Here is a 43,811-nt window from a genome sequence, read left to right on the forward strand (position 1 = left end):
CGAACAAAACGAACTTCTATATTATTTGATGATTTTTCTATGGCATACTCTACATATGAAACACCTTCTATAAATAGTTTCTTTTTGTCTTTAACTTTTTTTTCCTGTTTAGCTAATAAAGCAATTGCGGCACCCTTGTAAGCGACTAAGGTCGCTTTATCTTTTTTAGTGATTTTTAAGAGGAGGGTATTAAAAGTTTCTATTTTGGTATGGTCTTGGGCTGCTTCTTTATATGCATTTCTAACGGTACTCATATCTATTGATAGACTATTTATACTTATTGCAGATATGAGTACCATTAAAAATTTCATATATAAATTATTTTACTATAAAATTTGTAGTTGCTTTTAAAGCTACGGTATCTTCAAATTTAGAAATGTTTTTTACTTTATAACCTTCATCTGTTTCAGAAATATCTAGCTTTAACTCTAATTCTGGTGTTTTAAAAGGGTTAATTATTGCCATGAATTTAATATTACTTGCAGATCGCGTAAATAACTTTTTTTTGACAATATTTTCGGTAAGTTCTTTAATAATTTGCATCATACAAACACCTGGCATCACTGGGTTACCAGGAAAATGCCCTTTAAAAATAACATGATCTTTATTAATAAAAATATTCGCTGTTATCGAATTATCGACAACCTCTAAATTATTTACTTTATATAAGCCTTCTAATAACATATTTGTTTAAAAATTGAATTTATAAAATAGCCCCAATTGAAATACGCCATTAAATTGGATCTCATCTTGATACTGCTCCGATTCAAAATCGTGCCAAGTACCTGAAAAAACATCTATCAATCCTTGCTTGTATCTGGCTTCAAAACCTAATCCATTTTTAAACTCTAATCCAATACCAAGATTAATAGTAAGATCTATAAAGGTAACATCGTTTCCTTCGTCTCTATTTGAGATTCCAATGACAGTATCGTCTACGTCAAAATCAAACCCAGGACCAATTAAAAAATGAAATCCAGAATCTTTAACAAAGAATTTATTGATTGCTGAGATTGAAATATAATGTATTTCAATATCGTCAATATTGGAAATATTTCTAGCGCGTCCACCCTGATTGGAATATCCTATTTCTGGTTGTAACGCATATAAATCTGAAAATCTAAAATGCCCAAAGACACTAAAATACCCACTTGTTTTTTGGTCTAAGTTGGCATTAGAAAGATTAGACAGGTTAATTCCACCACGTATTCCGAACGATTTTTTTGTTTGCGAATAGGAGCTTGTGAAAATTCCAAATGCTACTAAGATAAATAAAACATTTTTCATGATTTTTTATTTATTGATTCAAGGCTCGTAAATTTAATATTTTATATGACTGGCAATATACTCATTTAAAAATCGAACTTATAAATAGCTCCTATTTGGAAAACCTTGTTCAATATTAAATCATCTACATTATTATTTCCATTGGTGTTGTTAACATTGCTTCCAAAAATATCAACTATTCCTATATTATATCTAGCTTCAATGCCTAAACCAAAAGGAAAATCAAAACCTAGACCACCAAAAAATAAGAAATCAAAACCTTCTGCATCGTCATTAAAATTGTTCTCAAAATTATCGCTTACTTTAATATTTATAGCAGGGCCAACAATGGCATGTAAGCCAATTGCTTTAGAAGGATAAAATTTGTTTGCTAAAGCGATGCCTAAATACTGGATTTCTAAATCATCAGATCCAGAAACTATAGCTTTGCCTCCTTGTCTTGAATAATTTATTTCTGGTTGCAATGCATAAAAACTTACAAATTTAATTTCGGCAAGTGCCCCAATATATAAATCTGTTTTACTATCTAAATCGGTGTTCGTGAAATTTGAAAAATTAGCACCAGCTCTAACGCCTGGCTTAATTGTTATTTGGGAAAAGGCGATTGCGCTTACTGCGATCAACGTCCATGTTAAAAGTGATTTTTTCATTTAATTAATTGATTTTAAATTAATTTTTAGTTTAATATTTGAATGTAAAATTTTAATTTGATTTGCAATGATATTATTAATTTCTAAAAATAAAAAAGTGACTTTTTCTTTTGCATTTTTAACACGTATAATTTTATTTAACTGTTGTGTTTTAAAATAAAAATGTTTTTTGTTGCTTAAAGCAGTTTCATAAATTAGAGTGTCTTGTAATGAATACGATTTAATAACCGGTATTTTTTCTTGAATAAGCGCTTTAAAATCTTTTTTTAAGATGTTAATTAAAATAGCTTTATCGATAGCTTCAATAATGAAATTAACCTTAAAAGTATCATTCAAAAAGGAAAAGTCGAAAATTTTATTCCCCATTTCTGTTGTAAATACGATGCGATGGTTAGCTTCTCCTAGTTTTTTCACTATAAAAATACCGCTAAAAAGTTTATCATAAACTGCAATATTTGCCTTATAGACATAATCTTTTTTTTCATCTGAAAAGTATGGATTATGAATTGTTTTATTTGATGTTGTCCGTAGTTGAAAATTATGTTTTTTAGGATACGGACCACATGCTATAAAAAGTAAACAGAAACTACTGATTAAATATCGCATCTGATAGGTTTGTGTTTACTATTCGATTACTAAAAACAATTTTTGTATAATCCTCTGATGGTTCTATCATTTTCAATTCTACAACATCGCCTTCCTCATTGAATAGTATCTGAAATGCTTTTATGTATTTCGAAAACTTTTTGTCCTTTGGATTAAAGTAAACTTTACTATTGACACCATCTTTAAAATATGTAATATCAAATTCATTTTCATCAAACAAATCCCCTTTTACGCTATTTATAATTAGGGTGTTTAGTTGTTTGAACATCTTGCTTGACCCAATATCTATATTACTTTTTTTACCTTCATCATTAATAAAAAGGGTTTCATTTTTAAATAAAACAGCATATTTAAAAGGTGTTAGATATTCCCATTTTACCATATTGGGAGATTTAAACGACAGTTTACCCGAAGACGTAATATCGTTAGATAAAAAGTCCAAATGTTTGTATTGCGTAAAGTCGCTTAATAAGGTTTTTATTGTAGCTGCTTGTGTTTTTACCTTAGCTTTTAAAGTTGCTGATTCTGCTGTGCTCATTTTGGTTTGTGCATGCAGTAGAGTGCCCATAAAAAATAATATATAAATAATATTACGCATATGCTTTTATGTTAAATAGAGAGTCTATGGTAACAGATTCTATATTTTGTTTCTGTAAAAATAGCAATAACTGTTCCAATACTGTAATTGTTTTTAAACTTGTATCGTGAAGCAAAATAACATCGCCTTTTGAAAGGTTTTTTGTAACGCGCTTAAATATCCTATCGGGGGTTCTTGATGTGGTATCTAAAGAGCGGACATTCCAGCCTATAGACTGCAATTGGGTTTCTTTTATGGCTCTTTTTATTCTTGGGTTGGTAACACCAAAAGCCGGTCTGTATAATTGCATTGTAAAACCCATGATATTTTTTACAATGTCATTCGTTTTTCGTAATTCTCTAATGACCTTTTTAGTTTTAAAAAAACCAAAATTATTAGCATGTGTATAGGTGTGATTACCAATAGTATGCCCCTGTTTTATAATCTCTTTGAATACATTCGGATATGCTTCAATATGTTTGCCGACACAAAAAAAAGTCGCTTTGGCATTGTGTTTTTTTAAAAGCTCTAGAACTTTGGGTGTGAATTCTGGGTGTGGACCGTCATCAAAAGTAATAGCGATTCTATTTTCTTTAATTGTTTTATTAGAATGAAGCGATTTAAGATGGTAATTCCATTTCACAAAAAAAGAACCGGCTGTGGTAACCAAAAACCAAATAATAGCCAATATGATTAAAGGCCACAAGGACCATTTATAAAAGTAGCTTACAAATAGTAAAACAAGCGAGGCTATAACTGTAATTATATTTACTGATTTATAGTTTAGCATCTACGCAATAAAGTGAAGCTATGATTCTCTCCTCTATATTGATTGTAAAGTAAAATAGTTTTGTAATTTGAAACTTGAACAGTGTTAAGTTTTACCGCTTCTGGAAGTTTTTGAGTTTTCAAAATTTTGGATGCTAACCACATACCAAATGACGATGCCGTGTTAAATTCACCACACAAATGTTTGTAATAAACTTGTTGTGTGTTTTCAAAAATTCCTGAACTTAATTCATTATAAAAACTGTCATGCGCAATATCCCCATTGTTTCCTAAAACCAAAAGGTCTATAGCTTCAATATTTAAGTTATTCTCTTTTAAGAATGTATTGGCAACATCGGTAATATTTGTATTTAATGTGTTGTATGTACTTATTGCTACAATTTGAGCATAGCTAGAGTCTTGTTTAAGATTAGATAACACAAAGAAATTTGCACCTTCACTAAAAACAGCTCCCTCTGTTTTAGAATGCAATAAATCTGTGGAACTTACTTTTTCTTTTTTTATATGATTAACGAGCTTATGTAAGGAGCATGTATAATCTTCAATTTCATCAACACCTCCAACCAAAATAGTATTGGCTTCATTGTTTTCTAACATTAACTTCGCATCCAATACTGCAGATTCAAAAGAAATACTTGCATGTACATAGGTGAAATTATAACCTTTACATTGTAAACCAAGTGCTATTTGTCCTCCAACAGTGTTGTGTGTAGATTGTATAAAAGATGTTGGTGTTAAAAACTGTTCATCATTATCTATAATGGCACTTAAAAATTTCTTAGAATCCCTAAGGCATCCCATTCCTGTTCCTGTAATGATAGCATCTACTGTGTCTAAATTAGCCTCATTTAAAGCTATTTTAGAAGCTACAACTCCCATTTTAATCCCTTTTCCCATTCTACGGGAATTTGCGGGAGAAATATAGTCTTTGTAGTTTGGATCTACTGCTAAAATGATATGGTCTTCATAAGAAATAATGTCATCTAAAAACGATGAATTATCAAACGTTTTTTGGGATGAAATGGAACCAACACTATTTATATAAACGGCTTTCATTGTTTTTTAGAAAAAATAATAGTTGAACAATTGCCTCCAAAGCCTAATGAGTTTGATAATACGGTATGCAATTCTTTTTCTTTAAGCTCCAATTGCGGGGTCATACTAAATTCTTTCATCGGAGTTTTAAAATTCAGATTGGGATAGACTACATTATTCTGAAGTGCCAAAACAGAATACACAGCTTCAATAGCTCCAGCTGCAGCCAGTGTATGTCCCGTATATGCTTTTGTAGAACTAAAATCAGGAACACCTTCTTCAAAGACTCTTAAGATAGCTCTCCCTTCAGATAAATCATTATTTCCGGTTGCCGTGCCATGTGCATTAATATAATCAATATCACTTGAAGGTAGTTCGGCTACCTTTAACGCTTTTTGCATAGCTAGCGTTGCGCCATCTCCATTTTCAGATGATGCTGTTTGATGATAAGCATCATTGGCATTACCATAGCCTTTTACATAAGCTAAAACAGGTTTGTTTTCGGCTTGCACGACCTCATCAGACTCCAACACTAAAAAGGCAGCAGCTTCACCTAAATTTAATCCTTTTCTGTTTTCATCAAAAGGTGTATTGTATGTATCTGATAAAATCATTAAGGTTTTAAAACCATTTATAGTGAATTTTGATAAACAGTCCGATCCTCCAACAATAACTCTGTCTAATTGTCCAGATTTTATTAATCTGGCGCCAAGCATAATCGAATTCGCAGCAGAAGAACAAGCTGTGCTTATTGTTGTTACTAAACTTTGTTCTATTCCTAATTGTTCTGCGATTTTTTGAGTAGAATGTCCTGCATGGTGCCCAGCTATATACTTTTGAGTTGCTTTGTTTTCAAAATAATCATAATAATATGCTTCGGTCTTATCCATTCCACCAACACTTGTTGCTGATATTAACCCAGTTTTATAAGTGTTTATATTAGAAATACCTGCGTTTTCAACAGCTTGTTTTGCTGCGATTGCACCTAGTAATGCCGTTCGGGAATAATTATTATCTGGTGTTAGACCAAGTTGTTGTTCTAATTCTTGGTTTGTAAAAGCAATTTCGCCAACCATAATATGATCCCTATGAAGGGTTTTGATTTTTGAAATTCTTGAAATTCCAGTTTTACCTTCTATAAGTGACCTGTAATTCTCTTCTACATTGTTTCCAATAGAAGAAATAATTCCCATTCCGGTAATAGCTATGCCTTTACTCATATTTTATCATTCCTGTGAAGATAGGAAACTTATTAGAGGTTAAACAACAATCGATAACCATTTCTGAATTTGTGATGGTGTTTTTATGAACGATTTGACAACTTCTAGTTATATAGAGGTACTGGCACTCGTAAAAATGATTAAATATTTTACTTTGTTCTATTCTCAAAAATATATTTAGCCATAACATCAATAGATTCAAAAATAGCACGTCCTTCTTTTGGATCTGTTAATTTAATACCATAATTTTTATCTAGCATGACAATAAGTTCTAATGCATCAATGGAATCTAAACCCAAACCATCTCCAAATAACATATCGTTGTCATCTATATCTTCTACTGCAATATCCTCAAGGTTTAGCTGCTCTACAATATTTTCTTTTAGTTCTTGTTTTAAATCGTCCATATTATGTATTATATAATTTTAGTATATTTTCTTTATTATGTGTTGTTAATCCTTTTTTTGTAACCAAATATAAAAATGCTTCATAGTGATCTCCATCTAATTCAACCCAACCACATAGCACCTTCTCTGTTTTATCTGTCGACAATAAACTATTGGTATAGTCCAACAAATGTTGTGCGTTAAAAGCGTCAAAGATAAAAAAACTATTTTCAGAAAACAGCTTGTATTTTATACTAATTTCTCCAATACAAATATTTGGTAATGTGTACACAAAAACAGCTGGGCTTGGAAAGTAATCATCTTTATCTTGAATGGACTTTTGATGCTTTCTATCTGTATCGATGCTAGATGCTTTGTTTGAGAATACAATAGCGATATTATTTTCTTCTTCCTGGTTTAAATCTTCGTTTTTTAATAAAACATCTGCAGCTAAAAATGCCAATTTGCTTAAAGCATCCATTTTAAAAAATTTCGTATAATCTGTTTCAAAAGATTTATACGCTGCTTTTATAAATTCTAAAAAATCATTGTTTTCGTCATTATAAATCACGGAACCATTTAAGGATACCGTATTGTTTTTAATGCTGCAAAAAGAAGTTATATGATATTTAGAATTCATAGTCTATTACTTTTTTTTGCAAACGAACATCGTATGATATTCTCCAATACTAATATCTTCTTTAATTACAAGTCCGGCTTTATCAATTAATTTTAAAAACACTTCCGCTGGATACATTTTGCTATTTCCATTTGCTAATACAGTAAAGTAAAGAGAGGTTGCTTCTAAAATAAATTTAGCATTATCAAATCTCTGTCTGTCTGTAAACGTCTCCATTATCAACAGTTCGGTATTATCGTCCATGGAGGCAACACAAGTTGTTAATACCTTAAGAATTTCTTCTTCAGAGAAACAATCTAAAAATTGGCACATCCATATAACGTCTGCTCCATTTGGAATTTGAGGATTGTCTTTTAACCAATCTATCGCATAACTGGAAACTCTTTTTTCAAAGCCTTCTTTTTTAATATTGTCGAGTGCTATATTTATTTGCCCAGGTAAATCAATTATTTTTACGGATACATCTTGATTATAGTGACAACAGCTTATTGCAAATTTCCCTGTGTTAGCACCAATATCGAATATGGTATTTGGGTTACTTCTAAAAGCTAATTTTAAAGCATCATTAAATATTCCATCAGAATAATGATGATCAAATTCAAACCAAGATTTTTGAATTTCGGGTGTTAATTGAGATAACCCTTCATAAACCGTGTTCCAACTACCAAGTTCTTTTAAGCCTTCTGGCTTTCCGGTTTTTATAGATTCATTTAAATGGAATAAGCCTTTATAACAAACATCATTTGTAAAGTTTATATTAACGTTTACAGTCTCATGATAATTTAAAAAATAACCCGTAGTGGTTAATTGATAATTACCTGTGTCGTCTTTACTAACAATACCAGAACTTTCGGCTATTTCTAATAAAACACCTATGCCATAAGGACTAACAGATAGTTCTTTTGACATGGTATCTATTGTAATGCCTCCTTTTTTCCTTTTATCAAAAATCAAGCTAAGAACACCTAGCTTTCTTAATGAAACTGTAGCTTGAAATACAAAAGGAGCAAAAGCAATTTTTTGTGCTTCTTGAATAGCGTCAATAGCTCTTAACGTAGTATTTTCCATAATTAATTTTTATCTTTTTTTACTTTTTTAAATATTACTGCTGTATTACTGCCACCAAAACCTGACGCTGTTTTAAGAAAAAAGTTCATTTTTTTAGGGGTTATTTTTGTAATGATATTTATTGGCTGTGTAACACCTAATGTTTCAAAACCTAAAGAAGGGTATAAGGTGTTATTATAGAGTGAATGCATTCCAACAATAGTTTCTAATAAACCGGAAGCTCCCAAAGTATGCCCGAAATAACCTTTTAAACTATTTATAGGAACATCTTGAAGGCCTAATCTATTGAAGGCAATGGCTTCCATCTCATCATTATATGGTGTCGCTGTTCCATGAGCAGAAATATAATCGATACTCTCATGCGATATATTTGCTTCTTTTAGGGCTGATGTTATGCTTCTAAATAGCCCTTCTCCAGTTCGTGAAGGTCCAGAAATGTGATTGGCATCGTTACAAGAACCTTCACCTAAAATGGTTACAGCTTCTTTTGCCAGACTTATTTTATTATTAGTTACCAACATACTTGCAGCAACTTCGCCAATATTAATCCCAGAGCGATTTTTGCAGTAGGGTTTACAAGGAGCGTTACTTAATGCCTGAAATGAATTGAATCCAGACAAAATAAATTCTGTAACGATATCGCCACTCACAATAAATACATGATCGTAAACACCCTGATTGATATAACGTTTTGCAACAGCAACTGCTAAAACCCCAGAAACACAAGCATTAGAAATAACAATAGCATCGTTTTTAAATCCAAAAAAATCTTTTATTTTTTTTCCTAAAACACTTAAATAAGCACGTTCTTTAGGGAATTTACTGTTTTTATCTAAAACATCAATATTACCTTTTGTAGTCGAAATAATTAAACCAACATTTTTGTTTAAAGGAATTTTAGACGATTGAATCACATTATTTAACGATGTTATCATCATCTGTTCTAAGCGAGTAAAATGGTCTTTATCTTTTAAATATTCAAAACGCTCACTTAATGCCTTTGTATTTATTATTGATGAATAAAAAGGTTGAGGTAATAGATTTTTATCGTCAATCAACTGTAACCCGGAAACTTGATTATGAATATTATCCACAACAGTTTCGCTATCAAATCCAAGTGATGAGACTATATTATTATATGATAGGTAAACTTCAGTCATCTAAAAGGCCTACTTTTTCTTTCCATTTCTTGAAAAACTCTGGAATTGTTAAAGATAATTCCCCTTGACCTGTATGATCTACAAAAACCTGAACTGTTTCACCAGTGCAAACAAGTTGATCTTCTTGATTAAAAATTTCATATCTAAAAATCATTTTTGCAGCACGACTGTCTACATATATTGTTTTTATTGTGGCAACATCTCCATAACGCAATGGTAATTTATGCTCGCTACTTGATTTAACAATTGGTGTTGCATAACCAAAATCTTTTTGATTTAAATATGAAATACCATGATGTCTGCCAAAAGCTTCTCTTCCATCTTCGAAATACTGTATATAGTTACCATGCCAAACAATTCCTAAAGGATCTGTTTCAACAAACCGAACCCTGACCTTGCTGATGAAACTAATTTCTTTATTGCTTTTAGACTGCATTTTTCTTTTCATTATAAACGATAGCAATTAAGGTTGTGATGATAAAAAACAAAAATAGTAATGTTATTTCTGGAACGATCTCCAAAAGACTAGAATTCCTCAGAAAGACATCATAAAATGCATTTAACCCCCAATTCATAGGAGAAATCTTAGATAGTGTTTGCATAAATTCTGGCATAATAAACACTGGAACCCAAACACCACCCAAAGCAGCCAAAATAACTACAAAAGTTGCTCCAAATGGAGCAGATTGTTCTTGCGTTTTGGCTATGGTTCCCAAAAGCAGACCTAGCCCAATAGCTGCTAAACCAGCAAAAATAGCAACTAAAAATAAAAGAGAAAATTTACCAGAAACATTTAATGTTGGTAATCCTATGGCTGGGAATAAATAAATCCCAATAAGTAACATCAACACAAACTGAATTAAGCAAACTATTAAATAGATGACGGTTTTTCCTCCAAGTACTGTTAAATAAGATACTGGATTTGTTCTTAACCGTACAAAAGTACCTTGGCTTTTTTCTTTTACAATATTAATTGATAATGGTACAATAATAAAGAATATGGCAAAAAGCGTCCAAGCAGGAACATTATGTTGAACAGAGTTTGGAATAATATTTTCATCTTTGTTTTTTGGCAGTATTTCTTTAAAACTTATAAAGTTTTCTGTTTCAAAAACGATTTCCGAAGGATCATCTGTTATCTGTTTTTGAAATGCATTGTAAATAGATTGGGTTTCTATTTTAGAAATCATTTTATCCACCTCATTTTTCACTGAGTTTTTAAAAGAGAACTGTGTTGCAGGATCAAAATATAACTTGACTTCTTTTGCTGTGAAAATTTCTTTTGGTTGATTTTCTACTTCATCTTCATCTAAACCAAATCTATCTAAAATGCCTTCAACATTTTGGTTTATTTTTTTTTCCAGATCTGAAGATAAGTTTTCAGGAATTACGATAGCTAATTGGTTTTTTCCTTTAAAAACCAAGTTCTTGGCATCTTCTTCAATAGCAATTTTAATAACTTCAAATATATTGGATTCTTTTAGTCCTTTAATGATGGTTTCAGAAACAGACCCTTTATCATTATCTACTAACAGTATAGGTATTTTAGTTTCACTTACACTTTTAAATGTGCTATCTTGAATTATGGTAATAGTAACTATTAACACTAAAGGCATAATGAATAATATGGCAATCCCACCAATATCTCTGGTAAGTAATAAAAACTCTTTATATGTAGATGCTAGTAGTTTACGCATGATCTCTTAAGGCATGTCCAGTTAGAGCTAAAAATACATCTTCAAGGTTATTGGCATTTTTTTGATCGCTAATTAAGCTTTTTGGGGGGCCTTGGGTTATTATTCTTCCATGATCTATTATAGCTACCTTAGTACAAAAGGCTTCGGCTTCATTTAGATGATGTGATGTATAAATTATAGTCGTTCCTTTTTCGTTAAGTTCTTTTAAATAATTTATGATGACATTTTTGGATTGCACATCGACTCCTACTGTTGGTTCATCCAAAAACAACACTTTTGGATTGTGTAGAATACTTGCAATTAAATTTATTCGACGTTTCATCCCACCAGAAAAGGTATTTATTTTTTTATTTGAGAATTGCGATAATCCTAGAGTTTGTAATGCTGCTTTTATTTTTAATTTTAACTTGTTTCCTTTTAAACCATACATGCTTCCAAAATACATAAGGTTTTCAAAAGCGGTTAAAGTTGGATATAAAGCATATTCTTGAGGTACTATACCTATAAGCTGTTTTAATTGATTTTTGTTTTTTTTATAAGTAAGACCATTAATAACAAATGAGCCTGAAGTTGGTTTAATTAACGAGCATAAGAGCGAGATCAATGTTGTTTTTCCTGCGCCATTTGGACCTAACAGCCCAAAAATGTCCTTTTCAGAAATACACAAGTCTAAATCGGACACTGAAAATATATCTGTTCCTTTATACTTTTTAGATAATTGTTTAATCTCAATCATGTGTCATTCTTATATGGCCTTTTTTAATTCTTTAAAGAAGGTTTCTTCCTTGTCTGCAATGGCTTCTAATTGTGATGCCGCATGATTATAAGCATCATCTTTCGCACTCCTGCTTTTATAAATACGAGAGGCATCTAAAGCAAAATCCCTCCATAAATCACCAATAACTGTCATTTCTTTGGATAATTCTGCCAATTTGTTATTATTTAGTATTTTACTGGACTCTTGTAAAAAGGCTGCATAAATATATCTAAATCCACCACCTCCCGTTCCAATTTCTTCTTGCATTCTAACAATTTGTCCTAAATAATGATTAGCTACTTTAATGCCTTTTTTCTTAGGCCATTTACGTATTAATTTTGCTGTATACCTTATGCCTTTAACACCTATAATTGGCATTGGTGCAAGCATATCTCTACAAGTATTTTTTATTCCTTTAATAATAGCCTCTTTTATATTTAGCTCTTTAGGAAAACCTACGGGATAATACATGTGTCCATTTGGAGCAAAAGCACCTTTAGCAAAACGAACTTTTTCTAATTCTTTACTGGTTAAAGTCGTAACTGTTTCCATAACGGGATCACTAATTAAATAGTTTCCATCTTGTTTGCCATATACAATTAAATTATGTGCATTAAAATGAAAACGATATTCGTCTGGAAAATATACTAAATTATAAACGCCAACTTGAAGACCAACGGGATTGTTTTTTTCTAAATTTTCATCTAATACTGCCTCAGCATCCTGTGGCTTTTTAAATTTTTCTTTTTTAATTTTTATTCCTACGCGTTTAGCAAATCGTTTAAAAATTTGACCTGGCATTGTTCTGTATGATATTGCTGGGGCATGATTTACTTTTAAGAAAGGGATATAACAAAACATTAAGCCAGAGCCTATACCAAATACCATAGGTTCACTTACATCAAAGCCATTATACTTCATCAAATTTGAAACGACCCCATTTTCACAATGTGCAGTTTGGTGATGAGTAAAATTAATTTCCATAATCAATATCCTTTAATTGATTCATCGAAATTTCAAAGACATTAGCATATTTCTCCAATGTTTTTTTAGATAATTTATTGAATCTTTTCAATTTAAAATGCCTTTTGACTTGCCATTTAAACAGTCCTACATAGCTAGCTAAAATACCAACATCCATTTTATGAAGTTCCATATAATACTCAATAGGACTGGTTTCTTTATTTAGCACTCTAGTTTTTGCTTTAGAGATACGGTTATTAATTTCTTCTATAGCATTATCTAAAGCAATTGCTTTAGGTTTCCAGCCAGTACTCTGAGCTGTAGTATATTCCCCTTTATCATCAACAGCATAACAAAGCTCTTTATGGTTGCCTGCTTTTAAATGACTTGTATCTTGAGGAACATCACTTTTTTTCATAAAACTACTTCAAATCTTTAATAACTAAATTCATCTCACAAGATAATAATTGAACAGATTCTTCGTAAATATTGCATTCTAAAGAACAGATACTATAATTAATCGTGTCATATCTTGATGTTAATTTTGCTTTAGATACTATCGTACTACCAACCTTGGGGCAAGAAAATACTGTTATTTTTTTAATAGCACTAATAAAACCAATTAGATTAGCACCTTCTCCTTTAATATCATCATCATTAAAAAAACTTTTGCCAACTATTGAAGAGCAAGTTTGAGCTGCATTTTCTACTAATCCTATTTCGTTAAAATAATTATTCTCGACAAAAATACTGTCTTTTTTAATTTTAAATAACGTAGAGACTTCTTCATCACTAAGGGTTAGAACTTTGTCTACCATTAAAAATGGAGGGCGATGCGGTAAAAAATCAGAGACATCTATTTTATCAAGATCAATCATTAACTTGCAATAACAGTTTTCATTATACTTGAAGCAATTTTTTCTTTTTTGGTATTATAAACAGTTATTTCAACTAAGGTCACTCCCATAAATTCGTGTAAAATATGAGCTTCTGTTTTTATAGTTTCATTTAATTGTGGTAGTATTGAGATCTCTATTTTTTTAATAGAACCTATATAGCCTGTTGGTGCTGGGGCTCCTTTTAAAAAATAATCATATCCAGTATGTAGCGCCACTGTTTGTGCCATATTTTCTATTAATCCAGGCTCAGATAGTGCCTTGTTTTCAAAAAAAATATTAGTGTCTAAAACTTTTAATGAGGATACTACATTTGTATCGGAAAAACCTAACAAACTATCTACCATTACAAAAGGTGCTTTTTGTGGAATTAAGTGTTGAATATTTGTAATTGGTTTTTGTAATAAAATCATTTTAACAAACAGTTAAATGTGCATAAGCGTAAGAAAATCTTCCGCTTTCTGGCACTGATAGCATTATTTTGTCTCCTTTTTTCAACTTTCCAGAATACATTAATTCTTCAAGCATTAAGTAAATAGAGGCAGAGCCAACATTGCCTACTTTATCTAAATTAGTAAACCAACTACTTTCTGGAATTTGCAACCCTTTTTCTTTAATGCCATTTTTTAATTTTTCAGCAAAATAATTTGACGATAAATGGGGTAGAAAATAGTCGATATCTGAGGGGTCTTTAGCATGTTTTTTAAAGACCAGTTCTAAACTTTCGACACCTTTATTGATAACGTGTTTTTCTAAAATTTTAACATCTTGCTTTACAGAAAAAATAGATTCTTCTAACCATTCTTTAGAACTGTATTCTGTCCAAGGTTTAATAGAACCATCGGCAATTTTTTCTCCACCAGAATACATACAGGTTTCCAATTCATGCGCATATGAATAGGCTTCCATCCAATCTACTTTTAAAGAGGTCCCTGTTTCATTTTTTTTGTTTTCTAACAGTATTGCACCTGCTCCATCTGATAGCATCCAACGTAAAAAATCTTTTTTAAATGCTATGATAGGCTGCTCTTCTAAAGATGAAAGCGACACGGCTTCCTCATTAAACATATTTGCCTGTATTCGCGTAGAAGATCTTTCAGATCCTGTACAAACTGCATTGTTTGAATTTCCTGATTTTACAGATAAAAACCCAAACTTTAAAGAACTCATACCTGCACAACAAATACCTGAAGCGGAGTTTATCTCCAGATTTTTATTTGCTAATAAACCATGAACCATGGCTGCATGTGAGGGCAATAATTGATCGGGAGAAGAGGTGCCACAGCATAATAACTCCATACAGTTTTGAGTAAACGAATCGTCAAATAACTTTGTAATGGCTTCTTGGGTTAGTTCTGCATTGCTATGGGTGATTTTACCTTGACTATTAATAGCGTAATAACGCTCCTTTATCCCATTATTTCTTAATACTATTCGTTTTGCTCTAGAAGGCTTCCCATTAATTTGACCTAAAATGTTTTCCATTTCATCATTACTAATAGGGTTGTTTGGTAAAAATTTTGATATCCTTGTTATGTAAACGTCTTTCATTTAATCCCTTCTATTTAATTTCTACAGATGAATAATATTTTTTATCCTTTTTTATCTTTCCAGACAAAGGCAAATAAGTCAGCAAAAATAAAATAAAAACCACGGGAGCAATAATCCAAATGGCAAATAATAAATAATAGTTAAACATTTTTATCCAAATTGCACGCTTATTGATACTTATCTTTCCTTTAGAATGGATAAGTTTTGCCCATTTACCAAATAAAATATTAGCTCTTTTATCTGCTAAAACTAAAAAAGGTTTTATTAGTACAGCTTTTTCTTTTACTAGGTTTTTTTGAAGGTCTTCGAGATTATTATTGATTACATGATCTAATATAGTATTACCAAACCTTGAAGATTCGTCAATATCTTTTTGAGATACGCCTGGCTTAGGAAATATACCTAAATACTTCTTTTTCTTTCCGGTAAACATCCATTGTACTATGGTAATAACACTTATGTGATTTATATGTCTATCTCTTAAAACAATGTTGCCAACTAATTTCGAACCACATCCCTTAAGTAATGTTTTCATTTTTTCTTGAGCCATTATCCACATATTTCTACAACCAATAACTGTAATTACTGGTGTATTTGCCAGTAACTGTTTGGCTTCTGGGTTACAGAAGAAGGAGTTTGTTGGAATAGATGGGCTTAAATACCAAACGGAATACCCTAAAATTACTAAATCGAATTTTTGATTTAGAATAGCTTGGGGAATCGGTTTTATTTTTGAAGGGATTTGAAGAAAAGATTCTGGAAATACATCTAAAAAATCTTTTTTTTTCCATGGAAAGGCAAAAGGCGTTTCCATTTCTATTTGATGGTGAACAACTTTTATGTTTTTGGAATTATTAAGAGGCATCGTTATATTATTTACGATTTCTGTTAATTGACCAGATTGAGAATAATGTAAAACTAGAATATTCTTCATGTTATTACTTATTTTTTGCATCCCAAAAATCAAAATAATTAAACCATTGCAATGGATATTTTTTAATCATCCATTCTAAGCTTTGTGTATATTCTTTTAGTAATGCTTTAGCATCCCTATGCTTTATCTCGGCTGTTCTTGCATAAAGGTGGTAGTGTTTTTTTGTTTCTTTCAGGACATATACAAAAAGCACAGGAACTTGTAATCGTGAGCTTATAAGAAATGGGCCAGCTGGAAACTTAGTTTCTTTACCTAATAATTCTTCTTTCAAATATTTTGAATCTTTAATGTAACGATCTCCTGTTATACAAACAATTTCATTTCTTGCCAATGCTGCATTAATTTCAAAGATATGGGAAAGATCTTCTTTAATAAGAATAATTTTTATATTGGGTTTTTTTGTTACACTATCAAGGTAATCTTTTATAGCTGTATGCTCGACATTAGTTGTGAGTAAACTGATGCATTCATTTTCTTCTAATTCTCCAAAAAAGTGTTGAGCAATTTCAAAATTACCCATATGGCCACTTATAAGTATGCCTCCTTTTTTTTGTTTTAGTATTTCTTTTATACGATCTACACCATCATAATCATATGTGAATTTAGACTTTAACCCAGAAGAAATAGCAATTTTGTCTATTATTGTTTGCCCAAAAACAAAATAACATCTGTAAATACTTATGATACTTTTAAACTTGGAATACTTTAGTCTTTTATGGAAGTAATAGTAGGTCGCTTTTGTGCTATCCATAGCAAAAAGGCAGAAATAAGCAGCAACAAAATATAAAATAAAGTATGCCGAACGCAATCCCAGTTTTTTGATACAAAATATGAATATTTTATAGCCTAGAACTGTACCTCTGGACTTTCCTTTCCATTCAGCAGCCATATATGTTAGAGTAAAATTGTTTTATTCCTTTAATTTATTTTCAATAAGATTGTAAAAATCTTGAAGTGTAATAATATTTATAAAATCTTCTCCTACTAATTTAACACCAAAATTAGATTCAATGGATACAACAAGATCAACAAAGTCTAAACTGTCCAGCTCAAGAGTTTCTTTTAAGTTAGCTTCGGGTGAAATATCATCATTTTCAACTTCAAATTCATCTATAAGAAAGTCGTTTATCTTTTCAATAATAACTTCTTTATTCATCTTTGTGCTTTATTTTTTTTATTATTAATGCTGAATTTGTTCCTCCAAACCCAAAAGAGTTGGACAAAAATACATCAATTTTTTTATCTATCGTTTTGCTTACCAAATTTAATTTTGCGGCATCTTCATCTGGTTTCTCCAGATTTATGTTAGGAGCAATAAAAGAGTGCTCCATCATAAGCATTGAGTATATAATTTCACTAGCCCCAGCCATCCAGCATTCATGTCCTGTCATAGACTTTGTTGAGCTCACATAAGGGCCGTTTTCTCCAAAAACATCGAATATTGCTTTAGCTTCATTGGCATCTCCAACGGGTGTTGAAGTCGCATGTGCATTAACATAGTCTATATTCTCTACGGGAATGTTTGCTTGTAAAATAGCTTTATTCATTGCGCGGGAAGGGCCATCGACATTTGGTGTCGAAATATGTTCTCCGTTTGATGAAAAACCATAGCCTATAATTTCACCTAAAATAGGTGCTCCTCTCTTTATGGCAGACTCATAACTTTCTACTACTAAGGTTGCCCCGCCGCCACTAGGAATAAGACCGTCACGATTTTTATCGAATGGTCGCGATGCCTTTGCTGGTTGTTCTTCGTTTGAAGAAAATACTCCTAAACCATCAAAACTGGCCATGGCTAGTTCATTAATTTCTTGAGCACCTCCACATATAATACAGTCTTGAAGTCCGCTTTTTATAAGTTGATATGCCATACCAATAGCGTGAGAGCCACTTGCGCAGGCAGCACTTATGGTGAAATTAACACCTGTTAATTTAAAAATAGTAGAGAGATTCATGGTTACGGTAGAGTTCATGCCTTTAAAAATAGATCCTGAACCTACTAAAGTGGTGTCTTTTTTCTCTCTAATCTTATCAACAGATTCTATAATAGACTTCGCGGTACTATCATTACCGTAAAGGATTCCTACTTCGTTGGCATCTATAAACTCTTGAGTGATTTTTGCATTTTCTAAGGCTTCAATAGTTGCCATATAGGCATATGATCCTTCTTCTCCTAGACTAATGCGTTGTCTTCTTGTAAGGAGGTTTTTAAGGTTAGGTGTCTCTACCATCCCTGTTAAGGATGAACGATATCCAAAAGGTTTTCTTTTTTCGTCAGAGATAATTCCAGAGGTACCGTTATAAAGAGACGTTTTTACTTCTTCTAAATTTTTACCAATACAGGAATAAATCCCCATACCAGTTATAACAACTCTTCTCATCTTTCAAATTATTTATGAATAAATGCCACCATTTATATTTATAACTTCCCCTGTAATGTAAGATGCTTTTTCAGATGCTAAAAAAGATACTAAATGTGCCACTTCTTCGGGCTCTCCAAAACGATTTGCAGGGACTTGTTTTTTTAATTCTTTTTCATCTAAATCCCCAGTCATATCTGTTTTAATAAATCCTGGAGCTACTGCATTTACTGTAATCTTACGTTTGGCTATTTCTTGAGCTAAAGCTTTAGTGGCTCCTATAACTGCTCCTTTTGCTGCAGAATAATTGGTTTGACCTGGAGTGCCTTTAAGACCAGATAATGAAACAATATTAATAATACGTCCATATTTTCGAACCAACAACTTTTGAATTAAATGATTCGTTACATTAAAGAATCCATTAAGGCTAGTATTAACAACATTATTCCAGTCTTCAGAAGTCATCCACATAAATAAGCCGTCTTTTGTTATTCCAGCATTATTAACTATCACTTCAATAACAGCGTCTTTATTGTTTTCGTGCCAGTTATCTAAAACAGATTTCACTTCTTCATTATCAACCACATTAAATTGTAATAATTCACCTGTACCACCAGCGTCTTTAACACTTTCTAATGTGTCTTGAGCAGCTTGTTTATTATTTTGATAGTTAATTAAAATGTGATAATTAGTGTCTTTGGCTAGTTGAATACAGATTGCTTTTCCGATCCCTCTTGACCCACCAGTTACTAAAGCGTATTTTGTAATCTTATTTTTGTCCATTTTTAGAATGAGAGTTAGGGCTTATTGTTTTTTTGAAAAAAGTTCAGCATTTTGATACCATTTATTGCCTAATGCTTCCCCTTTTTTATTTATAAACCCCCATAGTTTACCTTTTTTTACGCGAGCTAATCCGTTATGAAAACCTTTAACGGCGTTTTTACTGAATAAAGATAAGCCCCCTGCTGTAATTTGATATTCTGCAGGAATTACAATGTCTCCAGATTTATTAATAAAACCCCACAGTTTTTTTTCTTTCACGGGTGCTAACCCATCTGCTGAAAAGGTCTCTGCATCTCTAAAATTGAATGCGACCACTTCTTCCCCCTTTTCATTAATGTACCCCCATAGTTTTTTATTAGAAACAGGTGCTAACCCATTATTAAAGGCTCTTGCTTTATCAAACCTAGGTTTTATTACCCATGCTCCTGAATTGTTTATAAAACCAATTTTCTTATTACTTCTTGCATAGGTTAAGTTGGAATTGTCATTAAAATCCCAAATTTTATCAATTCCTACGGTTGTGTTAAATTTATTATTGCTTATAACTCCAAAAGTTTCTCCTTTTTTTGCCCAAACACCTTGTTTATTGTAGCTCCCTATTTCATCATATTCCGTAGGAATGAAAACTTTTCCTTGTTTATCTATCATGCCCCAAAAATCTCCTTTTCGTACTTTAGCATAACCATTGACAAACGGTTTAATGATATAGTAAGTTGGTTCTAAAATAACTTTACCATCAGTTCCGATAAGTCCGGTTTTTTTAGCTTTTTTTAGAAAAGCAACTCCATCATTAAAATCATAATGTTTTTCTGTTACCGGCGTGCTTAATTTTTCTCCCGAAGCATTGACGTAACTCCATTCGTCATTTTGGAGCACTAGTACATAACCAGAATTGAAGCTTTTTACTCTATCGAACTCAGGATTAAGTACCCACTTGCCAGATGTGTCAATTAAACCCCATTTATCGTCTTTAATAACCGCAGCATAGCCTTCAGAAAAATTTCCTGCTTTTTCAAATTGAGGTTGAATGACATATTCTCCAGATGTGTTAATGTAACCAAAAAGATTATTGTCTCTAACAAGAGCTAATTCTTGCGCATTAATAGATGTTAGATTTAAAAGAAACGTAAAAAGTAAAGTGTAGTAAAATTTCATCATACAATATTGTTTTCATGATTCATAATAAAGTCTTTAACCTTATTTACATAAGGGTACATGACCATGTCTTCTGTAAATATAGGAACTAAATGTCTTATAGCATCATACATTTTTTTAGTTTTTGTAGATATTTTATCTTGTGTTTTAAGATATTCAATTGCTTGTATTATGGTTATCATTTCAATAGCAACGACTTCAAAAGCATTTTCAATAACTTTTTTTGTAATTAATGCTGCATTGGTTCCCATACTAACAATGTCTTGATTATCATTATTATTTGGGATACTATGAACATACATAGGGTTGGATAACATTTGATTTTCGGCTGTAGTAGATGTTGCCGTAAATTGAACACCTTGCATACCAAAATTTAAACCTAAGGTCCCAAGGTTTACAAATGCAGGAAGAATATTATTAAGATTAGGGTTTAGCAAGTAGTTAAGTTGGCGCTCAGCCAGCATACTCATTTTGGCAACAACTAGTTTTAATTTATCCATTTCTAACGATACATAATCGCCATGAAAGTTTCCACCATGGTATACATGTTGTTTTTCTACGCTAACTATAGGGTTGTCGTTTGCTGAATTTACTTCTTCAATTAAAATATTTTCTATATTATTTAAAGTATCCAAAACAGGCCCTAATACTTGAGGGACACATCGTAAGGAATAATATTCTTGTACTTTTTCTTCAAAGACAGTAACCTCTGGGTTTTTATTATATAAAAACTCTTCACGTTTTCTGGTTAGCTTGCTGTCATTTAAATGTGTTCTCATTTGTTTAGCGACTTCACGCTGCCCTTTATGCTTTTTTGTTTGGTTTAACTCAAAGGACAAGTGGTCATCGTAAGCCTGAACGATTTCATTGATTGCTGAAGAACACAAGATCACCCAATTAAGTAATCGTCTGGTGTTTATGGTGTTTACAATACCAATACCAGTCATTACAGACGTACCATTCATTAAAGCCAACCCTTCTCGTAGAGCAACAGTAATTGGTTTTAAGTTTTCTATTTCAAAAACTTCTTTTGTGGGTTTTAATTCATTCTTATAAAAAACTTCACCTTCACCAATTAAAACAAGTGCTAAATGAGCTAATTGTACTAAATCGCCACTAGCACCAACACCACCATGTTCGTAAATTAACGGAATGATATCTCTGTTAATTAATGCTCTCATTAATTCTATTACCGATTTATGTACTCCAGAATGACCTAATGACAACGTATTTAATCGCGCTAGCATAGCTGCTTTTACATACATAGGATCAATAATATTTCCTGTACCAGAAGCATGACTTCTAATTAAGTTGTACTGTAGTTTTATACGATCTGTATCATCTATTTTATACTGCGCCATGGGACCAAAGCCTGTATTAACGCCATATATAGTTTTGTTTTCCGAAAACGTTTTTAAAAAATTAAAACTATTTTCAATAGTTTCAAAAACCGTATTATCAATTTCGATAGGATTGTTTTGAAAGATGATTTTGTAAAAATCTTCGATACCTAAAGTTCCATTAAGTTTTAACATCTAGCCTGTGTTGGTAAAATTTAAAAATAATATTTTAATAACTAAAGATAAAATAGTTATTTTGGAATGCAAATTTAGAATAATAAATGATACCAACTAAAAAGATTATGAGTGAAGAAAGTGTTGACGTACTAATTATAGGCGCAGGACCATCTGGATGTGTTTCGGCATCATATTTGTACGACAAGGGCTGTAGGATAAAGGTGATAGAAAAAAGTAGGTTTCCAAGGTTTGTTATAGGAGAAAGCTTGTTGCCTAGATGCATGGATCATTTTGAAGAAGTAGGTTTGTTAGATAGTCTAAAAAAGTGTGACTTTGAAGTTAAAAAGGGTGCACGATTTATTAGGGGAGAAGAGGTGTGTAATTTCGATTTCAGTAAGAAACATACAGAAGGATGGGATTGGACTTGGCAAGCACCGCGAGCAGATTTTGACAATGTACTTGCAAATGAACTTATAAAACGAGGTGTAGATATTACTTTTGAGCATGAGGTGGTTGATGTTGTTTTTAATGAAGATGGTAGTTCTCTAACAACCATTAAGGATAAGAAAGGTGAAAGTAATACCATCAGAGCAAAATATATTATTGATTCAAGTGGATATGGTAGGGTTTTACCGCGACTTTTAAATTTAGAGAAGCCATCAGAACTTCTTAATCAGTCTTCAATATTTACACATGTAAAAGATATTAAACGTCCTGAGGGATGGGAAGGTACACGCATAACATTTGATGTCATAGATAGGCGCGTATGGTTATGGGTTATTCCGTTTTCTGATGATACAACGAGTATTGGTTATGTTGGACCAACAGAATTTGTAGAATCTTTTGAAGGTACACCAACTGAAAAGTTAGCAAAAATGCTCAAACTTTCAGATTATTATAGTGATAGGTTTGATGGTGTTGATTTTTTGTTCAATCCAGTTGAAATAAAAAATTACTCTAAATCTGTGACTCAACTTTATGGTAAGGGATATGTGCTTACTGGTAATAGTGCCGAGTTTTTAGATCCTGTATTTTCTTCTGGGGTTACATTTGCGACAGAATCTGCTTTACTTGCTGCAAAATTAATTACTAAAGAATTACAGAATACTGAAGTTGATTGGGAAGTAGAGTATTCAGATTATATTAAAAAAGGTGTTAATGTTTTTGCAACTTATGTAAAGGAATGGTATACTGGAAATCTCCAAAAAATATTTTTCCACAAACCAGAAAACCCTGAGATTAAAAAACAAATATGTGCTGTTTTAGCTGGATATGTTTGGGATGAAACCAATCCTTTTGTGAAAAATCATGATAGGCTGGTTAAGACTGTTGCTCATATTATTGATATGGAAACAGAAAAAGCGAATAATTAAAAAATTATTCGCTTTTTCTGTTAATATCCGTTTTACTGATCCTAATTATTTTAGTGCTTTTTTCTTTAGGTTTTTAGCAAATTCTTTAGCTAGTTTTGCATAAGCTTCAGAGATGCGGTATCCGGAATTATAGTCATTCCCCATAGCTCCATATCCTTCTACTTTAGTATAATCTGCTGAAAATAAAATAACATCAGGAGTTTTAGTTTCAAAAGCAACAAGGGTTGCTTCTATTTTTGAGTTTTGTCTCACGATGCCAACATTATAACCTGCGTACATCATAGTAGTTTTTACAAGCAAAGTATATTTTGCAGCAGTATTTTGAGTTACTTTTACTTCACCATCTTCAAATCTTTTGTTAAATGATTCTATAAATTTTGGTTCATATCGGTCTTTTCTATCTGCAAACCATGACGCTTTAAATTTTTCTCCTGCTCCAGCTTCTTTGTCTTCTCTCTTTTTCATTTTATCTTTAAGAAAGTCTTCTTCCGAATCGTACTTTGGGATCTTTAAATCCGAGTACTCAAATTGTAGGTTGTACTCTGTGATTTCTTTTAAGTTTTTAAAATCACCTTCTTTAACTTTGACCTTTTGAGAAAACATCAGAGATGTAAAAAAGATTGCTGAAATAATTGTTAATTGTTTTTTCATAAAATATATACTAAGTGTTAAAATTGTAGTTACGAACTCTCAAATATAAAAGAAATCACTTATAAATAAAACTTTAATTAATTGTCTGCCTTTTGCTTTCTCTAGGTGTTACTTATAGAACTCGTTTAAACTTTTTTATTTTTGGAAGGCGCTTTTTTTTAAATCATTTATTTTTTTCAAAAAGAAATTTCGTAAATCGTTGTTTAGAGTTGAATTATAAAATATTAAGTTCTACAAAAGACAGGGTTGCTTGTGTTACTTCTTGTAAATGCATTGGTAAATTATCTTTTTCCCAAGGATGTGAAGCTCCAAAAACGTGGTTTGCGTTTTCTATAATTACTAGTTTACTATTTGGATTCCATTTGTGAAGTTTTTCGGCTTCTTCAATAGAAATACTAGTATCTGCATTACCATGAATAATTAAATGGGGTATTTTTAAATTTGACACGGCTCTTTTAATAGTTAAGCGTTCTTCATTTTTTACAAAATCTTCATAGAATTGATAGTAATGGGGCATTTGTTGCTTTGTCCGACCATTAAGAACATATTTTACTCCGTCTTTTTTCCAGGATTCTAAATCGCCAATTGTTGCTGTTCTTTTACCAAAATCACAAATACTTGCCAAAGTGATTACATTTTTAATGCGTGAGTCTTCTTCTGCTTTTATAGAAACAATACCACCGCCACGGCTATGGCCAATTAGACTAATGTTATTGGTGTTACCTATGCCTTTTATCTCATCATTTTTAAAAACCCAATCGATTACAAATTCTAAATCATCTAACTCCTTAGTGTAATTATTATTACCAAAGGCATCTAAATCTGGAAAATCTATGGGTTGCTCAATCGTTCCTCCATTGTGCGAAAAATTAAATTTTATAAAGCAAAATCCAGTTTCAGCAAAAGTTTCAGCCATTAAATTCCAAGTACCCCAATCTTTAAAGCCCTTATAGCCATGACAAAATATAATAATGGGTCTATTACTGTTTTTTGAATCGAAAGTCAGATCTATTAAAATGGGTTTTTCGTGTTTTCCTTCAATAACACTATTTTTTTTGTTAATCATTTTATACTTCTTTTTCTGTGAATGGAATATTGGGATTGCAAATCTCTAAAATGAGACGTTTTAATTCATTATAAAAATTATTGAGGGTCTCTTGAGTAATCAATGCATCTTTTTTAGCGTATGCTCCTGCTTTATCTTTTTTAGAGAATTTTAAAAACCCTTTACTTAAGTTTTTAAATGATATAATGCCTGCTTCAACTGGAAGTTGAATTTGATTTGATACATGCATCATATAAGCATAGGTAAGTACTTGAAAACTTTTACTGTATTTAGAGTAATCTGTAGTAATAGATTCCCAATCTACAATTTCAACACTGTTTTGTTCCACTTTTCCTGTTTTGTAATCTACAATTCTGGTTACACCATTATATTCATCAACACGGTCAACTTTACCTGTAATAGTTACTGGGAAATCAAGTTCTGGAATATCAACGATAACCTTGTTATTTGCTTCAATAGCTATTATTTTTATTTGATTTCCAGCTTTTAAATCTTCAATTTCTAAGTCTAAAAAATTTGAGACATACCTTTTTGCAATTTCAAAAATTATTAAGTTCTTACCTTTAGTGATATCCCCTTCTTTATAAACATCTGTAAAATGATGTGTAACCGTTTTTACAATATTAGTTTTTAATTTTTTAATATTATCTACAGATATAAAAGTGCCAATTAATGGTTTGTAAAAGTCTTCTAGAGTATTATGTACTACAGTCCCTAAAGTATTAGCAGCTACTGTTTCCTCTACATTATCATGTTCTTTTATTTTTAATATTTTCTGATAATAAAAATCGATAGGGTTTCTTATGTAGTTCGTTAATGATGATGGAGAAAACCCTTTTTGAGCAACATTTTTTAGCTCATTTAAAGCCGAATTGGTTTTCTCTACTACGTTTAAAGAGGTTTCAATTATGGGAACTTGAGGTGCAATAATTTGGTGGTCTATATGATGTATCCCTTCTAATTCCAATTGAGTTATAAATCTACTTTTCTCTCCACCGGTTAAAATATCGGCCTCTGTATTGTAAAGTATATAAACATGCTTTGCACGTTGTAACAGCCTGTAAAAGTGATAGGTATAGACGGCATCTTTTTCTTTATAGGTGGGTAGATTGTTTTCTATTTTAACATCGAATGGAATAAATGAATTATTAGTTTTTCCAGAAGGAAGAATGCCTTCGTTTACAGATGAAATAATAACGGTTTCATAGTCTAAAACACGAGACTCTAGCATACCCATAATTTGAAGACCTTGTAAAGGTTCTCCCTGGAAATCTAAAGTTTCTGAGCTTAATAGCTCTTTATAGACACTATAGAGTGTTGAAATGTCTTTGATGTGATGGTATGCTGTATTTAAACGAGATAGTTCGTTAAACAGTTCATTAAAGCGAAATAGGTATTCTAATGACAGTAAATTAGAAGCTTTTTTATCGTCTAGATAGTTTTTAATGTGTAATATTAATTGAGAGCAATTGTTTAAAGCATTATCAACAGATTGATCCCAATTTGAAAATAACAAATCAATAATATTTGAATTGCATGCCAGTTGTTTTAAACGCTCGGCTGTTAAGTAAACTAAGTTATTAGCATCAATGGATTCAATTATTTTTGATGCCATATCAACTTCATTAGTGTAAAATAGAGGTCTTATAAATTGATGGGATAATATATTTATAACATCCTTATAGTAAAATATGTTTGATGGTGTTTTATGTAAATGAAATAAAGACTCAAAAAGGGATGCCACGGGAATAGATTTTAAAGGGAACCCCATGGTTATATTTAACGCTTCAATATCTGAAGGAAGCGAATTTAATACTGGTATAAGTAAATTTTCATCACCTAAAATCACAGCAGTACTCTGTAATGATTGATTGTCTTTTTGTAAATTATTTAGAAGTGTACCAATATATTTTGCTTGTCCAATATTTTTAGGAATACCAAAAACAGATATGTTTTTTTCTTTTGAATAATTTGTTGTTATCCAGTTAAAAGGCTTGTTTTTAAAAAATGCCCAATTATTTTTATGCTGCCGTGTAAATAAAGCAGCGTCATGCTTGTAGTTGTTTATAAATACGGCATCTATATCCCAATAAATTTTCGCTAAGTTATTTTGAAGTAATTTTTGTATGATGATCTCTTCAGAAGTATTTAATGCGTTAAACCCTAAAAATACATGTTGTTTTTCGGGGTTATTTTGAATATAAGACTCTAAATTATTTGCAGCCTCTCTATATATTAAACCTTGATAACCTATTTTTTTATTTATAAGTTGTTTGGTGAATTCTACATAGTAGTTATGAAGTTTATACCAAAAAGATAAATAGTTTTTAACAAAATCGGTTTTATTATTTTCTAAAGACCAGTGGTTTAAGTCTTGTATAGCACTTAAGTAATCAAAAATGTTTTTTTGAGGTATGAGATATCGGTCTATTTCGTTAAAATCTTGAAGTAGTATTTGAGCCCATTTTGAAAACGATTCAAAAGAATCTGCTTCATCATTTTTAGTTAATTTAATATAGGTATTGTAAAACTCAAAAAGAAGTTCTGTATTAGCAACATTTTTAAGTTCTGATAAATCTTCTACAAACTCTTCAATGCTTATTATACTAGGAGAAAAGATAGTTTGTTTAACAACTTTAGAGAGTTGATGTTTTAGAAATAACCCAGCTCTTTTACTTGGTAAAACAAAAGTTAATTCGGAAAGATTTTGATTATTATTGTGTAAATCTTTTAGAACATCGAAAATAAAAGTCGTCATTGAAGTTTAATTGGTATTGAACTCATTTAGACTTTTTCAATTTGCTAAAAAATGGCTGTTTTCAGCTCTGTTTTTGTCTTTTTTTCCTTGCGTAGCTCTGCTATGCAAGGAAAAAAAGTCTTCAACATAGTCAAAAACTTCTAATTTTCGCTTAAATCCAAAAAGTCTAAATGAGTTCATTATATAAAAATAAAAAACGCTTCGGATATCCGAAGCGTTTTTTGTAAAACTTATTTTAAAAACTAATTAATAGTTTTTTATTTTACTAGGTTGATTTCAACTCTTCTATTGTTAGCTCTACCTTTTCTAGTTTTGTTAGAATCGATTGGTTTATCTTTACCATAACCAATAGCAGATAATCTAGAAGTGTCAACTCCATGAGAAACTAAATAATCTTTTACAGAGTTGGCTCTAGACTCAGATAATTTCTGATTAGTACTAGCTCTACCTGTACTATCTGTATGTCCTTCAACAGTAAATGTTGCAGTTGGGTATTCGTTAAGAATTTTGATGATATCTTTTAAAACAGTTTCAGATTGTGTTTTAATAGTAGATCTTCCCGTATCAAATAAGATAGTTTTAGCATACTCATTTAAAGTTTTTTGAACTTCTTCAGTAACTTCAGGACAACCATTGTTAGCAACAGTACCAACAACATCTGGACATTTATCATCTTTGTCTAAAACACCATCACCATCAGTATCAGGCCAAGGGCATCCGTTATTTGCTGGAGCACCTGCAGTGTTAGGACATTTGTCATCACCATCTTTTACACCGTCACCATCAGCATCTGGACAACCAGCTAAAGCTTTTAAACCAGCAACTGTAGGACAGCTATCATCTTTATCAGCAATACCGTCACCGTCAGTATCAGGACATCCATTAAGTTCAGCTGAACCAGCTTCGTTAGGACAAGCATCTTTACTGTCTTCGATACCATCACCATCAGTATCAGGACAACCGTTGAATTCTTCTAACCCAGGAACATCTGGACAAGCATCATCTTTGTCATAAATACCATCACCGTCAGCATCAGCTCCACCAAATTTGATAGAAAGACCAACTGAGTGTTGGAAATGAGTGTTTAAGTAATCCTCAAACGCGTGCTTATATGAAGATTGTAAAGTAAGACCAACATTATCGCTAAACCAAACATTGAAACCTAAAGTTCCGTTTAAAGTTCCAGCTCCAACTTCGTCTACCCATGTGTAACCACCACCAACACCTAAGAAAGGCTCGAAAGTGTTCCAGTCTATAGCTTCTCCAATACTATACTTAATAGTACCGTCTACACCATAATAAGATAAATCATCTACTTTAAGAGCGTCTCCGTTAGCGTCTTCACCCCAGTTTTCAATTTTGTTTAAAGAACCACCAATTCCAAAAGAGAAACCATCACCTACATATTTAGATACAGAGATAGTTGATAAAGAAGGTAAGATGTTCCAGTTATCTACATCTACATATTTGCTAAAGATAGTCTCACTAAAAGGAGCACCATCACCAGAAGGGTAAGCATCAACTGCGTTTGTCCCAATGGTAATTTGCCATGGATTGTTTTTGTCTTGCGCATCAACGTTGCTATAACCAAGTACAAACAACACAGCGAACAATAATCTGCTAAGATTTTTCATATTCAAAAGTTTAATTTTTAAGTGTTAATTGTAAACAAAAGTAAGTTGTTAAATTTTATTAACAAAGACAAATATATAAAAAAATGGGACATTCGGTTTATTCATAGATAGTTCATAATGGATTTAGATAATATTAAAAGTTTCAGAGGTTTTAGTAAACCTAATGATAGCCTTGCCTGAAATACTTGCTTATATGGTTTGTATAAACGTGTCCGTGCATTCTTGCTTTTTTGTTGATTAAAGGAAAAAACGAGTATTGGATGAGACAAATATCTTGTTTTTAGAGCAATAAATCGTTTTTTCTTACGCGAAATAATGTTTTCATAGGGTTACGCTTCTTTTATTTTAATATCCTTGTTTATATAGATAAGAATTTTGTTTGTAACGGTTATTTGCATGTCTTCTAAAACGTCTTGATAAGATTGTAATTGTTGCCAGTGTTTTTTATCTTCAATACCCGTTTTATAATCAATAATTACAGCTTCATTTTTTGAGTTTAAAGCTAATCTGTCGGGTCTTAAAATAATACCTTCTTTAGTAATAATATCTCTTTCATTATGTATATTATAGTCTGAACTATAATAATTTTCGAGTTTGGGATGTTCTACTATTTTAATTAGTATTCGTTTTAATTCTATTGTTTGTTCTTCTGTAATTAAACTAGTGTTTATAAAATCGTTTATAACAAAATCAATATCCTCTTTTGTTTTAATTTGAGACATGATATCGTGAATAAGGTTTCCTTTTTCAATAGCCTCTTGTTGGTTCGTGTCCCAAAGAAGTCCAGATTTGGTTATAACTTTTATGTTATGAGTTTCTTTTGCAGTTGAAATAAATTCTTGTTGAATATTGGCTTCCTTTGTAATGGCTGAACTTTCGGTAGTTTTTTTGGAATTCCCAAAGCTGTATATAGATTGAGAATCATTCCATAAGCCTAAGTGCTGTAGATAGTTTATAAATAAACCTGAATACTTTTTATTGTTTGGGACTCCTTTTGACGTTATATCTTTTGTTGAAATGATGTGTAGTTGCTCGACAGGGCGCGTTAAGGCGACATACAATAAATTAATGTTATCTAATTCTTGTTCAGATTGATGCTTGTTATAAATACGTTGCCCTTCATCTCCATAATTTTCAAAATCTTTGCTGTAATTTAACAAGGTGTGTGAAAAACCAGCATATTTTTCTTTATCTATCTGGAACCATTCTCTTGGGTCTAATTCTCTATAAATATCTAAATCGGCATAAGGGAAAATAACCACAGGAAACTCCAAGCCTTTAGATTTGTGGATGGTCATTATTTGAACGGCATTTTGTCCTTTAGGAGATACAATACTTAAGCTTTCCTTTTTCTTGTCATAATATTCCAAAAATCCAGAAATATTTGATCCCTTTTTTTGAGAAAAATCTAAAACAATGTCTAAATAAAACTGTATGTAAGCGTTGGAAGATGCAACCAAATTAAAATCTCTCACTACGGTTTCAGCTAAGTCATAAAGAGGGAGTTGTAGTAGTGAATCGCTATTTATAAATATATTGAATGCTTCAAAACTTTGAAATAGATTAGAGATGGACAAATTTACATGCTCGGAAAAGAATTCATGCTTGTCTTTAACATTAAAAAGGATACTTAAATAATTGAGAACCTCAATTTTTATTTCATTGTTTTTTGGCTGAATTAAGAGCGCTAAAATGTTATTTATAAAACCAACTTTGGGTGAATTATTAATTAATAAGGTTTCAGAAGAAATGATAGGGATTTGGTGTTGCCCTAAATAATTTGCAATTGCAACGCCTTCTTTTTTCTTACGTACTAATACGCAAATGTCTTCAAATTTGAAGCCGTTTTTTAAACAGTTATTAATAGTTTTTAGAACATTTTCAGAAAATAATTCGTCTCTATCGTCTTCTGTATTAATATCTAAAAAAGTTAATTCAACATAGCCGGTATCCTCTAAAAACGTGTTTTGATGTGCATTTTCATAGAGATATGTATAATCTTTTTTACTAAAAACTAGGCTTGATAGGTAATTAAAAAAGCCGTTATTAAAAGTTACAATGTCTTTGAAACTTCTATAATTTGTTGGAAGATTTTCAACGTGTTTTTCAATATGAAATGGGTTTTCGTCATTAAATAAGCCAATAAACTGTTCTGCTTTTCCACCTCGCCAACGATAAATAGCCTGTTTTGCATCACCAACCAACATCGCGTTTCCTGTTTCGGTAGATAAAGAATTTCCTAAAAGTGGAATTAAATTTTCCCATTGCATTACTGAAGTATCCTGAAATTCGTCAATAAAATAATGGTTAAACTTTTCGCCAATACGCTCGTAAATAAAAGGCGTAGGTTGGTTCCTTATTTCTTTACTAATAATAGTATTGAACTCAGAAATAAGCATTTTATTTTGTTCTGCTTTAAGCGCCTTTAATTCATTATTAATAACATTTAAAACAGATAGTGGCGTTATATTTTTATAAAAAGCTTTTAAAAACTTAAGACGAAAAACCAGTTGTTTGGTTTCATGAAAACTAGCAGCTATTTGTGGTTGAATTTGCTCTATTATAGACGCTATCGTATCTGTAACACGTTTAGGGTATAATGTTTTAGTTTCAATATCTTCTTGCCACTTGGCTTCAAAGTTTAAATCTAACTTTTTACTGGCCAGGTTTTTGAAATGCTTTGGTAGATAACTTCCAGAAAAATCGTTAAATTCCAAACCAGCCTCTTCAATTAAGGTTAAAATGTTTTGCGCTTTTTGAGTCATGTTATTTTCTAAAAATGCAAGCTCTTTTTTTAATTGTGACTTAAGTATTTTAAAATCACCTAGAGTTTTGTCTTTTAACGTTTCAATAAAAGGAATATCGTTTTCATTAACCAATAGCTTTGCTATTTTATTAAAATCAAAAGAAACATCCCAGCTTTTATCATCATCAGCTTTCTCAATAGCAAAATCTATAAGTACTTTGGTAAGTGCATCATTTGTTCCAGCCTTTTCAATTAAACTATTAACAGCTTCATTTAATAAGGCATCCTGATCTAGCTCCACTTCAAAATTTAAGGGTAATTTTAAATCGTATGCAAAGGTTCTAATAAGTTTGTGGGTAAAACCATCAATAGTAGAAATATCGAATGCTGCATAGTTATGTATAATCGTGTTTAATAGTTTTTCTGATTTATTGTGAAGGACATTCGCATCCATTTGCAATTCTTCACAAATAGTACCAAACATACTATTAGGCTTATTTAATATCGTTTTATTAGAAAATTCTTTTAGTGTTTCAATAATTCGTTCTTTCATTTCGGCAACAGCCTTATTTGTAAACGTAATAGCTAGAATGCGTTTGAAATGTTCATAATTATTAGACCGAAATAAAATTTTTAAATATTCTTTTACCAATGTAAATGTTTTTCCACTTCCAGCAGAAGCATTATAAATAGTAAAAGAATGGTTTTGGCTCATGAATTATAATTTTGGATACAAGATAAAAACTATCAATGGTTTCATAACAATTAATTATTTTTAATTACCCCGTTTTATATGTAATTTTGAAAGAAATTAAATATTAATATTATAAAACTAATAACTATGGCTTTCGAATTACCGAAATTAGGATACGCATATGATGCATTAGAACCTCATATTGACGCTCGTACTATGGAGATACACCATTCTAAACATCATCAAGGGTATACAAATAATTTAAATAATGCTATTGCTGGAACAGATTTAGAAGGGAAGTCTATTGAAGATATACTTGGAAATTTAGATATAAATAATAGTGCTGTAAGAAATAATGGTGGTGGATTTTATAATCACTCATTATTTTGGGAATTAATGAATCCTGAAGATAGAGGTTATTTGTCTGGTGATTTAAAAGATGCTATTGAAGCTGAATTCGGATCTAAAGATGAATTTATTGCTGCCTTTAGTAAGGCTGCAGCGACTCGTTTTGGTTCTGGTTGGGCTTGGTTGTGTGTACACAAAGGGGGTAAAATAGAAATATGCTCTACACCAAATCAAGACAATCCATTAATGCCAAGTATTGGATGTGGAGGTACACCAATTTTAGGTCTTGATGTTTGGGAACATGCTTATTACTTAAACTATCAAAACAGACGTCCAGATTACATTAATGCATTTTTTAATGTTATTAATTGGAACGAAGTTGAAAGACGATACGCAGAAGCAAAATAAATAGTTTCTAGTAAAAATAATTTTAAATTAAAAAACGCTTAGTAAATAGTTCCTAGGCGTTTTTTTTATGCCTTAAATAGTTGAGTTTACTTTTCTAAAAACCATGCTAGTAAGAGTATGTGCTTGACGATGCGCTTTTTAGGTTTTTGCCACCCCCTGTTTACAGGGTATCCTTTTTCACTGAAAAAGATGTTTCTTAAATATTAGTACTGCCGCATCTTTGCCTCATGATATTTTATAGAATACCAATAAAATGAATATTAACCTTTTAAAAATTTAAAATTATGACTTGGGGAATTACCTTAATCTTATTAAGTATTATTGCCGTACCATCTTTACTTCTTTCAAAAAAACCAAATGCAAAAGAACTTTTAGAAAAAATTGAACCTTATCAAGGTTGGATTGGATTTGCCTTTTTTTGTTGGGGACTTTGGGGCGTTATATCAGCTGTTTTAAACATCGGTTGGCTTACAACAAATCCAGTATGGTGGATCACATTATTAGCAGGAAATTTAGTTGAAGCTATTTTAGGGTTTATGTTAGGCTTTGGCTTAATCAATAAGTTTATTTTGTCTAAAAACGAAGAAGCAAAAGAAAAAGCAAACAAATTAAGAGAAAAATTAGCCCCAAAACAAGGAAAACTGGGAGTTATAGGACTAATTGTTGGAGCTTGGATGATCGCAGCTTCTTTTTTATATATCTAGGATAAATATTAATTAAAAGTGAATAAAAACGAAAAAATGAAAACAAAAAATGTAATTGCAATAGCCTTATTGGTTATTGGTAGCCTCGTATCTGCAAATGCTCAAAAATTATCAAAATTTGGTGGCTTAACCGAAAAGAAAATAGGGCCAAAAACTATAAAAGTTCCATACACAGACATGATATCTTATTTAGGATATGCAGCTCCTGGTAATGAAGATGAAACAAAAGATGGCAAGAAATTTTATTATATCTATGTATGGATACCTGCAGTAGCTCCAGAGTTGGGAGTAAGAATGATGTCTCCAGTTGGAAAAACTAAAATTAAAAAAGCTACAAAGTCTAAAGCTTATGCAGATAATGCGAGTTCAAAGGAATATTTTGATACGTATATTACTTTAGAGCGTTCGGATATTTTTAGCAAAGATAAAATTAGCGAAGCAGCTGTAAGTAGTGCTAAATGGACTGTGTTAGAACGTAATGATGATAGTAGCGAAATGCCAAAACAGCCAAGCGGTAGCAAGTATAACTCATTGTTAAGATATAAAAGCGAAGTTAGTAATCCGGAGAAAGCATTATCTGTAGGTTTATATCGTATTGGTTTTACAACTTATAAAAGAGGAGAGGTAAAGGGAACATTTTTAGCGCAGGTTGGTGCGCCTATAAAACTTCCTGGTGTAGTAATGGCTAAGACCATTGAAGATTTGAAAAAAGGATTGTAAAATTTCAAAGAAACTAAAGAGACATTCTTTATAAGAATGGATCTTTAGTTTTATTCATCTTATAACTAGACGAATAAAAACTTATTTAATTAAAAATCAAAAGCTGTTTTATAAAATGTTATTTTTAAGCAGCTTTTTTAATACAATATATGTTGCCTGCTTAAGATAAGATGTCAGTTACGTTAAAGTCATTATACCATTTGTTTTTACAAATCTTACTATTGTTTTCAACTACAATAGTCGCTCAAGTTAATGACTCGTACTCTTATTCTAAAACTAATATAGCATCGATAGAAGAAGAAGAAATAATAGATGCTTTCAATCTTTTAAATCGAGGTGATAAAAAAGCGTATACTATTGGCCATCAACTACGAAAAAAAGCACGCACACATTATGCTAAAATAAATGCTTATTTATTATTAGCACATTATTTTAAAAATAGAGGGTTAAGTGATTCTTCGAATTTTTATGTCAAAGCATTTATAAATTTAAATACAGTAGGGAACGATTCTCTGATCTGTATAAGAGAAATGGCAGCTTATAATATATTAGCCATTAATTGTAATACTAAAGGCTTAGTAGAAGAAAGTAAAAAGTGGCATCAAAAAGGGATTACATTAGCTAAAAAATATAATGAACAAGAGAGTTATTTTACACACTTACACGGGCTTGCGGTAAATTATGTTGCTATGGGAGACTTAAGTCAAGCTTTAAGACTCTTTAAAGAATGTTTGTCGTATAAAAAAGACCCTGAAATAACAATGGGGAGTTATATAAACATAGGAGAGATTTATGCTAAAAATAAAGATTTTGAAACCTCTGATCTGTTTTTAAAAAAAGGACTTAAACTAGCCCAAAAACACCAGGCTAATTCTGCGAAAACAGCCATTTTATTGAATTTGGCAGCTAATGCTCAAGTTCTGAATAAAACAGATAAAGCTTTGGTGCTTTATGAAAGAGCTATAGAAATAGCAAGCAAGCATAAGTTTTATAAAGAAAAATTAAACGCTGAAATGAATATAGGTAGCATTTTGATTAATGCCGAAGAGTTTCATGATGCAGAATTGATTTACTCTTTGGCTTTAGTGAATGCAATGGATTTAGGATACCTAGATCAGCAGTTGTTTATTTATGAGAACTTAAAAAATATAGCAGTATATAATTCTAATTATCGAAGAGCATATAATTTTTCTATGAAATACTTTGCTATAAAAGATTCTATTAACCAACTTCAGAGAAACAAAGAAATCAATGAGCTAGAAGTTAAATACCAAACACTTCAAAGAGAAAAAGAAATTAGTATTTTACAAGTAGAAAAAATCAATCAAGATTTAGAATTAGCCAATCAAAAGGAGACTATTCAAAATTTGGAGCTGCAAAGAGAGATAGAAAAGAAAGAGAATGAAAATGAATTATTATCTATTCAAAATACTACAGAAAAAGCGATTAATGAAAATAGTTTACTTAGAAAAAATCAAGAAATTAAAGAGGCCCAATTTTTAGTTCAACAAGCAGAGGCAAAAAGGCAAAGAAGTATTAAAAATATAATTCTATATTCTTTTCTTGTTTTTTTAATACCAATCATAGGGTTATTATATATATACTATTTAAAGTTAAGAGCACAGAATGAGCTAAACCAAAAACAAGAAGAAGTTAATGAGCAAAAAATAGCATCTATTTTAAAAGATCAAGAATTAAAATTAGTAAAAGCGTCTATAAAAGGTCAGAATAATGAACGGAAACGTATTGCTCAAGAATTACATGATTGTATTGGTGGTAATTTAGCAGGTATTAAGTTACGATTAAATAATTCGGATGCAAGTGATTTAGCTTCAATTAACCATCAAATAGATGATACTTATAGGCAAGTCCGGAGTTTATCGCATAATTTAATTCCTAAAAAATTTAGTGAAAATAATTTTTATAATATTCTTAAAGAGTATCTTAATAATATTTTAGAAGGAAGTTCTATTTCTTCAAATATGAGTGCCTATCCGGTTGAAGAAATTGATCTTCTAAATGAGGGTTTACAAGCTGAAATTTTTAAAATTATTCAAGAACTAATAACCAATACCATTAAACATGCTAAAGCAAGCTCGATTAATATTCAGATTAATTTAATAGACAACACACTCGGAATTATTTTTGAAGATAATGGAATTGGGTTTAATCTTAAAAAAGAAACCAACGGAATTGGTTTTAAAAATATGAAAAGCCGATTGAAAAAAATATCCGGAATTTTAAATATAGACTCCAATCCTAAAATAGGTACTATAATAAGTATTGAAATTCTCAATTTGAAACCCCATAAACAATGAAATATAATTTAATTATTGCAGATGATCATAAAATGTTTTTAGATGGTTTGTTAAGTATTTTTGAATCTGAAGAAGCATATAATATATTGTTAACTGCAAAAAATGGAACTCAAGTTGTCAAGTATATAGATATTAATAGTAACGAGCAAATAGATTTAGTTATTACAGATATTACCATGCCAGAAATGGATGGAATCACATTGACTAAAACGCTGAAAGAAAAGAATAGCAATCTTAAAATTCTTGCCGTTAGTATGCATACCAATCCCGATATGATTGATTCACTTATTGAAAGTGATGTAGATGGTTATGTTCCTAAAAATGCGGAAAAAAAAGAATTACTCAAAGCAATAGAAACTATTTTAAAAGAAGATAAATATTTTTCGCGAGAGATAACAGATATCTATATGGAAAATAAATTTTCTAAAAAGAAAAAAGAAAACATTAAACTAACACAGCGTGAAATAGACGTGATTACTTTAATAGCAAAAGAGTTTACTACCCAGGAAATAGCAGATAGCTTATTTTTAAGTAAACATACCATTGAAAGCTATAGGAAAAATTTGATTGCTAAATTGGGGGTAAGAAACTTAGCGGGATTAACTAAATATGCTATAAAAATGAAGTATTTGGATTAAGGGATTCTTACTTTTATATGTTTTAGTTTTTTTGAAAAGTGGTTTCATTTCTAAAGGGCCTCTTATGTTAAATAGCTTACACCTTAATCTATATTTAAAACGATTAGCAGCACACTCTAAGCTGTTCATGAACCATTACAAGCTTTTATTTTGAGTTTTAATGGATTGTACTTGTACTTCTAAAGTTTAATACACTATTTTTTGGTTTTACATACCCGGTTTTCAGGGTATTTTTTTTCACTGGAAAAGATGTTTCCATAATGTTTATGATGGCGCACCTTTGTTTTATGATATCCTAATAGAATAACAAAAACAAATCGTAAAAAATAATTACCAAATTAAAAGCTTAACCTATGAAAAATAACATAAAGCACCTTTTATTTAATTCACATAAGGGTTCCAAGATCACAATGAGCCTGGGTATTAACTTTTAAGCAATTTTTTAGTTTTAATAAACAATTATACTAGAGTGATTTAGTTGTGTTGATTCACAATGCACTTTCATTTAAACGGGTTGTTAAAATTAAAAACTTACACAAAAAGGACTAACAACATAATCTGCCATCACATTTAACTTTATTAGAGGTCGACTTATTAAAAGATATTATGCCATGATAAAAAATGCTCTAACGATATTCCTTATTTTCTTCTGTTATAATTTATTCGGACAGACATTTAATTCTATTTGGGATACTCGGCAAACAGGAACTTCGGATTCAAACCAAGTTACTATTCCCACGAATTCCAGTTACACATATAGTTACAACATCGATTGGGGAGATACTACAACCGACAATAACGTAACAGGAGATATTACACATACATATACCACTCCTGGTAGATATACTATAAGCATAAGCGGTGATTTTCCTGCTATTTATTTTAATAATGCTGGTGATAAGAATAAGATTGTAGAAATACTAGCTTGGGGAAATATTCAATGGCAGACCATGGAGAATGCTTTTTATGGTTGTGGAAACTTAAATTTTGATGCTATTGATAGTCCTGATCTGTCACTGGTAACAACCCTTAAGAATATGTTTAGAAGTGCTACCGTTTTTAATGGTATAATAAACAACTGGGATATAAGTACTATAACTGATATTTCAGGAATGTTTGCAAGCGCTGTAACTTTTAACAGACCATTAGATAATTGGGAAACAGGTAATGTAACCGATATGTCTGAAACTTTTTTAGCTGCAAGGTTGTTTAATGAACCTTTGGATAATTGGGATACGGCGTTGGTTACAAGTATGTTTAATATGTTTAGCTCTGCAAATGCTTTTAACCAAAATATAAGTAGTTGGGATGTTTCTAGGGTTGTAGACATGTCGGGTATGTTTAGTTACTGCCGATTTTTTAATCAAAACATAGAAAGGTGGGATGTTTCTTCGGTAACCAATATGTCTTCGATGTTTTTGAGAAATATAGCGTTTGATCAACCTTTGAATAATTGGAATGTGAGTAATGTTACTAATATGTCTAGGATGTTCGATGGTTATTACTTGTCTGGTAATTTCAACCAACCATTAGATAGATGGGATGTAAGTAAGGTGACGGATATGAGTTTTATGTTTAGGGATACACGAAGATTTAATCAACCACTAGATAGTTGGAGAGTAAACCTTGTTACAAATATGGATGGCATGTTTGAAAGAGCGAATAGCTTTAACCAGGATATAAGTATTTGGGATGTAAGTAATGTAACTAGTATGAGTTCTATGTTTGAAGCAACTGGTAGTTTTAATCAGGATATAAGTATTTGGAATGTAAACAGCGTTACAAATATGCATTCTATGTTTGAAACTACACAAGTTTTTAATCAGAACATAAATGACTGGAATGTAAGTAATGTTACAGATATGGGTTCTATGTTTAATAATGCTCAGGCTTTTAATCAACCTATAGATAGGTGGAATGTAAGCAATGTTACAGATATGGGTTCTATGTTTCGAAACACGGAGACCTTTAATCAACCATTAGACAGCTGGAATGTAAGTAATGTTACAGATATGAGTTCTATGTTCTATGATGCTTTAGCTTTTAATCAACCCTTAAATAGTTGGGATACTGGTGCTGTAAGAAACATGACTGGAATGTTTTATTCTTACAATACTACTACCGTTTTTAATCAACCTTTAAATAATTGGGATACAGGTTCGGTATCTAACATGTCTAATATGTTTAATAATGCCAGTGCTTTTGATCAAAATCTAAGTAGTTGGAATATTACTAATGTTAGTAATATGACCAATATGCTTTCAAATTCAGGAGTGTCAAAAATTAATTATGATAATACTTTAACAGGTTGGGCTATGCAAACAGTAATGCCCGATGTAGAATTAGGAGCAACAACTTTAAATTATTGTGATGGGCGTCATGCACGTCAAGAGCTTATAGATGACTTTAATTGGACTATTGATGGAGATATTATAGACTGTCCTTTTGTAATTTGTACTTCGTTAGTGTCTCCAAAAAATGGAGATACTAATGCACCGTCTAATGCCGATATCGTATGGGAAGCTGTACCAGGTGCAACAGGGTATAGAATAAGTGTTAGAAGAGTAAATGGAGGAATTACTCAAATTATTTACAACAATGATGATGTTGGTAATGTAAATGGTATCGATTTTACAACAGATTTTACTCCTGGTGATGAGGTTTTTGTTACGGTTGTGCCCTATAATGCAGCTGGACCTGCAACAAGTTGTGTTGAAGAGAGTTTTACGGTGGTTGAAAATTGGGTAGACAGTCCTGATGCTTTTGTACTTACTTATGATACTCGTAATACATCTCCGTTCACTTCTGCTGAAAATCAACTTAGAATAATAGCCAAAGGAGGTTTAATATACGATTACTCTATAGATTGGGGTGATAACCAATTTGACAATAATGTTACTCGTACTATAACCCATACGTATGAAACACCAGGAGTTTATACAGTAACCATTATAGGAACTTATCCCGCACACTATTTTTGGTATTCTACAGATAATATAAAATTGCTTTCAATAGATCAATGGGGAACACAACAATGGAAATCTATGGAAAGAGCATTCTTTGGCTGTCGTAATATGACTTATAATGCTACAGATGTACCAGATTTATCTCAAGTAGATAGTATGTTAGAAATGTTCTATCAAGCGGATCTTTTTGATGGGAATATTGATTATTGGGATGTGAGTAACGTGACGAATATGTCTAAGGCGTTTTTTGGGACAAGAGCATTTAACCAACCCCTAAATAGTTGGAATGTAGCTAATGTAACAAATATGGAGAGTATGTTTTATAACGCTCGTAGTTTTGACCAACCTCTAGATAATTGGAATGTAAGTAATGTAACAGATATGAGTTCCATGTTCCATTTTGCTCAGGTTTTTAACCAACCATTAAACAGTTGGAATACTAGTGCAGTAACTAATATGACTAATATGTTTAACTCTGCTCAAGCTTTTAATCAACCCTTAAATAACTGGAATACAGTTGAAGTAACTGATATGTCTATGATGTTTACACAGGCCAATGCTTTTAACCAGTTTATCAATAGTTGGAATGTAAATAAGGTAACCAATATGAGTTCTATGTTTCACAACGCTCATAGTTTTGACCAACCTCTAGATAATTGGAATGTATCATCGGTCACTACAATGGCTTCTATGTTTGAAAGTGCTCGGGTATTCAATCAAAACATAGATAGTTGGAACGTCACTAATGTCACTAACATGTTCTCTATGTTTAAAAATGCTAATGTTTTTAACCAACCTTTAAACACATGGGATGTTAACTCTGTTGTGAACATGTCTTCTATGTTTGAAAGTGCCCAGGCTTTCGATCAACCTCTTGATAGATGGAATGTTAGTGCAGTAGCAAATATGTCGGCTATGTTTAAAAATGCTTTGTTGTTTAATCAACCACTTAGTACCTGGAATGTATCATCTGTGACCTTAATGAATTCGATGTTTGAGGATGCAGAGTTATTTAATAACTTTATAGATAATTGGACTGTAGCATCGGTGACTTCGATGGAAGCTATGTTTAAAGATGCGATAGCGTTTAATCAGCCATTAGGAAGCTGGGATACAGGAGAAGCTTTAACGATGGCAGAGATGTTTAATGGAGCCTCAGCGTTTGATCAAAATATAGATCGTTGGAATGTGTCCTTTGTAACAACTATGCGAGCTATGTTTAGAAATGCTGTAGCTTATAATCAACCTATAAATTCTTGGAATGTAGCCTCTGTTACAACGATGCAGGAAATGTTTAGCGGAGCTTCTGCTTTTAATCAGTTGATAGATAGCTGGAATGTAAGAGGGGTTACTAATATGTCATTAATGTTTAATGGTGCTACGGTTTTTGACCATACCATTAATAATTGGAGAGTTTCTGGAGTATCAAATATGGAATACATGTTCAGAAATGCAACGGCATTTAATCAATCTTTTGATCGTTGGAATATAGGTGCTGTGAGTATGCGCTTTATGTTTATGAATGCAACAGCTTTAGATCAAGAGTTTAGTACTTGGAATGTTAGTAATGTTTCTGATATGAGAAATATGTTAGACAATACAGCATTGACAAGAGAAAACTATGATACGACTTTAATCGCTTGGTCTAGACAGACGCTAACTACTGGAATTATTTTAGGTGCTCAAGGGTTGTCGTACTGTGATGCATTGGAAGAAAGACAATCGATGATTGACAACTATGGTTGGTCTGTTGTCGGTGATATATTAGATTGTCCTATTCCTGTATGTACGCAACTCGTTGCACCGTTAAACGGAGCTACTAATGTTCCTGTAAATACTAACTTAAGTTGGGAGCCTACCCTTTATGCTAGAGGATATAGGCTTACAGTACGAACCAATCCTGGTAATATTACAATTGTTGATAATGAAGTAGTTACTGATACTTCATATGAATTTGCTACTGATTTTTCTGGCGGAGAAACAGTTTTTGTAACATTAATACCATTCAATGACGAAGGTGATGCCACAGCTTGTACCGAAGAAAGTTTTGAAATTACAAGTAGTGCTACCCCAACCGTACCAGATTGTACTAATTTAACCATGCCTGCTAATAATGCTATTAATGTAGCAGTAGGCTCAAATCTAGAATGGTCAGTGATAGCTAATGCTGATGGTTATCGTATAAGAGCAGGTACTACAATTGGAGGCAGTAATATTATAAATAATGTTGACGTTGGTAATGTAACCACTTATGATATCCCTACAGATTTACCACAGGATACAACCATTTTTGTTACGATAACGCCATATAATACTATAGGAGATGCAATGTCTTGTGTCGAAGAAAGTTTCATAACAGAAATTATTCCGGTTCCACCAGTATGTACAAGTTTAACTAGTCCATTAAACGGAGTTAGAAATGTTCCAATTGATACGGATCTTAGTTGGAGGCCCATAGTCAATGCTACGGGATATTTATTAACAGTCGGCACCACCGGAGGAGGTTTTGAGGTTCTTAATAATGTTGATGTTGGTAATGTAACAACCTATGACTTACCTGATGACTTACGAGCTAACAGGCTTATTTTTGTAACCATTATCCCTTATAACGATGAAGGAGACGCTACAAGTTGTATTGAGGAAAGTTTTAGAACAGGAGACTCTCCTACAGTTATTCCTAGCTGCACAACCTTATCGAGTCCTTTACATGGAGCAACAAATGTTGCAGTAACTACAGATCTTAGCTGGAATGCTGT

At 31.6% G+C, this 43,811-nt stretch carries 41 protein-coding genes (1 of these 41 cut by a window edge); 7 read left to right on the plus strand and 34 right to left on the minus strand.

Annotation, left to right across the window (positions count from 1 at the left end):
- The 28 genes from Q4Q39_RS05930 to flxA form a co-directional block, all read right to left on the minus strand.
- On the minus strand, positions 1 to 311 hold the 5' portion of the coding sequence (locus Q4Q39_RS05930) for a hypothetical protein (protein ID WP_303281490.1). 187 nt of this gene lie to the left of the window's left edge; only the first 311 of its 498 coding nucleotides appear in the window; its start codon is at positions 309 to 311; its stop codon lies off the left edge, out of view.
- A gap of 7 nt (positions 312 to 318) precedes the next feature.
- Positions 319 to 684: an ApeI family dehydratase gene (locus Q4Q39_RS05935; RefSeq protein ID WP_303281491.1), complete on the minus strand. Its 366-nt coding sequence runs from the start codon at positions 682 to 684 to the stop codon at positions 319 to 321.
- Between the two features lie 6 nt (positions 685 to 690).
- Entirely contained in the window at positions 691 to 1,287 is a 597-nt protein-coding gene (locus Q4Q39_RS05940; protein WP_303281492.1) for a porin family protein, read from the minus strand.
- A gap of 65 nt (positions 1,288 to 1,352) precedes the next feature.
- A complete protein-coding gene (locus Q4Q39_RS05945) occupies positions 1,353 to 1,937 on the minus strand; it encodes an outer membrane beta-barrel protein (protein ID WP_303281493.1) in 585 nt (194 codons plus the stop codon).
- Positions 1,938 to 2,543 (minus strand): flexirubin biosynthesis protein LolB2, encoded by a 606-nt coding sequence (gene lolB2 / locus Q4Q39_RS05950; protein ID WP_303281494.1) that lies wholly within the window; start codon positions 2,541 to 2,543, stop codon positions 1,938 to 1,940.
- The gene (gene lolA2, locus Q4Q39_RS05955; protein ID WP_486320961.1) at positions 2,524 to 3,141 is read right to left on the minus strand and encodes a flexirubin biosynthesis/transport protein LolA2; all 618 of its coding nucleotides are present in this window, start codon (positions 3,139 to 3,141) and stop codon (positions 2,524 to 2,526) included. The genes lolB2 and lolA2 overlap by 20 nt, the downstream gene beginning before the upstream one ends.
- Complete coding sequence (locus tag Q4Q39_RS05960; protein WP_303281496.1) at positions 3,134 to 3,910, minus strand: polysaccharide deacetylase family protein; 777 nt, start codon at positions 3,908 to 3,910, stop codon at positions 3,134 to 3,136. Before Q4Q39_RS05960 ends, lolA2 begins: the two co-directional genes overlap by 8 nt.
- Positions 3,904 to 4,965, minus strand: coding sequence for a beta-ketoacyl synthase N-terminal-like domain-containing protein (locus Q4Q39_RS05965; RefSeq protein ID WP_303281497.1), 1,062 nt, complete (start codon positions 4,963 to 4,965; stop codon positions 3,904 to 3,906). Before Q4Q39_RS05965 ends, Q4Q39_RS05960 begins: the two co-directional genes overlap by 7 nt.
- Positions 4,962 to 6,164 carry a beta-ketoacyl-[acyl-carrier-protein] synthase family protein gene (locus Q4Q39_RS05970; RefSeq protein WP_303281498.1) on the minus strand — a complete coding sequence of 401 codons (1,203 nt, stop codon included), beginning with the start codon at positions 6,162 to 6,164 and terminating at the stop codon, positions 4,962 to 4,964. The genes Q4Q39_RS05965 and Q4Q39_RS05970 overlap by 4 nt, the downstream gene beginning before the upstream one ends.
- A 149-nt stretch (positions 6,165 to 6,313) precedes the next feature.
- Positions 6,314 to 6,571, minus strand: a complete 258-nt coding sequence (locus tag Q4Q39_RS05975; RefSeq protein ID WP_135877410.1) for a phosphopantetheine-binding protein — start codon at positions 6,569 to 6,571, stop codon at positions 6,314 to 6,316.
- A 1-nt stretch (position 6,572) separates the two neighbouring features.
- Positions 6,573 to 7,190, minus strand: coding sequence for a 3-oxoacyl-ACP synthase (locus Q4Q39_RS05980; RefSeq protein WP_303281499.1), 618 nt, complete (start codon positions 7,188 to 7,190; stop codon positions 6,573 to 6,575).
- A 6-nt stretch (positions 7,191 to 7,196) separates the two neighbouring features.
- The gene (locus Q4Q39_RS05985; protein WP_303281500.1) at positions 7,197 to 8,258 is read right to left on the minus strand and encodes a methyltransferase; all 1,062 of its coding nucleotides are present in this window, start codon (positions 8,256 to 8,258) and stop codon (positions 7,197 to 7,199) included.
- Between the two features lie 2 nt (positions 8,259 to 8,260).
- Positions 8,261 to 9,418 carry a beta-ketoacyl-[acyl-carrier-protein] synthase family protein gene (locus Q4Q39_RS05990; RefSeq protein WP_303281501.1) on the minus strand — a complete coding sequence of 386 codons (1,158 nt, stop codon included), beginning with the start codon at positions 9,416 to 9,418 and terminating at the stop codon, positions 8,261 to 8,263.
- On the minus strand, positions 9,411 to 9,854 hold the full coding sequence (locus Q4Q39_RS05995) for an acyl-CoA thioesterase (RefSeq protein ID WP_303281502.1): 444 nt from the start codon (positions 9,852 to 9,854) through the stop codon (positions 9,411 to 9,413). The genes Q4Q39_RS05990 and Q4Q39_RS05995 overlap by 8 nt, the downstream gene beginning before the upstream one ends.
- Entirely contained in the window at positions 9,844 to 11,115 is a 1,272-nt protein-coding gene (locus Q4Q39_RS06000; RefSeq protein ID WP_303281503.1) for an ABC transporter permease, read from the minus strand. Before Q4Q39_RS06000 ends, Q4Q39_RS05995 begins: the two co-directional genes overlap by 11 nt.
- Complete coding sequence (locus Q4Q39_RS06005) at positions 11,108 to 11,851, minus strand: ABC transporter ATP-binding protein (RefSeq protein ID WP_303281504.1); 744 nt, start codon at positions 11,849 to 11,851, stop codon at positions 11,108 to 11,110. The genes Q4Q39_RS06000 and Q4Q39_RS06005 overlap by 8 nt, the downstream gene beginning before the upstream one ends.
- Before the next feature lie 9 nt (positions 11,852 to 11,860).
- On the minus strand, positions 11,861 to 12,856 hold the full coding sequence (gene darH / locus Q4Q39_RS06010; protein ID WP_303281505.1) for a BtrH-related acyltransferase DarH: 996 nt from the start codon (positions 12,854 to 12,856) through the stop codon (positions 11,861 to 11,863).
- A complete protein-coding gene (DarG, locus tag Q4Q39_RS06015; protein ID WP_303281506.1) occupies positions 12,846 to 13,253 on the minus strand; it encodes a flexirubin biosynthesis protein DarG in 408 nt (135 codons plus the stop codon). The genes darH and DarG overlap by 11 nt, the downstream gene beginning before the upstream one ends.
- A 4-nt stretch (positions 13,254 to 13,257) precedes the next feature.
- Positions 13,258 to 13,713, minus strand: coding sequence for a hotdog family protein (locus Q4Q39_RS06020; RefSeq protein ID WP_303281507.1), 456 nt, complete (start codon positions 13,711 to 13,713; stop codon positions 13,258 to 13,260).
- Complete coding sequence (locus tag Q4Q39_RS06025; protein WP_303281508.1) at positions 13,713 to 14,144, minus strand: hotdog family protein; 432 nt, start codon at positions 14,142 to 14,144, stop codon at positions 13,713 to 13,715. Before Q4Q39_RS06025 ends, Q4Q39_RS06020 begins: the two co-directional genes overlap by 1 nt.
- Position 14,145: 1 nt before the next feature.
- Positions 14,146 to 15,282 carry a dialkylresorcinol biosynthesis protein DarB gene (gene darB / locus Q4Q39_RS06030; protein WP_303281509.1) on the minus strand — a complete coding sequence of 379 codons (1,137 nt, stop codon included), beginning with the start codon at positions 15,280 to 15,282 and terminating at the stop codon, positions 14,146 to 14,148.
- 10 nt (positions 15,283 to 15,292) lie between these two features.
- The gene (locus Q4Q39_RS06035; protein WP_303281510.1) at positions 15,293 to 16,216 is read right to left on the minus strand and encodes a dialkylrecorsinol condensing enzyme DarA; all 924 of its coding nucleotides are present in this window, start codon (positions 16,214 to 16,216) and stop codon (positions 15,293 to 15,295) included.
- 4 nt (positions 16,217 to 16,220) lie between these two features.
- On the minus strand, positions 16,221 to 17,105 hold the full coding sequence (locus Q4Q39_RS06040) for a lysophospholipid acyltransferase family protein (protein ID WP_303281511.1): 885 nt from the start codon (positions 17,103 to 17,105) through the stop codon (positions 16,221 to 16,223).
- 21 nt (positions 17,106 to 17,126) lie between these two features.
- Entirely contained in the window at positions 17,127 to 17,372 is a 246-nt protein-coding gene (locus Q4Q39_RS06045; protein ID WP_303281512.1) for an acyl carrier protein, read from the minus strand.
- Positions 17,365 to 18,597, minus strand: coding sequence for a beta-ketoacyl-[acyl-carrier-protein] synthase family protein (locus Q4Q39_RS06050; protein WP_303281513.1), 1,233 nt, complete (start codon positions 18,595 to 18,597; stop codon positions 17,365 to 17,367). The genes Q4Q39_RS06045 and Q4Q39_RS06050 overlap by 8 nt, the downstream gene beginning before the upstream one ends.
- A 12-nt stretch (positions 18,598 to 18,609) precedes the next feature.
- Positions 18,610 to 19,359 carry a flexirubin biosynthesis SDR family reductase FlxB gene (gene flxB / locus Q4Q39_RS06055; RefSeq protein WP_303281514.1) on the minus strand — a complete coding sequence of 250 codons (750 nt, stop codon included), beginning with the start codon at positions 19,357 to 19,359 and terminating at the stop codon, positions 18,610 to 18,612.
- Between the two features lie 21 nt (positions 19,360 to 19,380).
- Complete coding sequence (locus tag Q4Q39_RS06060; protein WP_303281515.1) at positions 19,381 to 20,517, minus strand: WG repeat-containing protein; 1,137 nt, start codon at positions 20,515 to 20,517, stop codon at positions 19,381 to 19,383.
- On the minus strand, positions 20,514 to 22,049 hold the full coding sequence (gene flxA / locus Q4Q39_RS06065) for a flexirubin biosynthesis tyrosine ammonia-lyase FlxA (RefSeq protein WP_303281516.1): 1,536 nt from the start codon (positions 22,047 to 22,049) through the stop codon (positions 20,514 to 20,516). Before flxA ends, Q4Q39_RS06060 begins: the two co-directional genes overlap by 4 nt.
- A 107-nt stretch (positions 22,050 to 22,156) precedes the next feature.
- Between flxA and Q4Q39_RS06070 the strand changes: the two genes are divergently transcribed.
- Positions 22,157 to 23,404 (plus strand): NAD(P)/FAD-dependent oxidoreductase, encoded by a 1,248-nt coding sequence (locus Q4Q39_RS06070; RefSeq protein WP_303282030.1) that lies wholly within the window; start codon positions 22,157 to 22,159, stop codon positions 23,402 to 23,404.
- Positions 23,405 to 23,449: 45 nt separating this feature from the next.
- Here Q4Q39_RS06070 and Q4Q39_RS06075 read toward each other — a convergent pair whose 3' ends face one another.
- The 6 genes from Q4Q39_RS06075 to Q4Q39_RS06100 all read right to left on the minus strand — a co-directional run bounded on the left by Q4Q39_RS06075 (position 23,450) and on the right by Q4Q39_RS06100 (position 32,974).
- The gene (locus Q4Q39_RS06075) at positions 23,450 to 24,055 is read right to left on the minus strand and encodes a hypothetical protein (protein ID WP_303281517.1); all 606 of its coding nucleotides are present in this window, start codon (positions 24,053 to 24,055) and stop codon (positions 23,450 to 23,452) included.
- 214 nt (positions 24,056 to 24,269) lie between these two features.
- Positions 24,270 to 25,121 carry an alpha/beta hydrolase family protein gene (locus tag Q4Q39_RS06080; RefSeq protein WP_303281518.1) on the minus strand — a complete coding sequence of 284 codons (852 nt, stop codon included), beginning with the start codon at positions 25,119 to 25,121 and terminating at the stop codon, positions 24,270 to 24,272.
- A gap of 1 nt (position 25,122) precedes the next feature.
- A complete protein-coding gene (locus tag Q4Q39_RS06085; RefSeq protein ID WP_303281519.1) occupies positions 25,123 to 27,879 on the minus strand; it encodes a PD-(D/E)XK nuclease family protein in 2,757 nt (918 codons plus the stop codon).
- A gap of 36 nt (positions 27,880 to 27,915) precedes the next feature.
- Complete coding sequence (locus Q4Q39_RS06090) at positions 27,916 to 28,059, minus strand: hypothetical protein (protein WP_303281520.1); 144 nt, start codon at positions 28,057 to 28,059, stop codon at positions 27,916 to 27,918.
- Between the two features lie 77 nt (positions 28,060 to 28,136).
- Positions 28,137 to 29,513 (minus strand): OmpA family protein, encoded by a 1,377-nt coding sequence (locus Q4Q39_RS06095; RefSeq protein WP_303281521.1) that lies wholly within the window; start codon positions 29,511 to 29,513, stop codon positions 28,137 to 28,139.
- A gap of 329 nt (positions 29,514 to 29,842) precedes the next feature.
- Positions 29,843 to 32,974 (minus strand): UvrD-helicase domain-containing protein, encoded by a 3,132-nt coding sequence (locus tag Q4Q39_RS06100; protein WP_303281522.1) that lies wholly within the window; start codon positions 32,972 to 32,974, stop codon positions 29,843 to 29,845.
- 126 nt (positions 32,975 to 33,100) lie between these two features.
- Between Q4Q39_RS06100 and Q4Q39_RS06105 the strand changes: the two genes are divergently transcribed.
- From Q4Q39_RS06105 to Q4Q39_RS06130, 6 genes are all read left to right on the plus strand, one after another.
- The gene (locus Q4Q39_RS06105; protein ID WP_303281523.1) at positions 33,101 to 33,709 is read left to right on the plus strand and encodes a superoxide dismutase; all 609 of its coding nucleotides are present in this window, start codon (positions 33,101 to 33,103) and stop codon (positions 33,707 to 33,709) included.
- Between the two features lie 284 nt (positions 33,710 to 33,993).
- Entirely contained in the window at positions 33,994 to 34,413 is a 420-nt protein-coding gene (locus Q4Q39_RS06110) for a hypothetical protein (RefSeq protein WP_303281524.1), read from the plus strand.
- A gap of 36 nt (positions 34,414 to 34,449) precedes the next feature.
- Complete coding sequence (locus tag Q4Q39_RS06115; protein ID WP_303281525.1) at positions 34,450 to 35,133, plus strand: Lipl32 family lipoprotein; 684 nt, start codon at positions 34,450 to 34,452, stop codon at positions 35,131 to 35,133.
- A gap of 221 nt (positions 35,134 to 35,354) precedes the next feature.
- Positions 35,355 to 37,451 (plus strand): ATP-binding protein, encoded by a 2,097-nt coding sequence (locus Q4Q39_RS06120; RefSeq protein ID WP_303281526.1) that lies wholly within the window; start codon positions 35,355 to 35,357, stop codon positions 37,449 to 37,451.
- Complete coding sequence (locus Q4Q39_RS06125) at positions 37,448 to 38,089, plus strand: response regulator transcription factor (RefSeq protein ID WP_303281527.1); 642 nt, start codon at positions 37,448 to 37,450, stop codon at positions 38,087 to 38,089. The genes Q4Q39_RS06120 and Q4Q39_RS06125 overlap by 4 nt, the downstream gene beginning before the upstream one ends.
- 611 nt (positions 38,090 to 38,700) lie before the next feature.
- Positions 38,701 to 43,811: BspA family leucine-rich repeat surface protein (locus Q4Q39_RS06130; protein ID WP_303281528.1), on the plus strand; the 5,111-nt coding region annotated here is incomplete at its 3' end.

It is taken from the genome of Flavivirga amylovorans (genome assembly GCF_030540875.1).
In the GTDB taxonomy this organism is placed as follows: domain Bacteria; phylum Bacteroidota; class Bacteroidia; order Flavobacteriales; family Flavobacteriaceae; genus Flavivirga; species Flavivirga amylovorans.

Bases quoted from the DNA above. Each gene is read 5' to 3' on its own strand.
- darB (WP_303281509.1), bottom strand. From the start codon at position 15,282: ATGAAAGACGTTTACATAACAAGGATATCAAAATTTTTACCAAACAAC.
- Q4Q39_RS06110 (WP_303281524.1), top strand. From the start codon at position 33,994: ATGACTTGGGGAATTACCTTAATCTTATTAAGTATTATTGCCGTACCA.
- Q4Q39_RS05990 (WP_303281501.1), bottom strand. From the start codon at position 9,418: ATGACTGAAGTTTACCTATCATATAATAATATAGTCTCATCACTTGGA.
- lolB2 (WP_303281494.1), bottom strand. From the start codon at position 2,543: ATGCGATATTTAATCAGTAGTTTCTGTTTACTTTTTATAGCATGTGGT.
- Q4Q39_RS05985 (WP_303281500.1), bottom strand. From the start codon at position 8,258: ATGGAAAATACTACGTTAAGAGCTATTGACGCTATTCAAGAAGCACAA.
- Q4Q39_RS06040 (WP_303281511.1), bottom strand. From the start codon at position 17,105: ATGGCTGCTGAATGGAAAGGAAAGTCCAGAGGTACAGTTCTAGGCTAT.
- Q4Q39_RS06060 (WP_303281515.1), bottom strand. From the start codon at position 20,517: ATGATGAAATTTTACTACACTTTACTTTTTACGTTTCTTTTAAATCTA.
- flxB (WP_303281514.1), bottom strand. From the start codon at position 19,359: ATGGACAAAAATAAGATTACAAAATACGCTTTAGTAACTGGTGGGTCA.
- Q4Q39_RS06115 (WP_303281525.1), top strand. From the start codon at position 34,450: ATGAAAACAAAAAATGTAATTGCAATAGCCTTATTGGTTATTGGTAGC.
- Q4Q39_RS06125 (WP_303281527.1), top strand. From the start codon at position 37,448: ATGAAATATAATTTAATTATTGCAGATGATCATAAAATGTTTTTAGAT.
- Q4Q39_RS05975 (WP_135877410.1), bottom strand. From the start codon at position 6,571: ATGGACGATTTAAAACAAGAACTAAAAGAAAATATTGTAGAGCAGCTA.
- Q4Q39_RS06000 (WP_303281503.1), bottom strand. From the start codon at position 11,115: ATGCGTAAACTACTAGCATCTACATATAAAGAGTTTTTATTACTTACC.
- Q4Q39_RS05940 (WP_303281492.1), bottom strand. From the start codon at position 1,287: ATGAAAAATGTTTTATTTATCTTAGTAGCATTTGGAATTTTCACAAGC.
- Q4Q39_RS06035 (WP_303281510.1), bottom strand. From the start codon at position 16,216: ATGAAGAATATTCTAGTTTTACATTATTCTCAATCTGGTCAATTAACA.
- Q4Q39_RS05945 (WP_303281493.1), bottom strand. From the start codon at position 1,937: ATGAAAAAATCACTTTTAACATGGACGTTGATCGCAGTAAGCGCAATC.
- Q4Q39_RS05965 (WP_303281497.1), bottom strand. From the start codon at position 4,965: ATGAAAGCCGTTTATATAAATAGTGTTGGTTCCATTTCATCCCAAAAA.
- Q4Q39_RS06005 (WP_303281504.1), bottom strand. From the start codon at position 11,851: ATGATTGAGATTAAACAATTATCTAAAAAGTATAAAGGAACAGATATA.
- Q4Q39_RS06080 (WP_303281518.1), bottom strand. From the start codon at position 25,121: ATGATTAACAAAAAAAATAGTGTTATTGAAGGAAAACACGAAAAACCC.
- Q4Q39_RS05995 (WP_303281502.1), bottom strand. From the start codon at position 9,854: ATGCAGTCTAAAAGCAATAAAGAAATTAGTTTCATCAGCAAGGTCAGG.
- Q4Q39_RS06090 (WP_303281520.1), bottom strand. From the start codon at position 28,059: ATGAACTCATTTAGACTTTTTGGATTTAAGCGAAAATTAGAAGTTTTT.
- Q4Q39_RS06045 (WP_303281512.1), bottom strand. From the start codon at position 17,372: ATGAATAAAGAAGTTATTATTGAAAAGATAAACGACTTTCTTATAGAT.
- lolA2 (WP_486320961.1), bottom strand. From the start codon at position 3,141: ATGCGTAATATTATTTATATATTATTTTTTATGGGCACTCTACTGCAT.
- Q4Q39_RS05980 (WP_303281499.1), bottom strand. From the start codon at position 7,190: ATGAATTCTAAATATCATATAACTTCTTTTTGCAGCATTAAAAACAAT.
- Q4Q39_RS06085 (WP_303281519.1), bottom strand. From the start codon at position 27,879: ATGACGACTTTTATTTTCGATGTTCTAAAAGATTTACACAATAATAAT.
- Q4Q39_RS06020 (WP_303281507.1), bottom strand. From the start codon at position 13,713: ATGATTGATCTTGATAAAATAGATGTCTCTGATTTTTTACCGCATCGC.
- Q4Q39_RS06050 (WP_303281513.1), bottom strand. From the start codon at position 18,597: ATGAGAAGAGTTGTTATAACTGGTATGGGGATTTATTCCTGTATTGGT.
- Q4Q39_RS06100 (WP_303281522.1), bottom strand. From the start codon at position 32,974: ATGAGCCAAAACCATTCTTTTACTATTTATAATGCTTCTGCTGGAAGT.
- Q4Q39_RS06070 (WP_303282030.1), top strand. From the start codon at position 22,157: ATGAGTGAAGAAAGTGTTGACGTACTAATTATAGGCGCAGGACCATCT.
- Q4Q39_RS06095 (WP_303281521.1), bottom strand. From the start codon at position 29,513: ATGAAAAATCTTAGCAGATTATTGTTCGCTGTGTTGTTTGTACTTGGT.
- Q4Q39_RS05935 (WP_303281491.1), bottom strand. From the start codon at position 684: ATGTTATTAGAAGGCTTATATAAAGTAAATAATTTAGAGGTTGTCGAT.
- Q4Q39_RS05970 (WP_303281498.1), bottom strand. From the start codon at position 6,164: ATGAGTAAAGGCATAGCTATTACCGGAATGGGAATTATTTCTTCTATT.
- darH (WP_303281505.1), bottom strand. From the start codon at position 12,856: ATGGAAATTAATTTTACTCATCACCAAACTGCACATTGTGAAAATGGG.
- Q4Q39_RS06105 (WP_303281523.1), top strand. From the start codon at position 33,101: ATGGCTTTCGAATTACCGAAATTAGGATACGCATATGATGCATTAGAA.
- Q4Q39_RS05960 (WP_303281496.1), bottom strand. From the start codon at position 3,910: ATGCTAAACTATAAATCAGTAAATATAATTACAGTTATAGCCTCGCTT.
- Q4Q39_RS06075 (WP_303281517.1), bottom strand. From the start codon at position 24,055: ATGAAAAAACAATTAACAATTATTTCAGCAATCTTTTTTACATCTCTG.
- flxA (WP_303281516.1), bottom strand. From the start codon at position 22,049: ATGTTAAAACTTAATGGAACTTTAGGTATCGAAGATTTTTACAAAATC.
- DarG (WP_303281506.1), bottom strand. From the start codon at position 13,253: ATGAAAAAAAGTGATGTTCCTCAAGATACAAGTCATTTAAAAGCAGGC.
- Q4Q39_RS06025 (WP_303281508.1), bottom strand. From the start codon at position 14,144: ATGATTTTATTACAAAAACCAATTACAAATATTCAACACTTAATTCCA.